General features: G+C 42.1%; 48 protein-coding genes, 2 tRNA genes, 3 rRNA genes and 1 pseudogene (1 of these 54 cut by a window edge). 29 read left to right on the top strand and 25 right to left on the bottom strand.

Annotated elements, in window-relative coordinates:
- Nucleotides 1-1665, top strand: partial view of a threonine--tRNA ligase gene (gene thrS, locus B1201_RS05480; protein WP_078189589.1) — the 3' portion only. 258 nt of this gene lie to the left of the window's left edge; only the last 1665 of its 1923 coding nucleotides appear in the window; its start codon lies beyond the left edge, outside the window; the stop codon is at nucleotides 1663-1665.
- A gap of 5 nt (nucleotides 1666-1670) precedes the next feature.
- Complete coding sequence (gene infC, locus B1201_RS05475) at nucleotides 1671-2219, top strand: translation initiation factor IF-3 (protein ID WP_078192643.1); 549 nt, start codon at nucleotides 1671-1673, stop codon at nucleotides 2217-2219.
- 710 nt (nucleotides 2220-2929) lie between these two features.
- Here the strand turns inward: infC and B1201_RS05470 are convergent.
- Nucleotides 2930-3391 carry an Hsp20 family protein gene (locus tag B1201_RS05470; RefSeq protein ID WP_078192642.1) on the bottom strand — a complete coding sequence of 154 codons (462 nt, stop codon included), beginning with the start codon at nucleotides 3389-3391 and terminating at the stop codon, nucleotides 2930-2932.
- Nucleotides 3392-3706: 315 nt separating this feature from the next.
- Here B1201_RS05470 and B1201_RS05465 point away from each other — a divergent pair, with 315 nt between their 5' ends.
- Nucleotides 3707-4324 carry a glutathione S-transferase N-terminal domain-containing protein gene (locus B1201_RS05465; RefSeq protein ID WP_078192641.1) on the top strand — a complete coding sequence of 206 codons (618 nt, stop codon included), beginning with the start codon at nucleotides 3707-3709 and terminating at the stop codon, nucleotides 4322-4324.
- Nucleotides 4325-4353: 29 nt separating this feature from the next.
- Here the strand turns inward: B1201_RS05465 and B1201_RS05460 are convergent, their stop codons facing one another.
- A complete protein-coding gene (locus B1201_RS05460; protein ID WP_078192640.1) occupies nucleotides 4354-4767 on the bottom strand; it encodes an energy transducer TonB in 414 nt (137 codons plus the stop codon).
- 181 nt (nucleotides 4768-4948) lie between these two features.
- On the opposite strand from B1201_RS05460, the gene B1201_RS05455 reads away from it, so the two are divergent.
- Both B1201_RS05455 and B1201_RS05450 read left to right on the top strand, forming a co-directional pair.
- A complete protein-coding gene (locus tag B1201_RS05455) occupies nucleotides 4949-5233 on the top strand; it encodes a hypothetical protein (protein WP_078192639.1) in 285 nt (94 codons plus the stop codon).
- A gap of 12 nt (nucleotides 5234-5245) precedes the next feature.
- Nucleotides 5246-5674 carry a YqaA family protein gene (locus B1201_RS05450; protein WP_078192638.1) on the top strand — a complete coding sequence of 143 codons (429 nt, stop codon included), beginning with the start codon at nucleotides 5246-5248 and terminating at the stop codon, nucleotides 5672-5674.
- 58 nt (nucleotides 5675-5732) lie between these two features.
- Here the strand turns inward: B1201_RS05450 and B1201_RS05445 are convergent, their stop codons facing one another.
- Nucleotides 5733-6467, bottom strand: coding sequence for an energy transducer TonB (locus B1201_RS05445; RefSeq protein ID WP_078192637.1), 735 nt, complete (start codon nucleotides 6465-6467; stop codon nucleotides 5733-5735).
- Nucleotides 6468-6571: 104 nt separating this feature from the next.
- Nucleotides 6572-7825 (bottom strand): MFS transporter, encoded by a 1254-nt coding sequence (locus B1201_RS05440; protein WP_078192864.1) that lies wholly within the window; start codon nucleotides 7823-7825, stop codon nucleotides 6572-6574.
- A 223-nt stretch (nucleotides 7826-8048) separates the two neighbouring features.
- Between B1201_RS05440 and rpmI the strand changes: the two genes are divergently transcribed.
- A complete protein-coding gene (gene rpmI, locus B1201_RS05435) occupies nucleotides 8049-8243 on the top strand; it encodes a 50S ribosomal protein L35 (RefSeq protein ID WP_065994397.1) in 195 nt (64 codons plus the stop codon).
- 11 nt (nucleotides 8244-8254) lie between these two features.
- Nucleotides 8255-8614 carry a 50S ribosomal protein L20 gene (rplT, locus tag B1201_RS05430; RefSeq protein ID WP_004647525.1) on the top strand — a complete coding sequence of 120 codons (360 nt, stop codon included), beginning with the start codon at nucleotides 8255-8257 and terminating at the stop codon, nucleotides 8612-8614.
- 67 nt (nucleotides 8615-8681) lie between these two features.
- On the opposite strand, the gene B1201_RS05425 is transcribed toward rplT, so the two are convergent.
- Nucleotides 8682-9647: a hypothetical protein gene (locus B1201_RS05425; protein WP_143221662.1), complete on the bottom strand. Its 966-nt coding sequence runs from the start codon at nucleotides 9645-9647 to the stop codon at nucleotides 8682-8684.
- Between the two features lie 257 nt (nucleotides 9648-9904).
- Here B1201_RS05425 and B1201_RS05420 point away from each other — a divergent pair.
- From B1201_RS05420 to B1201_RS05410, 3 genes and pseudogenes are all read left to right on the top strand, one after another.
- Nucleotides 9905-10285: pseudogene (locus B1201_RS05420) on the top strand (hypothetical protein).
- 70 nt (nucleotides 10286-10355) lie between these two features.
- A complete protein-coding gene (locus B1201_RS05415) occupies nucleotides 10356-10907 on the top strand; it encodes an AAA family ATPase (RefSeq protein WP_078192863.1) in 552 nt (183 codons plus the stop codon).
- A gap of 109 nt (nucleotides 10908-11016) precedes the next feature.
- Nucleotides 11017-11229: a hypothetical protein gene (locus B1201_RS05410; protein ID WP_078192635.1), complete on the top strand. Its 213-nt coding sequence runs from the start codon at nucleotides 11017-11019 to the stop codon at nucleotides 11227-11229.
- Between the two features lie 84 nt (nucleotides 11230-11313).
- Here the strand turns inward: B1201_RS05410 and B1201_RS05405 are convergent, their stop codons facing one another.
- Complete coding sequence (locus B1201_RS05405; protein WP_078192634.1) at nucleotides 11314-12342, bottom strand: hypothetical protein; 1029 nt, start codon at nucleotides 12340-12342, stop codon at nucleotides 11314-11316.
- A gap of 159 nt (nucleotides 12343-12501) precedes the next feature.
- Between B1201_RS05405 and pheS the strand changes: the two genes are divergently transcribed.
- The 3 genes from pheS to B1201_RS05390 all read left to right on the top strand — a co-directional run bounded on the left by pheS (nucleotide 12502) and on the right by B1201_RS05390 (nucleotide 16287).
- Nucleotides 12502-13482 carry a phenylalanine--tRNA ligase subunit alpha gene (pheS, locus tag B1201_RS05400; RefSeq protein ID WP_078192633.1) on the top strand — a complete coding sequence of 327 codons (981 nt, stop codon included), beginning with the start codon at nucleotides 12502-12504 and terminating at the stop codon, nucleotides 13480-13482.
- 130 nt (nucleotides 13483-13612) lie between these two features.
- On the top strand, nucleotides 13613-15994 hold the full coding sequence (gene pheT, locus B1201_RS05395; RefSeq protein WP_078192632.1) for a phenylalanine--tRNA ligase subunit beta: 2382 nt from the start codon (nucleotides 13613-13615) through the stop codon (nucleotides 15992-15994).
- Complete coding sequence (locus B1201_RS05390) at nucleotides 15991-16287, top strand: integration host factor subunit alpha (protein WP_004783565.1); 297 nt, start codon at nucleotides 15991-15993, stop codon at nucleotides 16285-16287. Before pheT ends, B1201_RS05390 begins: the two co-directional genes overlap by 4 nt.
- A gap of 281 nt (nucleotides 16288-16568) precedes the next feature.
- Here the strand turns inward: B1201_RS05390 and B1201_RS05385 are convergent, their stop codons facing one another.
- The 3 genes from B1201_RS05385 to trxA all read right to left on the bottom strand — a co-directional run bounded on the left by B1201_RS05385 (nucleotide 16569) and on the right by trxA (nucleotide 19145).
- Nucleotides 16569-16814: a hypothetical protein gene (locus B1201_RS05385; RefSeq protein ID WP_078192631.1), complete on the bottom strand. Its 246-nt coding sequence runs from the start codon at nucleotides 16812-16814 to the stop codon at nucleotides 16569-16571.
- 412 nt (nucleotides 16815-17226) lie between these two features.
- Nucleotides 17227-18495, bottom strand: a complete 1269-nt coding sequence (rho, locus tag B1201_RS05380) for a transcription termination factor Rho (RefSeq protein WP_067731074.1) — start codon at nucleotides 18493-18495, stop codon at nucleotides 17227-17229.
- A 323-nt stretch (nucleotides 18496-18818) separates the two neighbouring features.
- Nucleotides 18819-19145 carry a thioredoxin gene (gene trxA, locus B1201_RS05370; RefSeq protein WP_078192629.1) on the bottom strand — a complete coding sequence of 109 codons (327 nt, stop codon included), beginning with the start codon at nucleotides 19143-19145 and terminating at the stop codon, nucleotides 18819-18821.
- 266 nt (nucleotides 19146-19411) lie between these two features.
- Here trxA and ppx point away from each other — a divergent pair, with 266 nt between their 5' ends.
- Genes ppx through B1201_RS05345 form a run of 5 tightly spaced genes read left to right on the top strand, consistent with a single transcriptional unit; the run spans nucleotide 19412 to nucleotide 24521 of the window.
- The gene (gene ppx / locus B1201_RS05365; RefSeq protein WP_078192628.1) at nucleotides 19412-20932 is read left to right on the top strand and encodes an exopolyphosphatase; all 1521 of its coding nucleotides are present in this window, start codon (nucleotides 19412-19414) and stop codon (nucleotides 20930-20932) included.
- A 33-nt stretch (nucleotides 20933-20965) separates the two neighbouring features.
- Nucleotides 20966-21790 carry an acetyl-CoA carboxylase carboxyltransferase subunit alpha gene (locus B1201_RS05360; protein WP_078189570.1) on the top strand — a complete coding sequence of 275 codons (825 nt, stop codon included), beginning with the start codon at nucleotides 20966-20968 and terminating at the stop codon, nucleotides 21788-21790.
- Nucleotides 21727-23103, top strand: coding sequence for a tRNA lysidine(34) synthetase TilS (tilS, locus tag B1201_RS05355; protein ID WP_078192627.1), 1377 nt, complete (start codon nucleotides 21727-21729; stop codon nucleotides 23101-23103). Before B1201_RS05360 ends, tilS begins: the two co-directional genes overlap by 64 nt.
- Nucleotides 23100-23930 (top strand): pyrroline-5-carboxylate reductase, encoded by an 831-nt coding sequence (proC, locus tag B1201_RS05350; protein ID WP_078192626.1) that lies wholly within the window; start codon nucleotides 23100-23102, stop codon nucleotides 23928-23930. Before tilS ends, proC begins: the two co-directional genes overlap by 4 nt.
- A 27-nt stretch (nucleotides 23931-23957) precedes the next feature.
- The gene (locus B1201_RS05345) at nucleotides 23958-24521 is read left to right on the top strand and encodes a YggT family protein (protein ID WP_078192625.1); all 564 of its coding nucleotides are present in this window, start codon (nucleotides 23958-23960) and stop codon (nucleotides 24519-24521) included.
- A gap of 161 nt (nucleotides 24522-24682) precedes the next feature.
- Here B1201_RS05345 and polA read toward each other — a convergent pair whose 3' ends face one another.
- Nucleotides 24683-27448 carry a DNA polymerase I gene (gene polA / locus B1201_RS05340; protein ID WP_078192624.1) on the bottom strand — a complete coding sequence of 922 codons (2766 nt, stop codon included), beginning with the start codon at nucleotides 27446-27448 and terminating at the stop codon, nucleotides 24683-24685.
- A 163-nt stretch (nucleotides 27449-27611) separates the two neighbouring features.
- On the opposite strand from polA, the gene B1201_RS05335 reads away from it, so the two are divergent.
- Nucleotides 27612-30398 (top strand): DUF2339 domain-containing protein, encoded by a 2787-nt coding sequence (locus tag B1201_RS05335; RefSeq protein ID WP_078192862.1) that lies wholly within the window; start codon nucleotides 27612-27614, stop codon nucleotides 30396-30398.
- 121 nt (nucleotides 30399-30519) lie between these two features.
- Here the strand turns inward: B1201_RS05335 and B1201_RS05330 are convergent, their stop codons facing one another.
- On the bottom strand, nucleotides 30520-31443 hold the full coding sequence (locus tag B1201_RS05330) for a mechanosensitive ion channel family protein (protein ID WP_078192623.1): 924 nt from the start codon (nucleotides 31441-31443) through the stop codon (nucleotides 30520-30522).
- A 9-nt stretch (nucleotides 31444-31452) separates the two neighbouring features.
- Nucleotides 31453-32274: a hypothetical protein gene (locus tag B1201_RS05325; protein WP_078192622.1), complete on the bottom strand. Its 822-nt coding sequence runs from the start codon at nucleotides 32272-32274 to the stop codon at nucleotides 31453-31455.
- 100 nt (nucleotides 32275-32374) lie between these two features.
- Here B1201_RS05325 and gspE point away from each other — a divergent pair, with 100 nt between their 5' ends.
- Nucleotides 32375-33862: a type II secretion system ATPase GspE gene (gspE, locus tag B1201_RS05320; RefSeq protein ID WP_078192621.1), complete on the top strand. Its 1488-nt coding sequence runs from the start codon at nucleotides 32375-32377 to the stop codon at nucleotides 33860-33862.
- A gap of 56 nt (nucleotides 33863-33918) precedes the next feature.
- Here gspE and B1201_RS05315 read toward each other — a convergent pair whose 3' ends face one another.
- From B1201_RS05315 to B1201_RS05285, 7 genes are all read right to left on the bottom strand, one after another.
- On the bottom strand, nucleotides 33919-34269 hold the full coding sequence (locus tag B1201_RS05315; protein WP_078192620.1) for a hypothetical protein: 351 nt from the start codon (nucleotides 34267-34269) through the stop codon (nucleotides 33919-33921).
- Between the two features lie 173 nt (nucleotides 34270-34442).
- A complete protein-coding gene (locus B1201_RS05310) occupies nucleotides 34443-34838 on the bottom strand; it encodes a DUF4951 domain-containing protein (RefSeq protein ID WP_078192619.1) in 396 nt (131 codons plus the stop codon).
- 198 nt (nucleotides 34839-35036) lie between these two features.
- Nucleotides 35037-35462: an organic hydroperoxide resistance protein gene (locus tag B1201_RS05305; protein ID WP_078192618.1), complete on the bottom strand. Its 426-nt coding sequence runs from the start codon at nucleotides 35460-35462 to the stop codon at nucleotides 35037-35039.
- 95 nt (nucleotides 35463-35557) lie between these two features.
- Nucleotides 35558-36382 carry a carbon-nitrogen hydrolase family protein gene (locus B1201_RS05300; protein WP_078192617.1) on the bottom strand — a complete coding sequence of 275 codons (825 nt, stop codon included), beginning with the start codon at nucleotides 36380-36382 and terminating at the stop codon, nucleotides 35558-35560.
- Between the two features lie 32 nt (nucleotides 36383-36414).
- Complete coding sequence (gigB, locus tag B1201_RS05295) at nucleotides 36415-36933, bottom strand: anti-anti-sigma factor GigB (protein WP_078189558.1); 519 nt, start codon at nucleotides 36931-36933, stop codon at nucleotides 36415-36417.
- A gap of 112 nt (nucleotides 36934-37045) precedes the next feature.
- Nucleotides 37046-38014: an RsbU family protein phosphatase GigA gene (gene gigA, locus B1201_RS05290; RefSeq protein ID WP_078192616.1), complete on the bottom strand. Its 969-nt coding sequence runs from the start codon at nucleotides 38012-38014 to the stop codon at nucleotides 37046-37048.
- A 98-nt stretch (nucleotides 38015-38112) separates the two neighbouring features.
- A complete protein-coding gene (locus B1201_RS05285) occupies nucleotides 38113-39069 on the bottom strand; it encodes a VacJ family lipoprotein (protein WP_078192615.1) in 957 nt (318 codons plus the stop codon).
- Nucleotides 39070-39605: 536 nt separating this feature from the next.
- On the opposite strand from B1201_RS05285, the gene B1201_RS05280 reads away from it, so the two are divergent.
- The 9 genes from B1201_RS05280 to B1201_RS05240 all read left to right on the top strand — a co-directional run bounded on the left by B1201_RS05280 (nucleotide 39606) and on the right by B1201_RS05240 (nucleotide 51165).
- Nucleotides 39606-41144, top strand: a 16S ribosomal RNA gene (locus B1201_RS05280).
- A 61-nt stretch (nucleotides 41145-41205) separates the two neighbouring features.
- A tRNA-Ile gene (locus B1201_RS05275) sits at nucleotides 41206-41282 on the top strand.
- Nucleotides 41283-41356: 74 nt separating this feature from the next.
- Nucleotides 41357-41432 (top strand) — tRNA-Ala (locus B1201_RS05270).
- Nucleotides 41433-41845: 413 nt separating this feature from the next.
- Nucleotides 41846-44739 (top strand): 23S ribosomal RNA (locus B1201_RS05265).
- Between the two features lie 189 nt (nucleotides 44740-44928).
- Nucleotides 44929-45043: ribosomal RNA gene (gene rrf / locus B1201_RS05260) — 5S ribosomal RNA — on the top strand.
- Together the 16S, 23S and 5S rRNA genes with 2 tRNA genes alongside form the textbook arrangement of a ribosomal RNA operon.
- 160 nt (nucleotides 45044-45203) lie before the next feature.
- A complete protein-coding gene (locus tag B1201_RS05255) occupies nucleotides 45204-46403 on the top strand; it encodes an MFS transporter (RefSeq protein ID WP_078192614.1) in 1200 nt (399 codons plus the stop codon).
- Between the two features lie 314 nt (nucleotides 46404-46717).
- Entirely contained in the window at nucleotides 46718-47527 is an 810-nt protein-coding gene (locus tag B1201_RS05250) for a M48 family metallopeptidase (RefSeq protein WP_078192613.1), read from the top strand.
- A 249-nt stretch (nucleotides 47528-47776) separates the two neighbouring features.
- Nucleotides 47777-50188, top strand: a complete 2412-nt coding sequence (locus B1201_RS05245; RefSeq protein ID WP_078192861.1) for a YgiQ family radical SAM protein — start codon at nucleotides 47777-47779, stop codon at nucleotides 50186-50188.
- A gap of 434 nt (nucleotides 50189-50622) precedes the next feature.
- Complete coding sequence (locus B1201_RS05240; protein ID WP_078189487.1) at nucleotides 50623-51165, top strand: DUF2726 domain-containing protein; 543 nt, start codon at nucleotides 50623-50625, stop codon at nucleotides 51163-51165.
- Between the two features lie 62 nt (nucleotides 51166-51227).
- Here B1201_RS05240 and B1201_RS05235 read toward each other — a convergent pair whose 3' ends face one another.
- The 6 genes from B1201_RS05235 to mdtD form a co-directional block, all read right to left on the bottom strand.
- Nucleotides 51228-51584, bottom strand: a complete 357-nt coding sequence (locus B1201_RS05235) for a RidA family protein (protein WP_078192612.1) — start codon at nucleotides 51582-51584, stop codon at nucleotides 51228-51230.
- 29 nt (nucleotides 51585-51613) lie between these two features.
- A complete protein-coding gene (shiA, locus tag B1201_RS05230) occupies nucleotides 51614-52930 on the bottom strand; it encodes a shikimate transporter (protein WP_078192611.1) in 1317 nt (438 codons plus the stop codon).
- A 235-nt stretch (nucleotides 52931-53165) separates the two neighbouring features.
- Nucleotides 53166-54221: a DNA polymerase IV gene (gene dinB / locus B1201_RS05225; RefSeq protein ID WP_078192610.1), complete on the bottom strand. Its 1056-nt coding sequence runs from the start codon at nucleotides 54219-54221 to the stop codon at nucleotides 53166-53168.
- Between the two features lie 63 nt (nucleotides 54222-54284).
- On the bottom strand, nucleotides 54285-55298 hold the full coding sequence (locus B1201_RS05220) for an MBL fold metallo-hydrolase (RefSeq protein ID WP_078192609.1): 1014 nt from the start codon (nucleotides 55296-55298) through the stop codon (nucleotides 54285-54287).
- A 59-nt stretch (nucleotides 55299-55357) separates the two neighbouring features.
- The gene (locus B1201_RS05215; RefSeq protein ID WP_143221661.1) at nucleotides 55358-56143 is read right to left on the bottom strand and encodes a GH25 family lysozyme; all 786 of its coding nucleotides are present in this window, start codon (nucleotides 56141-56143) and stop codon (nucleotides 55358-55360) included.
- Between the two features lie 77 nt (nucleotides 56144-56220).
- Complete coding sequence (mdtD, locus tag B1201_RS05210) at nucleotides 56221-57612, bottom strand: multidrug transporter subunit MdtD (RefSeq protein WP_078192608.1); 1392 nt, start codon at nucleotides 57610-57612, stop codon at nucleotides 56221-56223.
- Between the last annotated feature and the right edge of the window lie 59 nt (nucleotides 57613-57671).

Below are 57671 nucleotides of genomic sequence, written 5' to 3'. Positions count from 1 at the left end.
TTCCCAGAAGCAAAGATGGTCATTGGTCCTGTCATTGAAGAAGGTTTCTACTATGACATCTGGATGCCACGTCCGTTTACTTTAGATGACATGGCAGCAATCGAAGAGCGCATGAAAAAGCTCATCGACCAAGACTATGATGTCATCAAAAAAATGACTCCACGTGATGAAGTGATCAAAGAGTTCACTGCACGTGGCGAAGAATACAAACTGCGTCTGATTGAAGACATGCCTGAAGAAACTGAAATGGGCTTGTACTACCATCAAGACTACTTGGATATGTGCCGTGGTCCGCACGTTCCAAATACTAAATTCTTAAAATCGTTCAAGTTGACTAAAATCTCTGGTGCTTACTGGCGCGGTGATGCGAAAAACGAACAGTTACAACGTATTTACGGTACAGCTTGGGCGGACAAAAAGCAGCTAGCTGCCTACATCAAACGTATTGAAGAAGCTGAAAAACGCGATCACCGTAAAATTGGTAAAGCGTTAGACTTGTTCCATATGCAAGAAGAAGCGCCGGGTATGGTGTTCTGGCATCCAAACGGCTGGACGATTTACCAAGTGCTTGAACAATACATGCGTAAAGTTCAACAAGCTAATGGTTACCAAGAAATTCGTACACCGCAAGTGGTTGATTTCACGCTTTGGGAAAAATCAGGGCACGCAGCTAACTATGCTGAAAACATGTTTACGACTCACTCAGAGAACCGTAACTATGCAGTAAAACCAATGAACTGCCCATGTCACGTGCAAGTCTTCAACCAAGGTTTGAAATCTTACCGTGATCTTCCAATTCGTTTGGCTGAGTTTGGTTCATGTCACCGTAACGAACCATCGGGTTCATTACACGGCATTATGCGTGTACGTGGCTTTACACAAGATGATGCGCATATCTTCTGTACCAAAGAACAAATCGGTACTGAAGTTGCAGACTTTATTAAACTGACATTAGATGTTTATAAAGACTTTGGTTTTGAAGAAGTTCAAATGAAATTGTCGACACGTCCAGAAAAACGTGTGGGTGATGACAAACTTTGGGACATGGCAGAAAAATCTTTAGCAGATGCTTTAGATGCTGCAGGCCTAGAGTGGGAACTTCAACCGGGTGAAGGTGCATTCTACGGTCCGAAAATTGAATTCTCATTGAAAGACTGCTTAGGTCGTGTATGGCAGTGCGGTACAATTCAATGTGACTTTAACTTACCAGAACGTTTAGATGCGTCTTATGTGACTGAAGATAACGACCGTGATCAGCCTGTAATGTTGCACCGTGCAATTCTTGGCAGTTTCGAGCGTTTTATTGGTATACTTATTGAACACTATGCTGGTTTCATGCCACCTTGGTTGTCTCCAATTCAAGCATGTGTGATGAACATTACCGATTCACAAGCTGAAGCATGTGAGTCAGTCGTCGCTAAACTTAAAGAAAGCGGTATCCGCGCGATTTCAGACTTGAGAAATGAGAAAATCGGCTTTAAGATTCGTGAACGTACTTTAGAGCGTATTCCTTACTTATTGGTTCTTGGGGACCGTGAAGTTGAGGAAGGTACTGTAAACGTCCGTACTCGCTCTGGAAAAAATTTGGGTACTATGTCAATTGATGCATTCGTTGACCTAGTAAAAGCAGCCGTAGCCGAACGCGGCCGGTACATTGTGGAGTAAAAGCGATTAAACAGCCTGACCGTAATCAACAGGGCGGAAAATCAAACCGTCCTGCCTTGAATGATGAAATTCGTGCAAAAGAAGTCCGTCTAGTAGACGAAAATGGCGAGCAAAAAGGGATTGTATCTCTTGCTGACGCTTTGCGTGCTGCAGAAGCAGTAGATCTTGACCTTGTTGAGATTGTTGCTAATGCTGAGCCACCAGTCTGCAAAATCATGGATTTTAACAAGCATTTGTTTGATCTAAAACAAAAGCAAAAAGAAGCGAAGAAAAAACAACATCAAGTACAGGTGAAAGAAATCAAGCTACGCCCTGGTACTGATGTTGGTGACTACAACGTTAAACTACGTGCCATTATCAAGTTCCTTGAAGAAGGCAATAAGGTAAAAATCACGCTTCGTTTCCGTGGTCGTGAAATGGCACACCAACAGTTAGGTTTGGCTCAATTGCAAAAAATTGAAGCTGACGTGGTTGACTATGGTGTTGTTGAACAAACACCAAAAATGGAAGGCCGTCAAATGGGTATGCTGCTTGGTCCTAAAAAGAAAAAGTAAGTATCCATTAAAAAAGCACTGCATTTGCAGTGCTTTTTTTTGCCTATATTTTGGTTTTTTAATCTCAATGATGTTCAAGGGCACCAATAATTTTTGCTGCGTATTGATTGGAAAATAGAGCAAAATTCATGAATGCGAACTTATGTCTGAGGGTATTAAGTAAGTTTCTTTAAGAAAGACAAATTTGATTATATTTTAATTGATATTCAATCGTTGTTTCGATTCAGACGTTTTGAAATGCTTTAATTTAGTTTTAATGTAGGTATAAAGTGAGCAAAGCTTTTTATTGAGCTAACTATGTGAGATCTATTTACATAACACCGGCCGTGAGATGGGGATTTTCAGTACCCTCCAATAGATTTTCATCTTGGTAATATTAGGTCGTATATTCCATGTCATAAAAGCAATCAGAACAAAGTACATTTCATAGAAATAGATAGTAATACAAAGTAGGATTATTTTTTGCAAGATACGCCAAAATTTAAAAAGAGTAGATGAACAGCTTGTAAGCCAGACCCACCAAGGATTCATTAAAAACACCTATGGGTAAGATTAAGTTGAGAATAGATAAAAAACGAAACATAAAATTTGCAATCTAGACACTATATTCTTGAGATGGCATGATTTTTTATTCTTGTTTGTCATGTTTTGAATCTAACTAATTTTCTTAATATAAAAAAGACCCCGAAGGGTCTTTTTTTTATGAGGGTTTACTCAGCGATATTTTCTTGGACAGGACTTTCTATCAATGCCTTTTTGCCAATTGGAATTTGGCGTGGTAGTTTTTCTTCAGGAATAATACGCTGTAAGTCCACTGTCAATAAACCATTTTCATATAGGGCTTGTTGCACTTCTATATGTTCATCTAAGCGTAAAGACAGTTTAAATGTACGACGAGCAATGCCTTTATGCAGGAATTCCACAGTTGTATCTTGCGCTTCAGTTGGTTTACCTGAAATGCTTAGCACTTGATTTTCTAAGTTTAGCGAAAGTTCATCTTCTGTAAAACCTGCGGTTGCCACCACAATGCGATAGCTATTTTCAGCCGTTTTTTCAATATTGTATGGCGGGTAATTTGGTGTGTCGCTTTGCATGGCATAATCAAATAAATCGTTGAAACGATCAAAACCAATGCTACGACGGAAAAGTGGGTTAAGATTTAAACTACTCATAATTAGAACTCTCTTTAATAAGCAAAGTTGTAACAATAAGAAATGTTCAGTGATGCTTGGCATCCACTGTTCACTAACAAGATCGTTTGATCCTTGTACATGTATCAATATCGGTCTGTGCTGATTTTTTTCAAGGGATTTTTATAAAAAAATTATATTTTTTGAATTTTTGTACCTTAAGTGATTTTAAAAGCAAAGTGATAATTCACATTTTAACGTTACTTTTCAGAAAAACTGACAAGCTTTCACTGGATTAAACATGTTATACATAAAGCAAAATGAGATTGCCTTACTGAAAATTAAAAAGGAATATAGATGATTGATCTCTACTATTGGGGTACACCCAATGGACATAAAATTACCATCGCTTTAGAAGAAATGGGTTTGGAATACCAAATTTTTCCGATTAATATCTTGGAAAATGATCAATTTCAGCCAGACTTTTTGAGAATTTCTCCGAATAATAAAATCCCTGCAATCGTGGATCAGAATGGCCCACGAGGAGAGTCAATTTCAGTTTTTGAGTCTGGTGCGATCCTGCAATATCTTGGACGTAAAACAGGTTTGTTTTATCCAGAAGATGAGTTTGAGCGCGTTGAAGTTGAACAATGGTTGATGTGGCAAATGGGTGGTTTTGGGCCCATGTTAGGACAAAATCATCATTTTAGTCGTTTTGCACCTGAACGTATTCCGTATGCAACTGAACGTTATGTAAATGAATCTAAACGCTTATATAAAGTTTTGAACCATCAGTTGATTGGTCAAAAATTTGTGGCTGGAGAGTATTCGATTGCAGATATGGCTATTCTGCCTTGGGCACTGCGTCATGAATGGCAGCAAATTCAGTTGGAAGATTATCCATACGTGAAAGACTATATTGATCGACTGACGGCCCGTCCAGCGGTACAAAAAGCCTTAGCGATACAGGTTTAAAAAAAAGAGCATGGAAACATGCTCTTTTTTTATGGAATGAATAGAAGCTTTTTCCACCAAGGTCTTTGGTTTTCTTTCAGTGTCTTGAGTGAAAAGGGCTGTACGGCAACAAAGGGGTAAGCGACACCATTTTTGATATAAGGTTTGAACTTGGCACGTAAAAGTGACTGCTCAACCCGCTTATCAATGTGCGTGAGTCCAGAGCTTTTGATTAATTCAGCTTTTTGAACTTCGCCAGTGGCTAAAACATACAATTTAAAACTAAGGTCACGATTTTGATTGCCAAGATCGTCATTGTTGAAGTTAAAAATAGGTCGCTTTTTCCAAATCATTTGATCTTGTGTAATCACGTGTTGTTTGGCAACTTCAGAAGGACTTTGTGCATATAAAGCGGTCAAAATTTGTAATAACACGATAAAACTTAAGCAAAGAATTTTTTTCATAAAGTGAGTTAAAATTATTCAATATTTGCGTGGCAGATTAGAAGTCTCATGTATAAAAGTAAAGTGCGGAAAGACTCACCTTAAGATTTTAGATAGGACGGAAGAAAATTCTAACGCTGTGTTAGAATGCGGCGCTGCCGAAAAGAACGCGTTGTTGACGGCTTAGTTGGACGATTTTGCGATGAAAGACTTTTTCTTAAATTTTACCCGTATTGTTGAAAATAACCCAAGAATCTATTGGAGTATTATTTTTGGTATTGCAGGCTGCTTAGTGCTATTTGTCGCTGAAATTGTGCATGTTCAAAATATTCTTGCAGATTTACATACCAAAGATCAAAACTTGATGCGAGCTGCGATTGAACCGATTTCTTCACAATATAAATGGTCGAGAATCGTTGTAATTGTTGCAGCAGTGCTTTGGTCAAATTTTGAATATTTGAAGTCGAAGAAAAAATTAGGTCTCTAAGCATTCGTTTCGATGTGGTCGTTTTTAGTTTTATTCTTCGCGGCATTTGGGGCTGCGACCTTACTTCCTTTACAGTCCGAAGCCGTATTGCTCGGCTTGTTGAGCTATGGTCAACATAATCCATGGCTGCTGATTGTGGTGGCCAGTATTGGTAATATTCTCGGTTCTTGTGTGAATTGGTGGCTCGGTTTAAAAGTAGAACATTATAAAAATAAAACATGGTTTCCCGTGTCAGAGCTGAAAATGCAGCAGGCACAGGGCATTTATCACAAATATGGCTATTGGTCTTTGCTACTGAGTTGGCTGCCGATGATTGGAGACCCAATTACTTTAATAGCGGGTTTAATGAAAGAAAACTTCTGGCGCTTTGTTTTCATGGTGACCGTAGCGAAAACCGGGCGTTATCTCTGTATTTATCTTATATTTTTAGGTTTTTTCTGAGATAACAAAACAGGGCATTGAAAGATTCAATCCCTGTTTGAAATGTTGCATCTATTATTTATTTACAGCCATTCACTTTAAATTGAATTTCATCTTTAAAGTTCGACTTTTTGTAGATCCAAAGGGTGCTCGCAGTACGTTTAACCGAGATCTGACTATTTCTTAGTGCTTCAACGACTTTCTGATCGAGTACATAAATGCCAGAGCCTTGCTTGATCTTGACCTTTTTTACTTGTCCGTGTTTATCCACTTTAAAGTTAAATTTGACTTTACGATCGTGCTGTTTCAACTCATGACTAGTGAGATCTAATTTTGGTTGAGATACATATTGGAATGGCGTTTTCTTATCTGCACTCTGTGCATTCCAAACTTTTGAATCAAAGTTGAAATCACATTCAGGCGTATTGCCTTTAACTCTCAAATTAAACGCTTGATAGCCAATAATGGCTTTGGATTCACCATTTTCTAAATGTGGTTTGACTTTAGCTTTTTTGACAGCAGCAATTAAGATTCGGTCGAGTTGATCGACCCCTGTACTTTCTTCAACACTTGCATCGGTAATGGTGCCTTTTGCATTTGCTGTAACACGAATAATGGCCGCGCGGTCACGTTGCTTAAGGTCTTCATTGGCATATACCGGTTTTGGAAAAACCGACCAGTTTAAACGCGTGGTTAAATGCGCAGGAGCAACTTCAATATTCTGTGCCGGAAGTTGATGGGTTTTGGTTGAAGCACTAAACGCTGTAGAAAATGGAGCGCAGGCCAAAAGGGTTAAGCACAGATATTGTTTCATAAGTCTATTCTAAGATCACAATGTGAGTGATGAATGCGTCGATATTGCTGCGCAGTATTTCCTGTATTGGAAATACTGGCAAGGTTTAAATGGAAAATATGCCATTATTTTTTTGACTGATGGGTAATGTCGATCCCAAACAAATCACGAGTTTTTGCCCAACTGATCGCAACTACAGCCATGGTCATACAGCCACCAAAAAGTGTCGCCATAATCGTGCCCATGTATTTTGCTGCAAGTCCCGATTCAAAAGCTCCAAGTTCATTACTGCTAGAAACAAACATGCCATTCACCGCAGCAACACGACCCCGCATATTTTCAGGTGGATAAAGTTGCAAAATGGTCTGACGAACCACCACAGACACGCTGTCACATGCCCCAGTCATTGCCAGTGCAAAGAGTGATAACCAAAGATTGCTTGAAAATGCGAATAAAATGGTAAATACACCAAAACCCGCTACAGCCAATAACATATTACGCCATGCATGATGAGTTGGAGGGAATTTGGTCAATGCAATCATAGTGATCAGGGCGCCAATAGACGGTGCTGCCCGTAAGTAGCCTAAACCTTCAGGCCCCACTTTTAAAATATCTTCGGCAAAAATCGGTAAGAGGGCAATCACGCCACCAAAAAGCACAGAAACTAAATCGAGTGAAATCGCCCAAAGGACAATTTTGGTTTTCCAGATAAATCGAAAACCTTCACTTAAACTATCTTTTAAATTGTCAGATTCAATTTTAGGAAAACTGCGTTTATTGAGTAGGTTAATGAGAACGAAGCAGACCGTTAGTAGCGCCGCAACACTGAGTAAGCTGGTTTCACGGCCTAAAAATGCCAACATAAAACCGCCAAGCATTGGCCCAATAATCACCCCACTTTGCCAACCAATCGTTGTCCATGTTGCACCATTGGCATAGAGCTCCCGCGGGATTAAAAAAGGTTTAAGCGACGTTGCCGAGGGATTATAGAAACCACGGATCGTTCCAAGCCCAAAAATGACCGCATAAATACCCCAAGACAGTTGGGTGACATCAATTTGGCCGAGACCATATTGGTGAAATAACCCCCAAAGAATCAGTGGCATCGGTACAGAAAAAAACAGACAAATTTTCATAATGGTCTGTTTATTGAAACGATCTGCAAAGTATCCTCCCCACAAAGAGAGAGCAATAAAAGGAATTGCTTCGGCTAAACCAATTAAGCCCAGTGTTAGCGGGTCTTTAGTGATTTGATACAGTGAGTAAGCAACAATAATTTCTTGAATCAAAATGGCTAAGGTCAGACAAAATTGATTAAGCGTAACAATCGAGAAATCCCGATAACGTAGGGCTGCAAAAGCATCCTGTGCAGGTTTCATAATGGACAGTAATAGTTGGCGTGCCGACATTATATAAGCCTTATTGGGCATCGCTTATAAAATCATCGGAAAATCTATATCAGAAAATTAATTAAGATCGATATTCGGTAGAAAGATTCGCTTTTGTTTTGAGCAGAGATGCTTTAGAATACTCGCTCCCTTACCTGCAGGGCGTCTTTGCAATGGTGCAGACGTGCCGAACAGGTGTTCAAAAGAGGTTCTTATGCCTAAGATGAAAACTCGCCGTGGTGCAGCTAAACGCTTCAAGCCAACTGCAAACGGTTTTAAACGTCACCAAGCGTTCAAACGACACATTTTGACCAAAAAATCTGCTAAGCGTATCCGTCAATTACGCGGCTGTGTAATGGTTCACGTAAGTGACGTTGCTTCAGTTCGCCGTATGTGCCCATACATCTAAGGAGATTATAAATGGCTCGTGTTAAACGTGGTGTACAGGCTCATCGCCGTCATAAAAAAATTCTTGCTCGTGCTAAAGGTTACTACGGCGCTCGTTCACGCGTATATCGCGTAGCGTTCCAAGCAGTAATCAAAGCAGGTCAATATGCTTACCGTGACCGTCGTCAAAAGAAACGTCAATTCCGTGCTCTATGGATTGCGCGTATCAATGCAGGTGCTCGTCAAAATGGTTTGTCGTACAGCCGTATGATCGCTGGCTTGAAAAAAGCTCAAGTGATTATCGACCGTCGCGTACTTGCTGACATCGCTATGCATGACGCAGTTGCGTTTGCTGCTTTAGCTTCTAAAGCTAAAGATGCATTAGCTGCATAAGTCTTTATGACTTAAAAAGGGGCCGCTTTTAGCGGTCTTTTTTTATGGACGAATTTGATTAGACATCTTATTTTTTCGACCATATGGCTAAAAACACAATGATGCCAATTGTGATTGCGGCAAATTTTATAAACTCAAATTGTTTAAAAAGTAAATAAAAGCCATAAAGTAAAGCGAATAGCATGGCAAAAATTAAAACTAAAGAAAAAAATACAACCCATGGTTTTTCAGGCTCTTTATCTGTTGAAGTGTTGGTGGCGGAAAGAGCTTGATCAGATGTTGACTTGAAATAATTAACTTTGGGGTATTTTTTCTGTAGTTGTTTGAGTAAAGCTTTCTCTTCATCATTGACTAAATTTTCGCGGTTGAAATGATTGGCTGTATAGCACGTGACATCTACATGGTGTTCTGACAGTTTGTACTCATAATCCAATAGTTGTGCATATTCTTCGGTTGTAAATAAATGGATCGGTGAGCTTTCGTTTTTTACATGTTTTAAATTTTGGATAGCAGCTTCGATTGAATTGAGCATTTCAAGCAGACTTAATCCAACTTGAGGTGAAGCTTGAGGATTCTCCAAAAGAGGGAGTGAGTCATCCAGAAGGCCATAATAATACAAATTATGGATTAGTTTAAATTGAGGCTGAATGTGGGTAGAAAACGGATGTTCAAATAAATCCAGTTGAATGCTATTTACTAAACTGCTCCAACTCGATTTTTTATCAAAGCAAAAGCATTCATTGCGCTGTTGTTGATTGAGCTCAATTAATGTAAACAGCCCGAATGCGTCATGAAATTGTGTGGAACTTGCACCCCAAAACTCCCGAGGATCACCAATAGGGCTGATATCTAAAATTTTCGTTTCAGATTGGATTTGAACCAGTGCAAAGGCTTGATTTAAATTGTTGTGGAAAACAGCAAGAGGGTAGTTGGTTTTTACAAAGTCAAAATGAGGATGTTGATTAAGTTTTGCATGCTCAAAAAGAAGATCAAATGGATAAAGTGAGCATTTTCTAATCCGCTTTTCAGCCATATACATGATCAAATGATCAACTGAGTCATGTAGTAATGCATTGGTTTTAAAATCGCGAATCAAGAAAATGTCGCAAGCTTGGCCGCACCATGGGTGCAAAATCTCGTCATAGTAAATTTTCTGGTTAAAAAAGCGTTGAGCATTATATTGCAAACCAAGAATAAATTGCTCGTAATGATCTATCATAATGAAGCATTTTTTTATTTTTCAATTGTAAGCTATCTTAGCTTTAATTTGACTTAAAAGGTAACTGCTTGATGCGCAAACAGTATCACTTCCGCCAAGTAGGCGACGATACGTATATTTGGGATGTGCATCACTTAGTAAAACTCAGTCAAAATTTTAAGATTCAGCAAATCCCTGTAAATGACATTTAGGAGTTAAATGAAGCATATTAATTTCCAAAATCTGCACCGACCACACAGCAAATTATTGAACATCTGGAATTGGTAAATGCTGCGGACTTAAGTTATCCCATTATTTTATGTGCCAGTGGTCGAGTGATGGATGGTATGCATCGAGTCGCAAAAGCATGCATTGCTAATCAGTCAGATATATTAGCCGTTCAATTTGAACAAACCCCAAAGCCTGACTTTATCAATATCGATGCAGATCTTTTGGATTATCGTGAAGAATAAAAGTTAACCTACAGATCCAATGCTGCTATCTTGAAGTAGATACACCAGACTCAAGTAGATCATCATGACAATGAAAAGAATAAACGTAGTCGGTACATCGGCCACTGGAAAATCAACCTTTTCCAGAGCTTTGGCGGAAAAATTAGGGCTGCATTATATTGAGCTAGATAACCTATTTTGGTTGGATGACTGGCAGGAGTGTCCTGATGAAATCTTTTTTGCACGTATCGGAGCTGAAATTGCTAAAGCGAAAAATGGTTATGTTATTGATGGCAATTATACTCGGGCGATTCCTGTTAAATGGTCTGAAATAGATACGGTGATATGGTTAGACCTTCCGTTTCCAGTCAATTTATACCGCTCTGTAAAGCGCGCATTTTCTCGGGCTAAGTCCAAACAAGATCTTTGGCCAGATTCAAATAATCAGGAAAGTTTGTGGCGGATGTTTGGTCGAGATTCCATTGTCTGGTGGATGATTAAGACCCATAAAACGAATCGTGAAAAATATCTACAGATGATGAATGCACCTGAATATCAACATATTCAATGGATTCGTTTAAAGTCTGCAAATGCAGTTGATGCATTTTTAGAACAATTGGACTCTTATGTTTTTGATGTTTAAGTTTTGATGTTTATCAATAAAAAGTGCAGTTAAGTTACAGAAATAATCTTTATACCGCGCTTTGCGACATGCCTAATGTATGGATAGAAAAGAACAAAAGGAAAATAAAATGTTGGCTGAAATAGTTGGTATGGGTCAAGGTAGCATTACTGTAGAGCTCGAAATGATTCCCCGCAAAGGTGAGGCAGTCAAAATCATGTATGGTGCAGACGCAGAGCTTGAGGGGGAAGTAGTCTCGGTCAGTCATTATATTAATCAACATGCCGATCGGCATCGCGTTCGATTAGAAATTCGTCCATTTAATTATTTAACGACCTCATAATTTTGAAATCTTTCATACAGAAGTATGTTTATAAAAAAGCCCTTCTATGAGAAGGGCTTTTTAGTGTTGATCACATTTATACAGTTAAAGTCCGAAGTAATAAGCCAATAAGCAAATCACTACCGTAATAATAATTAAAGTAATCACTCCACCTGCACCGGGTTTATTGGTTGGATTTGGCGTGTGTGCATGCTGAGGATTTGATTTTCTTTGCTCAGTTTTAAATCCATCCAGAGGAGAGCTTTCGACTACAGGAGTTAAACGTGCAGTTTTATAATGATTGGCGACTTTAACAATAAATTTTGCCGTTAAATCTTCAGTTTTTTGAGCAAAATGGCGCAAATTTAACTGTTCTTCAGGTGTATAGATGCTTCCATCTGCGTGATAGGGATGTTGAATTTTAGACTGAATATGGCGGTTTAATGCATCTAAGCGATGCAAGCTATCATGTGCGAAATCCGCTTGTGCATCCGTTGGCAAGAGTGCAAGTTTTGCGGATTCATTCGATTCGCTGCTTAGATCAAGCTGCGTACCATAATAAGGTGTGCCTAACACCTCCGGCTCAATAAAACCTTCCGCAGGTTTTTGTAAAAATAATTCTGCTTCAGTGAAGTTATGAATATCATCCCATTTTGGTAACTGCATATCTGCTTCGATGCGTTTAATGAGTTTATGGTTCAGCTCATAGCGCCAAAAGGTTTCTCGACGAATTTGCGGTTGTTGGGATGCCGGTGCTTCATAGTCATTTTCTGCGTTATACCACTCGGCAAGTTCTTTACCAAAAATCCATGCCTGCTTTTTATTTTTTTCGTGGCTTACAATAAAATGGGCAAAGGGAAGAAGTTCAACGTTAGCATTCGGATTTTGTTCATCATTTAGCAAGCTAGAGCTATGTAAACTTAAGCGTTGTACCCCTTGTTTTTTTAAGCCTTCTAGCCAAATTTGGAAATGTTGAGCCAATAAATGCTGTGATAGCAAATCACGAAAATGGAAACTGTGCTGATCAAAAATGTGGTGATTCAACCAACGTTGAAAACTCAAACCTTGGTTGAGAAATTCATTGCCATAAGTGACGAGTGTGAGCTGTTGTTTCCAGATTGGATCGAGTGCCATAAAGATTGGATCCCATTGATATTGTGTTTATCTTATACTTTTTTTAAAACTTGATGCTAATGCAATTTTAACTTGTGAATGCGCTTCATCATAACGGCTAAAAACTGTTAGAATAAGGGGTTTATATTATTTTTTTAAATTGTTGCTTTGAGAGTTACTATGTCACTGGAAGCCCTGACCACTGAAGCGCTCGCTGCGATTGCAGCAGCAGAGGACCTTGCTACACTCGACCAAGTGCGAGTGCAATTTACAGGGAAGAAAAGCCAGCTCGCGGAACAATCGAAGTCGCTCGGTAAAATGGACCCAGAAGAACGTAAAGTTTTTGGTGCTCAAATTCATGCCGTTCGTGAATCGATTACTGGCGCACTGACTGCTCGTCAAGCTGAATTACAAAAAGCTGCATTAGAACAAAAGCTTGCTAGCGAAACGATTGATATTACTTTACCCGGCCGTGGTCAAACGGTCGGTAGTATTCACCCTGTGACTCAAGTTCAAGAACGTATTTGCCAATTCTTTACCAAAGCTGGTTTTACCGTTGCAACTGGTCCTGAAGTTGAAGATGATTATCACAACTTTGAAGCATTGAACATTCCGGGTCATCACCCTGCACGTGCGATGCACGACACTTTCTATTTTGATGCGAATCATTTACTTCGTACTCATACCTCAGGCGTGCAAATTCGTACGATGGAAAATCAGCAGCCTCCAATCCGTATTGTGTGTCCTGGTCGTGTTTATCGCTGTGACTCGGACCAAACGCATTCGCCAATGTTCCATCAAATCGAAGGTTTGTATGTGGCTGAAAACACCAGCTTTGCAGAACTTAAAGGTTTGTTGGTGAACTTGTTAAATGAATTCTTTGAAAAAGATTTGAAAGTACGTTTCCGTCCATCTTATTTCCCATTTACAGAGCCAAGTGCGGAAGTGGATATCATGGATGAACGTGGTAAATGGTTGGAAGTTTTGGGCTGCGGTATGGTGCATCCAAACGTTTTACAAGCCGCTGGCATTGACCCAGAAAAATACAAAGGCTTCGCCTTCGGTTTAGGTGTAGAGCGTTTTGCCATGTTGCGTTATGGCATTAATGACCTGCGTATGTTCTACCAAAATGATGTGCGTTTCTTACGCCAATTTGCTTAAACAGTTTTATACCTCTCCCTAACCTCTCCTAAAAGGAGAGGGGGTGTCCATCATGACTTAGGGTTCGTCCTCTTTCTTTAAAGGGGCGCTAGAGGGGATTAGAAATTTAGAATTAATAGGTTTTTATACAATGAAAATTAGCGAAAATTGGTTGCGTACATGGGTTAACCCAGCCATTGATAGCGATACACTTTCTGACCAACTGACCATGTTAGGTTTAGAAGTTGATGATTTATCTCCTGCTGCAAAACCATTTACTGGTGTAGTAGTCGGTGAAGTTTTAACAGTGGTTCAACATCCCGATGCTGACCGTTTACGTGTCACTACTGTAAACATTGGTTCAGGCGAGCCGTTACAAATCGTTTGTGGTGCTCCAAACGTACGTGTAGGCATGAAAGCTCCCGTAGCAACCATTGGTGCAGTACTTCCGGGCGATTTCAAAATTAAAAAAGGCAAGCTTCGTGGTGTTGAATCACAAGGCATGCTGTGCGGTGCGTCTGAAATTGATCTTGAAGATAAAATCGACGGTCTATTAGAGCTTCCTGCCGATGCACCTGTTGGTGTAAATGTGCGTGAATATTTAGATCTTGATGACAATGTGATTGATATCAGCATCACGCCAAACCGTGGTGACTGCTTCAGTATTCGTGGTATTGCACGTGAAATTGGTGTGATTAACCAACTCCCTGTGACTGCACCATTGATTACAGAAGTTACTGCAACAATTACTGATGAGAAGAAAGTTGTTGTTGAAACTGATGGTTGCCCACGCTATTTAGGTCGAGTGATCAAAAACGTTAATACCAAAGCACCAACTCCTGAGTGGATGGAGCGTGCATTAGCTCGTGCAGGCATTCGTCAGCACAGTATTTTGGTCGATATTACCAACTACGTTTTAATGGAATTGGGTCAACCTTTACATGCATTCGATGGCGGTAAAGTTGAAGGTTCTGTTCGTGTACGCCAAGCAACAGCAGCAGAAAAATTAACGTTGTTGAATGAACAAGAAGTTGAATTATCTGAAAACGTGATGGTGATTGCGGATGATCAAAAAGCTTTGGCGATTGCAGGAATCATGGGTGGCCTAAGTTCAGCGGTTTCTGATGATACCACTGAAATTTTCCTTGAGTCGGCGTTCTTTGATCAACTCTATATCGCAGGTCGTGCACGTAGTTTTGGTTTGCATACTGATGCATCTCAGCGTTATGAACGCGGTGTAGACTTTGAATTGCCGATGACGGCAATGCACCGTGCTTCTCAACTTATCGCTGATTTAGCTGGTGGTGAGTTTGGTCCAATTACTGTTGCTGAAAAAGTAGAGCTATTACCAAAACGTGAAGCCATTGAACTAAATCAAGCACAAGTTGATCAACTACTCGGTTATAAAGTTGAATCTGCATTTATTACGGATGCCTTAACGCGTTTAGGTTGCAATGTCACTGTGAAAGCAGAAGGTGAGTGGACAGTTGTACCGCCATCACACCGTTTTGACATGGCGATTTATCAAGACCTCATCGAAGAAGTGGCACGTATTCACGGTTACGACAATATTCAAATTAGCTTGCCGGTGATTGATGTCAAACTGGCGAAATACCAAGACCAATTTGAATTGGTTCAGTTACGTCAAACTGCAGTGGCTTTGGGTTATCAAGAAGCAATTAGCTTTAGCTTTGCAGATGCGAAACTAGAGAAACAATTGAATCCACAGGTTCAACCACTAGCGCTTGCAAACCCGATTTCAAGCGATCTTGCAGTGATGCGTTCAACCTTATTATCAAGTTTGATCCCATGTGTGCAATACAACGTGAACCGTCAGCAAAACCGTGTGCGTTTCTATGAGCTTGGTCTACGTTTTGATTATCAAGGTGCGAACAGCATTCATGATCTCAAACAGATACCAACCTTTGCACTGGTTGCAACAGGTTCACGTACGACTGAATCTTGGCATAGTAAAGCACAGCCTATGGATTTCTTTGACTTTAAAGGCGATGTAGAGGAGATTTTAAATTCTGCACGTTTAAATGTTGAATATGTACGTTCAGAGCGTACGTGGTTACATCCAGGTCAATCTGCTGAAATCTTAGTCAATGGTCAATCAATTGGTTACTTTGGTCGTTTACACCCATCTTTAGAAGATGAGTTGGATTTGGCGACTACTTGGGTCGCTGAATTAGATCAATCGGCTGTTTTGCAAACTTATGTATCTAATTTTACAGAATTATCACGTTTTCCGTCGGTTCGACGTGATATTGCGCTTTTAATTAGTGATAAGATTAATGTTAGTGAAATTCAGCAACTTATCGAAAAAACCGGCGGTGAGCTTTTAGACGCAGTTTGGTTATTCGATGTGTACACTGGTCAAGGTGTCGAAGAAGGCAAGCGCTCATTGGCATTTGCAATTCAATGGCAACATCCAACACGTACATTAGAAGATGCTGAAATCAAAACCGGTATGGATAACATACTTCAGGTGTTGGAAAACACTTACCAGGCGACATTGAGGGCTTCATGACAGCATTAACAAAAGCAGAAATGGCTGATCATTTAAGTGAGCTCACGAGTTTAAACCGTCGTGAAGCAAAACAAATGGTCGAGTTATTCTTCGATGAGATTAGCCAAGCGCTAATCTCTGGGGAACAAGTTAAACTCTCAGGTTTCGGTAACTTCGAGTTGCGTGATAAACGTCAACGCCCAGGCCGTAACCCGAAAACGGGTGAAGAAATTCCGATTTCTGCCCGTCGTGTAGTGACCTTCCGTGCGGGACAAAAATTCCGTCAACGTGTTGGAAATGAGCAGATCAATTGATCTGCTTTTTTTTCCTTTGATTTAGGAGGCGCAGTGCTCATCATCTATCGCACAATTCATGTTGAAGAATATTCGTTTTAAAGTGAGACGATATATTTGAGTTGAGTTGTCGTAAAGATTGATTGTGGCTTTCTTTGAGCTAAATCTTCAGTTTTTATTTTTCAATAAGCATGGGTTTAGTATTTTGAATTTTAGCTATTTTTATTAACAAAGGTTTAAAGTTTGAGGCAATAAAAAAGAGAGCCAAAGGGCTCTCTTTTTGTGCTGAATAATCGGTTAGATTATTGAGCTTCAGAAGCAGCAGCAGTAGCTTCAGAAGCAGCAGCAGTAGCTTCAGAAGCAGCAGCAGTAGCTTCAGATGCAGCAGCAGAAGCTTCAACAGCAGCAGCGTCAGACGCAGCAACTACTTCAGAAGCAGCAGCTTCAGATGCAGCAGCAGGAGCAGCTTCTTCAGTTTTTTTAGCACAACCAACGAAAGCTAAAGTAGTAGCAACTGCAGCAGCAATAGCGATTTTTTTGAATAACATGGCATCACTCTCTAAAATATGAGATTAAAAAATAACCTGCGTTAGTCTGTTGTGTGCTTTTATTATGCCTAATTTGAATAGGTATTAAAAATGCATAGAGCAGTCTAACTGGTCTGCGTGTATGCTATCACTGAGTATTTTGAAATGCTACTAGTGACTTTGAAAAAACCGTTAAAAATAGGTGAAAAACGGCCATTTTTTAACAGAAAATAACAATTAAGAGAAAGTTTTATATTGGCGAAATAGCAAATAAACTACTAAAAAGAATAGGGTTTTTTAAAATATATTTTTTATAATCAGAAGCTTGAAAATAAGTTTACATGGAAATCCATCAAATGTTTCTTTGTGTAACCAAAGTCAACCAAATAAAAAGGCCATCGTTATAGATGGCCTTTTCAGTCAAACATTCAACTTAGTTGGATGCTTTACGTTTCATTTGATCGAAGAAATCATCATTGGTTTTGGTTTCTTTCATACGATCAAGCAAGAATTCCATCGCTGCAAGTTCGTCTTGTGTATGAAGCAATTTACGTAAAATCCAAACTTTACGTAGGTTATCTTCAGACATCAAACGCTCTTCACGACGTGTACCTGATTTTTTGATGTTCATCGCAGGGAACACGCGTTTTTCAGCAATACGACGGTCTAGGGTAATTTCTTGGTTACCTGTACCTTTGAATTCTTCGTAGATCACTTCATCCATCTTACTGCCAGTTTCAATCAACGCAGTTGAGATAATTGTCAGTGAACCACCTTCTTCGATATTACGTGCTGCACCGAAGAAACGTTTTGGACGTTCTAAAGCATGGGCATCCACACCACCAGTAAGAACTTTACCAGATGACGGAATCACGGTGTTGTAAGCACGGGCTAAACGAGTAATTGAGTCAAGCAAAATCACTACATCTTTTTTGTGTTCTACAAGACGTTTCGCTTTTTCAATCACCATCTCTGCAACTTGTACGTGACGAGCTGGTGATTCATCGAATGTTGAAGCAACCACTTCACCACGAACAGTACGTTCCATTTCTGTTACTTCTTCAGGACGTTCGTCAATCAGAAGGACAATCAAGAAACATTCAGGATTGTTACGAACAATCGACTGAGCGATGTTTTGTAACAACATGGTTTTACCCGCTTTTGGCGGTGCAACGATAATTGAACGTTGACCTTTACCAATCGGAGCAACCAAGTCAACCACACGCGCAGTTAAGTCTTCTGTTGTACCATTACCTAATTCCATTACCAATTGTTCGGTTGGAAATAAAGGTGTTAAGTTTTCGAAAAGAATCTTATTACGTGAGTTTTCGGGTGTGTCGTAGTTAATTTGATTAACTTTTAATAATGCAAAGTAACGTTCGCCTTCTTTAGGTGGACGAATCGTACCTGTAATAGTGTCACCAGTACGAAGGTTGAAGCGACGGATTTGTGATGGGCTCACATAGATATCGTCAGGGCCGGCTAGGTAAGAACCCGCTGCAGAGCGTAAGAAACCAAAGCCGTCCGACAGAATTTCTAGAACGCCATCACCAAAAATCTCTTCGCCGTTCATTGCGTGGCGCTTTAAGATGGCAAAAATAATATCTTGCTTACGGTTACGAGCCATTCCTTCGAGGCCCATAAACTCGGCAATCTTGATGAGTTCGCCAATCGGTTTTTTCTTGAGTTCGGTTAAGTTCATAGGTGGTCAGATAGAATCTAAAATTCTGAGGTACAGGTTGGAAAAGGGAGCAACAAATGTGCCGCGATCATGCAAGAAACGATAGCAATTGGTTTGCACAAAACAATTCAGAGATCTGATTCGTTATATGAAGAGAGATGTGAAAAACAATTCTGTTGCCGAGCGGCATTTTATGTGTTGTGTTGTAAGAAAATGACAGGATTTGAGATCCTTAATTTCTTGAGTAAACAATATAAGAGAGAACACAGCATTTGTCAATTTATCAACCAAAAAAATACGCTGTGTAAAACAGCGTATTTTCGAGTGTTTTTATCGAAAAAATATTAGATGTTTTCTTCGATGAAAGCTGTCAATTTAGATTTTGGTGCTGCACCGACTTGGGTTGCTACAACTTCGCCGTTTTTAAACATTAATAATGCAGGAATGTTACGGATGTTGTAGTTTACAGCTGTTTGTTCGCAAGAAGTTACGTCTACTTTAACGATTTTAACTTTGCCTTCAAACTCAGTTGAAAGTACTTCAAGTACAGGTGCAATGGCTTTACAAGGAGCACACCAACCTGCCCAGAAATCTACAAGTACAGGAGTATCAGACTCTAGTACATCGGCTTGGAAGTTTTCATCAGTTGTATTTACGATATTGCCAGACATGGATTTTGCTCCGGAATTAATTTTTAAGTTGACTCTATGTTTATAAGTATTACATAGCCAACTATAACAATGTAGGGGGTTATGTAAATTTTCGACCTGAATGGTGAGTTTGTCTAATGGATGATCACGATGCCGATGATCGTGTATGACTATCATTGCTTCAGATAAAAAATCGATAAGTTCCGCCCGAACTACTCATAAATGGCTTTTAAATTACATGTATGTGAATTAATCTAAGCACAATTCTGAACAGGTTTTTTTGAATAATGTCTGATTTTTTGATTGATGAAGAATTACTTGCTGCTATCGATATGGGATCGAACAGCTTCCACTTGGCTATCGCACGCGTAGACCATGGTGAAGTGAAAAAAGTTGCATCAATGTCAGAAAAAGTACAGCTTGCCGCAGGTCTAGACGAAAATAAAAATTTGACTGAAGCCGCACAGCAACGAGGATTAGCCTGCCTAGCACGTTTTGTGGGGCGTTTAAATCCTGTACAAGCCAACCGTTTACGTATTGTGGCGACTAATGCCTTGCGTCAAGCAAAAAATGGTCATGAATTTATTCAAAAAGCCGCTGAAATTTTACCAAAACCAATTGAAATCATTGCTGGTCGTGAAGAAGCCCGTCTCATTTATTTAGGGGTTTCACATACTATGGCAAATAGTGGTCGCCGCCTTGTGATTGATATCGGTGGGGGGTCAACAGAGTTGATTATTGGTGAAGAGTTTGAACCGATTCATACAGAATCTGTGCAAATGGGCTGTGTCGCTTTTACCAAAGCGTTTTTTGCTGATGGTGAAATTAACCTGAAAAGTTTTGATAAAGCGGTAAATGCTGCTCGCAAGGAAATCGCAGGCATTGCCAACACTTATAAAGCTGCGGGCTGGGATACTGTTGTCGGTTCAAGTGGCACGATCAAAGCATGTCGTCAGATTTGTGTCAATATGGGCTGGAGCAACGATCAGGAAGAACTGACACGTGACGGTTTATTTAAACTCAAAGATAAATTGCTTAAATATAAGCATGTCAATGAAATGGAATTTGATGGTCTAAAAGAAGACCGTCGAGCAGTTTTGCCAGCCGGCATTGCCATTTTGTATGCCGTCTTTGATGTGTTGAATATCGATAAATTGGTTTATTCTGATGGCGCGTTACGTGAAGGCGTGATGTACGACCTATTGGGACGTTTCCAACATGAAGATGTTCGTGACCGTTCTGTACATGCGTTGATGGGTCGCTACAACGCAGATATGAAACAAGCTGAACGTGTGGTAAATACCGCTCAACAACTGTTTAATGGTGTGGCGACCGCACTGAATTTGACCAGTGATGACAGTGATTTACTGCGTCGTGCAGCGTATTTGCATGAAATTGGCTTAGCGATCAGTCATAGTGGTTACCATCGTCATGGTGCTTATTTACTGCAACATTCGGATATTCCGGGTTTCTCACAAATTGATCAAAACCATTTGTCGCATTTAGTGGCGCATCATCGTCGTAAGTTACGTAGTGACGCGCGCATTGATGTGATGAAAGTCGGTGGTAACAAACTTGTTTACTTATGTCTATTGCTTCGTTTAGCAGTTTTATTAAATCATAGTCGCAGCGATGAGATGCTTCCTGCCATTGAATTAAGCGTGGACAATGCGCAACAATGGCAACTTAGTGTTTCTGGTGATGCCAAACAGTGGCCTTTGTTGGTTGCAGACTTGCATGATGAGCAGGTGCAATTTAAGCATTGGGATATTGAACTGAATATCCAGTCGGAACAATTTATCAATTAACAGACCAGTTAAGTTAGGGATAATGATCGACCTATGAAAAATAAAGCAGCTCAATCTAAAGCCTGGACTACGGTTCAGATCGCACGTCATCCTGAACGTCCGCAGTTTTTGGATTATGTTGGCGAAATTTTTACAGAGTTCGATGCTTTGCACGGTGACCGCCTATTTGGTGATGACGGTGCGATGATTGGTGGTTTGGCTCGTTTAGATGGTCAGCCTGTGATGATCGTAGGTCAGCACCGTGGTCGTAGTACACGTGAAAAATTACAGCATAATTTTGGTATGAGTAACCCAGAAGGTTATCGTAAAGCGCAGCGTTTATTGGATATGGCGGAGCGTTTTAATCTGCCCGTCTTTACCTTTATTGATACCATGGGTGCGTACCCAGGTGTGGGTGCAGAAGAACGTGGTCAGGCTGAAGCGATTGCAACCAGCTTAGCTCAGCTTTCTTCACTCAAAGTGCCTGTAGTGGCAACGGTATTGGGTGAAGGTGGTTCGGGTGGTGCGCTCGGTATTGGCGTAGCTGACCGTGTGATTATGCTATCTCACAGTATTTATTCAGTAATTTCACCTGAAGGCTGTGCATCTATTTTGTGGAAAACTGCAGAAAAAGCAGAACAAGCAAGTGAAGCATTGGCATTGACGGCAGATAAATTGCAGAAGATGGGCATTGTAGAATACGTGGTGGACGAAGCGGAAGGCGCACATTTAAACCCTGAAAAAGTCATGCAGGATTTGAAAGTGGTCTTGAAGCAAGCTCTAGAAGAACTGCAACCAATGGATGCAAACGAACGATGCGAAGCGCGTTATCAGCGTTTAATGAAGTTTGGCAGCGACAATTTAGGGCTGACTGCTTAAGTCAAATTCAGGCGCTGCCTGAACAAAGCCGATTTTTAATAGGATGTAGTGGTGGCATGGATTCCATGTTGCTGCTGCATCTTATGTCGTTTTTGTGCCCTGAAAAAATACGGGTGATTTATATTGATCACCAACTACAAGCGTGTAGTCACGCTTGGGGTGAGTTTGTACGTGCTCAGTGTGCAGCGCTAAATCTTCCATTCATTATACAAAAAGTTCAGGTTGCGCAAGGTAATCTTGAAAATCAAGCACGCTCGGCCCGCTATCAAGCCTTTGCCCAACATTTACAAGCAGATGAAATATTGGTACTCGCACATCATCAGCAAGATCAGGCGGAGACATTGATGTTGCGGCTACTTTCAGGTGCTGGTGTCCATGGCCTTGCTGCGATGAAAAAATTCGATGTACGTGAAGATTTTACATTATGGCGTCCGCTATTGGATCTTTCACGTGAGCAAATTTGCCAATGGGCAGCACAGCTACATGTGCAAAATATTCAAGATCTCACCAATTTTGATACTGACTATGACCGCGCGTGGAGTCGTGAAATTTTGTGGCCACTACTCAGTGAGCGATTTCCTAAAATGCAGCAAGCTCTGAGCCGAACCAGTTACTTGATGCAAGATGCTGATGAAATTTTATATGAGGTGTTGCAGCAAGATTTAGCGGCCTGTGGTTCATCGCAAATGTTATCTTTGGCTGCTTTACAACAGCTCAGTCAGGCACGTCAGCGTCAGTTGTTATCGCACTGGATGAAAGGTGAGGGGCAATATCGTCCAAGTTTTGAAATGGTACAGCGTTTATTTTCAGAAGTGATTGGCTCACGCGAAGACTCGCAAGCGGCATTACACTGGAATGGATTTTATTATCTGCGCTTTCAACAGCAACTTCATCGGATTGCCAAAGCGGAATATCTGCCAACTGAACCCATTCAAGAGGTTGAGGTTGTAACTTGTGTTGCAGGTCAGTGCCTCAAGTTGCCTGCAGGACATTTCGTGATTCAACCCTCAGAGGTTGGCTTATCACCTGAATTATTGGGGCAGCAACTGCAGATACGCCCACGCCTTGGCGGCGAAAAAGTTCATTTATATGGTCGTGTCGGAAGTTGGCCTTTGAAAAAAGCCATTCAGCAGGCGCAAATTTTTCCATGGCAGCGTCATACTATTCAAATATTAAGCCGAGATAATGTTATGCTAGGCGTCTTTACGCCTCAGGGCTTTTGGTTGGCGCAGTCTGAATTTTGTACTCAAGCTGGCTGGCAACCAACATTATCTCTTAACGCTAAATCTGCAATATCGGATCTTCAATCATGAGCGCAATTCTAAATTGTAATATCAGTTTCATTGGTGGCGGCAACATGGCACAGGCTTTAATTGGTGGCCTAATTGCACGTGGTGTCCCGACTACACGTATTACAGTTTCAGATCCCGTAGAAAAAGTACGTGAGCTTTTGGCTGAAAAAGATTTGCATGTGACCGATGATAATGTTGCAGCAATTCGAGAAGCTGACATTGTTCTTTTTGCCGTTAAACCTCAGGTGTTAGCAAAAGTTTTGGCACCATTACAAGGGTTGCTAGAAGGGAAGTTAGTGATTTCAATTGTTGCAGGTGCAGAAATTGCAACGATTTCAAAATTATTAGGCACAGAGCGTATTGTTCGTGTCATGCCAAATACACCGGCTTTAGTTCAAACCGGTGCGCATGGCTTATATGCAGGTGAAGCGGTTTCAGCTGAAGATCGTGATCTTGCAAGTCAAGTTTTGGCTTCAACGGGTTTAACACTTTGGGTAAACTCAGAAGCGCAAATTGATGCGGTAACAGCAGTTTCTGGCTCAGGTCCTGCATACTTTTTCTATATGATGGAAAGTATGATCCGTGCAGGTAAAAACATGGGCTTGGATGAAAAGGTAGCTACAGCGCTAACCTTGCAAACTGCATTGGGCGCTGCACAAATGGCGATTACCAGTGCCAACAGTCCTGCGGAGTTGCGTAAAAATGTAACCTCTCCAAACGGTACAACACAAGCTGCGATTGAAGTATTTGATCATGCTCAAATTTCACAAAATATTCAGGCCGCTTTAGCCGCAGCGCAAAAGCGTAGCCAAGAGTTGGCACAAGAGTTAAGCGAAAGCACCAAATAATTCGATTTGATTTAGGAAAGTTCAAGTATGGGCTCTGCTCAAATTTTTGGAATCATTATTAACGTTGCAATTTTGCTCGTATTTTTCCGTTTTTTAATGCAGCTTGCTGCCGTGAGTCCATATAACCCTGTGGTTTTGGCAACAGCAAAAGCAACAAAAATTGTCGATATCTTTAGCCGAATTTTCCCTACTTTGGCCAAAGGTCGAGTGAATACCGCAGCATTGGTGTTGGTGGTGATTCTGTATTTGTTAAAAATGTTTGGTTTGATGTATTTGTCTGGCGTGGCGGTGAATAGTCCATTCCATCTGATTATTATGACCTTTGTGACCATGATTCAGGATTTAATCCGTTTCTGTCGTTACTTAATTTTTGCATCGATTATTTTGAGTTGGGTCGTGATGTTTAGTCAGTCACGTTCGCCTTATATTGAAGTGGTTCAAGAATTGGCAGAACCGCTACTTGCGCCATTCCGCCGTATTCTTCCAAATATGGGGATGATTGACTTGTCACCAATTTTTGCGATTTTGGCATTGTGGGTTGCGGAAACCATTATGAAGCAAGTCGCAATTGCATTATTGACTGGTCTTTAATCTGAGCTAAGATGAGTTAAATTAAAAAGGACGCCGAGGCGTCCTTTTTTGTGGATTTAATATGAGGTGTAAAACAAGATATTTTTACTAACTAAGAAACATCTCACCTCTATCCCAACCTTCCTCCTAGAAGGAGAAAGGTGTGAATGAACGTGAATGAATTAGTGTGCTTCGTCCCAGTTATTACCTTGACCGACTTCCACAATCAGTGGAACGGAAATTTTCAACACAGATTGCATCACTTCAGTCAGTTGGGCAGAGAGTTCATCGGCAATTGCAGCATCAACTTCAAATACCAATTCATCGTGTACTTGCAGTAACATTTTGGCTTGATCTTTTGGTAAGATTTTATCGACTGCAATCATAGCCAATTTAATAATATCTGCCGCAGAACCTTGTAGTGGTGCATTGATCGCTGCACGTTCAGCGCCTTGTTTCACCATTTTGTTGCTCGCCATAATGTCTGGTGTATACAGACGACGACCTAAAATGGTTTCCACAAAACCTTGTTCACGTGCAACTTGGCGAGTACGTTCCATATATTCCAAAACACCAGGGTAGCGTTGGAAGTATTTACCAATATAGTTACGCGACTCTTCACGAGTGAAACCCAACTGACGAGTCAAACCGAATTCTGACATGCCATAGAGCAGACCGAAGTTCACCGCTTTGGCTTGACGACGTTGGTTGCTAGTCACTTCGTCGAGTGGAATACCCAAAACTTCTGCCGCAGTCCGTTTATGTACGTCTTGTCCATGATTGAAGGCATCGACCAATGCATGATCTTGCGAGAAATGCGCCATTAAACGTAATTCGATTTGCGAGTAATCGGCTGCCAGTAAAATGCGACCTTCAGGTGCAATAAAGGCTTTACGGATTTGACGTCCAATATCTTCACGGACAGGAATGTTTTGTAAGTTTGGATCGGTAGATGATAAACGACCTGTAGCTGTTAACGCTTGGTGATAACTGGTATGCACACGATGTGTGTCATTATTCACTTGCTTTAACAGACCATCGGTATAGGTGCTTTTCAGTTTAGAGAGACCACGATATTCCAAAATTAAGTCGGTAATCGGGTGGTCGATTTTTTCTAAGACACTTTCACTGGTACTGTACTGACCTGTAGAGGTCTTCTTACCGCCTTTTAAACCTAATTTATCAAACAGAATCTCACCCACTTGTTTTGGTGAGCTGACATTGAAGCTTTGACCCGCAAGATCGGTAATTTCTGTTTCTAAATTTTGAATGGTATTGGCAAATTCCACACCGAGTTGGTCGAGGAATTCCATATCTAGCTCAATGCCGTTTTCTTCCATAGAGGTCAGAACACGGGCAACTGGCATTTCAATATTGTGCAAAATATTGATCAGTTCCGGATGGGCTTGTAACTTCTTATCGAGTACTTCATACAGACGATAGGTCACATGGGCATCTTCTGCGGCATAATGGGCTGCCGTTTCAAGCTCAATTTGGTTAAAGGTCTTTTGTTTTGCACCTTTGCCCGCCACTTGTTCGAACGTCGTTGTGAGATGACTTAAATACAAACGCGCGACGTCATCCATCCCATGACGTGTAGCCACAGAGTTAAGGACATAAGAAGCCAACATGGTGTCGAAATACCAACCTGCCAAATGAATGCCATGATTTTCTAAGACATGTGCATCATACTTGAGATGATGACCAATTTTTTGTACGTCATTATTTTCAAGTAAAGCTTTGATTTGATTCAGAATTGTGTCGCGATCAAGTTGTTGCGGCGCACCTTCATAATCATGCGCAAGCGGCACGTAATAGGCATCATGTGCATCTAAAGCCACCGAGAAACCCACAATCTGTGCCACGCGGTAGTCGAGGCTAGTGGTTTCGGTATCAAAGGCAAAACGCTTTTCAGTGCTTAGACGTTTAAATAACACATCCCAATCTTCTTGAGTCAATACCGTGTGATAACGTGCTTCACCAAGTAAGTCATCAACACTGGTTTTGTCCGCTTGATCTTCCACTTCAGGTGCATTGGCTACAGTCGCCGTGGTGTTAATGGCTTTGGCTGCTTGTTTGTAGGTTGCGCCATTGGGGTTGTTCGGATGATCTAAAGACTGCAGTTGGTTACGGAATTCTAGTTCCGTATATAAATCATGCAGTGCTGGAATATTTGGATCGGCAAGTTTCAAATCTTCGTATTTAAGACCCATGTCGAGGTCACAAACAATACTCGCCAGTTGGTGATCAAGAGCAATCCCTTCGACATTGTCCTTAATGTTTTGACCGACTTTACCTTTAATACTGTCGACATTTTCTAAAATGCCGCCAATCGAGCCGTACTCGGTTAAAAGTTTCGCTGCCGTTTTTGCGCCAACACCGGGTACACCACGGATACCATCAGAGGCATCGCCCATCAGCGTGAGGTAGTCAATGATTTGATTCGGCCACACCCCAAATTTTTCAAAAACACCTTGAACGTCCATAGGTTTGTCTTTGAAGCTGTCTTCTAAAGTGACACGCTCAGTAACGAGCTGCGCCATGTCCTTGTCACCAGTGGAGATCAAAACTTGATGACCGGCTGCTTCAGCGCGTTTGGCTAAAGTTCCGATAATGTCATCGGCTTCAGCACCCGGCAACATATGCAGCGGAATCCCTAGAGCACGAATTAATGCATGAAGATATGGAATTTGTTGTGATAATTCTTCTGGCATCGCAGGACGGTCACCTTTATAGATCGGGGACAATTCATGACGGAAGGTTGGTTCAGGTGTATCGAAAATAACGGCCATGTGCGTCGGTTGGATACGACGCATTAATTTTTGGATGGCAGAAATGGCACCTCGGATTGCATTGGTATGCAAACCGGTTGAAGTGGTTAATGGTGGCAGTGCATGGTAAGCACGAAATAAAAAGTATGAGCCATCGACCAAGACAAATGGTGGCATTGATAATTTCCTAATCCTAAAAACGGTTTTATTGTACGTGATTTTTTGCCCGCACGCAGAGTCTAGATTGTATATGTAACTTACCGAATCACTGATGAATAGTTTTAATCCATCCGTCAGGCTCATGTATCATCAAAACATTCAGGAAAATGACGAAGCAGGTATGCTGAAACAGAATAATGAAATCAAGATGATTTGGTTGATGTCGCTGATCTTGGTAGGGATCGGGGCATGGTACTTAGACATCCGTATCCTGAGTTATATCAGCGGCATTGGTTTTATGCTCAGTGTGATGAATTATGTCGATGATTTACAGCACGGCGCTGATGCACTGAGTTCATCAAAACAACCATTTCAAGTGACATCAAAGGTTCCGTTATATATTGCATCGTTATTAACGGTCGTTGGACTGTTAACAGAATTGGGATACTTGGTTGCGATCGGGATTGGCCTGTGGGTCTATTTTTTTCTGCGTTGGCTGAAACGATTAGAACGTCAGCTGCATCTATTGCAAGGACGTGCGCTTCAGTCGCAATCGATACATGCAGCTACTTCAATATCAGCGTCGACAATAGACCGTCCTGCAAATTTTGATTCTAACGATACACCATCTGTACATCCCGCGACGGCAGTTGGTACAGCTAGACATCAGGCATCATTCAATTCAACGCCTTCTAATACACCATCCAAGTCTGCGCCAAATCTATCTAGTCAAATTCAGCAATGGCTTTTCCAAGGTAATCCCGTGTTAAAAGTGGCGGTACTGGTCTTGGTGATTGGCGTGGTGCTATTACTCAGATTTGCCACAGAGCATTGGCAACTAAGCTTGGCCATGAAACTGCTGATCGTGAGTTTGATCAGTGCTGGTGTTGTGGGACTGGGTTTTTGGCTGCAAACCAAAAATCGCAGTTTTGCCTTGGCGCTTGAAGGTCTAGGTCTTGCAGCGCTGTTTTTGACTTTATTTTTTGCCTATTACAATGCCGTCATTCCGGGCTTTGGCATAGCTTGTCTACTATATGCTGCACTTATGGCATTGACGATTTGGCTCAGTCTGAAACAACAGTTAGTTGAACTGGCAATCATGGCAATGCTGATCGCCTATCTTGCTCCATTTACCTTGCCTGTTCGTGATGCAACTGCAACGGAATTTATTGCCTATTATCTTGTAATCAATCTGGCTGCTGCGGTCATGAGTACTTTAAGACCGTGGAAATATCTAAATCAAACTGCATTTTTGATGACGGTGATTATGGGTGGTGGATATGCTTTTTACCACGGATACACCACCGAACGTCAGATGATGAGCGTGCTGGTTTTAGCCCACGCTGCGATTTTTATTTGGCTCGGTTTTCGTTTTAGTCAGTTATTGGCAAAACAGGATCTTGCGCATTTTCAGCTTAAACCTGCCTTGGATATTGCACTGATATTTGCTTCGCCAGTGCTTGCTTATCTGGCATTGTATTTGATGTATTTTGAGGAAACCGTATGGCAGGCGGGATATAGCTTGCTATTCGCAGCGCTTTTTGCCGCACTGTATAGCATCAGTAAACGTAGTGCTGTGATCCCACTGATTGCACAAAGTTATTTGAGTTTGACCTTAATTTTCTTGGCATTGATTCCACCGATAGTATTGAAAGAGCAGTGGAGTGTGGTCGGTTGGGCAGTTGAAGGTGCGTTGATATTTATATACGCCCTATATAAGCAGTCCAATATCAGCCGTTATTTAGGCATGGCGCTCTTGGTGATGGCGGGGTGTTCAAGTCTGTACTATTTGGTTCAACTGCCACATTTCCCTGCACAGATGTATTGGGGCGTGTGTTTAAGCTATTTGGCAGCCATTATCATGACGCATGCTGTTCCTGCATTTCATAAACAGCTTTCAAGTTCGAGTATTGCCTTTCAATGTGTGCAAATGCTCTCAGCAACCACCATGTTCATCATGTTGCTCTTAGATTGGTTGCAGACTAGCCATCAATTGGCCTTGAGTCTATTGATCGTCAGTGTGGCCTATCTGGTGATGAATGAAGGCTTGTTAAAGCGAAAAGCTTCGTGGAGTTGGTCCATCATTAAGTGGACGGGTCTAGTGCCTGTTTATGTGATGGGGCTGTACCAAGTCATTTCAGTGAGTGAGAACGGTCAGTTAATTTGGCATTCAACGATGGAGCAGATTTATTTTGCATTCGCTGGGCTGAGCTTGACGCTGCTTTGGCTACGACCATTACTCGGTGTGCGTGAAGAAAAAGAATGGGTCAGTCTCGGAATTTTGAGTAGCTTGGCGTGGACTAGTCTGACGCTGATACCCAGTATGCCGTATATCAGTGTGGTAATTTTGCCGCTGATATTTTGTGCATGGTGTTATTGGCAAGCGCAGCAACCGGTCTGGAAAATGTTTTGGCAAGCGCGTAGCAGTTTGTTTTTGGCTTTAAGTTGGATCATCAGTTCGCAATTATTTAGTCAGCAAGCCTTTGTGGGATATATCTTGCCGATACTGAATCCTTTTGATGCAGTGAGTTTGCTGTTGTTAGCGGCTTTTTTATGGATGTTGAATCAACAGTTAAAAGCTGGTTTAGATCGTAGCTTGGCTGCCGTGTTGAGTGTCCTTGGGCTACTTTGGTTAAGTAGCTATGTCGTGCTTCGTGCCTTACATAGGTATCTGGATACGCCTTATAACAGTTTAGACATTTGGAGCGATGCGACCGTTCAACTGAGTTTTACTGTGCTGTGGGTGTTATTGGCTTTGGTGAGTATGCGCTTTGCCACTCAGCGCCAATTACGTTCAGTTTGGCTGCTCGGCGGCAGTATTTTGGTCTTGGTCACTTTGAAATTGGTTTTGCTGGATTTATCTCATGTCGGCACACTCATGCGAGTGATTTCATTTATGGCGGCAGGTTTTGCCATGCTTTTGATTGCCTATATTGCACCCATGCCGAATGACAAGGTTGAACCATGATGAAATTCTTAAAGGTACGAGATCACTAAGCTATACAGGTCGATGGCTATAAAAGTACATGATAAAAAAACCCTGCACATTTGAAGATATGCAGGGCCTTTCATATCAAGTCGATAGACCATTATTTGAGTTGAGGTTCTCGTTGGATCTCTTGCGCATTGGCATATTGATCGACGTTAGCATCGCTTGCTTGTGTAGAAAGTGGGTGGTCAACAAAACCCATTTTCGGGACAGGGATTTCAATTTTATTTTCGACAAAGGCATTTCGAATCCGTTCTTGCATCTCATCGCGGACTTTCAGGAAATTCTCTCTTTGACACCAAATAGCAAAAAGCAATTCAATGGATGACTCTCGAAAGGCAGTGACGGTCACGGCAGGTTTAGGATCGGCCAAGACCAATGGATATTTACTGACGGCATCTAATAGAACTTCGCGAACTTTGATGATGTCTTCATGAAAGTTAATCGCAAGGGTAATTGGAATGCGCCGTATTGGAAACTTAGACAAGTTATGCACAGGTGCCCGAATCAGTTGTTCATTCGGCAAACGGACATAGACATTGTCCTGCGTGAGTAATTTGACCGACAGTAAATCAATCGAGATTACTTCACCTTCAATGGTATGCCCACGAATCAGTGTCAATTGAATGGTATCACCCACCTCAAAAGATCCTTCACCGATCAAGAACATCCCGCTGATCAGGTTGGATGCGGACGTTTGAGAGGCAAAACCCAATGCGACCGTTAAAATACCCGCTGCACCCAAGAAGACGCTGAGTTTAAAGCCGGCTTCTTTTAAACTGGCCATCACAAAGATTATAAAGATGAAATAGAAAATCCCGCGACGCCAAACCAACTGCTGATGGGCATTGAAACGCATACCCACAGTACGAATAAAGGTATTCGAGATAAAACGTGCAATCAGAAAGCCGATGACTGCCAGTAAAACAGCCACCAATAATTCCGTCAGCCGATCGGTATTGAGATTGGCGACCATTCCTTTTAGGCTGCTGGTAATTTCTGTCGAAATATTTAAATCTGCCATGGCTCGCCCTTAGAAAAATGAATCAAACATATTAAACAGCACATTGGCTGACTCGCGTGGCGGATGCAGATAAATCACGTCACCGGCTTGTGGCGGTGTACGGTTTTCAATTTTGACCCGCGGCGGTTTGTCATGACCTTCATGCACGACTCGAATTTGTGAAGTCCATAAACGTCCTGTACTTTCACTATAAAATAATGGCAAAGCCGGTACAGGGACATTCATACGGTCAAAACGAATCTGTTGATTACTCACGTTATGAAACTCAATAGGGGTTACTGCACGAAAAGCACGAGGTTTGAGTTGTTTAAGTTCTGTACGACCATCGACTGCCGTGGCATAGCAAATTTCACCCATTCGATGATTCGGACCAAACCAGGTATCTTTTGGTAGAATAACAGGTATATCAAACAAGGGTTCTCTAAGACCTTCGACAAAACCAGCAATCCAAAGCGGTGTGCTGATATATAACGTTCCGCGCTGTCCGGCTGGAATATAAATCGGATCGACCGGTTTAATCACCACAGACCGATCTGCCAAACGTGGCATGATTTGAATTTTGTCATGTGTCTGGCGGAACATATAACGTTCCATTTTAATGGGTTGTGGGAAACCAAATTCAGGGTCTTGTATCGGATGCCATTGTTGCTCATAGTCAAACTGAAAGGTTGGGCGATGGTATTCCATACGCCACTCTTGCATGCCGCGCGTCACCCGGAACAATAAAGACCCAAACTGCCAACTGCGCGGGTGATTCAGTTCAAATTGATATTCCCCCCACCATTTACGTTTTGGGGATTCCTTTTCAGTCAAATCATTTTCTAATGGCAATGCGTATATCCCTTGTCCTGATAAATCCTAAAAACAGACTTCACGCTGTCAGATGCTTAGAGTACACTCAAAACAACTTTTTTCATCATTATAATGCGTGATGCAAGTACTTAAACAATTACAAATACCATATAGTTTTGCCAAACGTCATGGCGTATTGCTTCGATATGAGGGTGATCAAGCTTTTATTGTGCGTCGTGAAAGCACGCCACTGTTGGCTTTACAAGAAGCACGTCGCTTTTTAGGGCATCCTGCACAATATCAATTATGTAGTGAGCAAGAGTTTAATCAATTACTCAGTGCAAGCTTTGCCGGAGACACCGGTGAGTCTCAACAAGTGGCAGCGGGTCTGGAAGATCATCCTGATTTACTCAGCCTTGCAGACTCTGTACCAGAAGCTGAAGATCTGATGGATCAGGAAGATGATGCACCGATTGTACGCTTAATCAATGCCTTATTGTCTGAAGCGATCCGTGTCGGTGCTTCGGATATTCATATTGAATCCTTTGAAAAAAAGCTGTCTGTCCGCTTACGTGTCGATGGTCAGTTACGTGAAATTGTGCAGCCACGTCGTGAACTTGCGCCACTGTTGGTGTCACGTATCAAAGTCATGGCCAAACTCGATATTGCAGAAAAGCGAATTCCACAAGATGGTCGTATTTCACTACGTTTGGCGGGCCGTGAAGTTGATGTTCGTGTATCGACCTTACCATCTTCGTATGGTGAACGTGTAGTGATGCGTTTACTCGATAAACAAGCTGGGCGTTTAAACATGACCCATTTGGGCTTGATGCAGCATGACTATGATCGATTGAAACAACTGGTACATCGTCCGCATGGTATTATTTTGGTTACGGGACCAACGGGTTCGGGTAAAACCACAACCTTATATGCGGCATTGTCTGATCTAAATGATGGTTCAAAAAATATTTTGACCGCTGAAGATCCAATTGAGTATCAACTTGAAGGGATCGGGCAGACGCAGGTCAATACCAAAGTGGATATGACCTTTGCTCGTGCATTAAAAGCCATGCTTCGCCAAGATCCAGATGTGGTGATGGTCGGGGAGATTCGTGATTTAGAAACTGCTGAAATTGCAGTACAAGCGTCATTAACAGGCCACTTGGTACTTTCAACGCTGCATACCAATACGGCAATTGGTGCTGTGACCCGTCTTAAAGACATGGGGATTGAACCCTTTCTACTGTCAAGCTCATTGATAGGTGTGGTGGCGCAGCGTTTGGTTCGAACCTTGTGCCGTCACTGTGCGACTTGGCATGATGCCGATGATTTTGAAAAAGACTTATTTAAGCATCTCGATGCATCGGCCGAATTAAAATTGCCACAACCTAAAGGCTGCGAACAATGCTCGCATACTGGATTTACAGGGCGTACCGCAATTTATGAAATCGTCCCGATTGATGAGCAAACACGTCGTTTGATTCATGGTAATGCTGCTGAGTTTGAGTTGGAAAATCATGTACGTGCAAATGCGGGTTCAATACGTGATGATGGATTGCGTAAAGTTTTGGCAGGTAAAACCACCATTGAAGAAGTGCTCAGAGTGACGAATGAAGCGGCTGAATAGTAAGTGTGAAATATAAATAAAGCCCCGAAGCCTGTGTAAGGATTCGGGGCTTTGCTTTAGTTAATCTTTTCAAAATGAATAACAGCATCATATGCTTTGTCTGTCAGAGTGAGGTGAGTTGCATCACTGAGTTTCATTTCAATGCTATTACTCTCTTTATATTTCAGCACATCATGATTCACTTCGGCCATACCGGATGAAGCACTAGAAATGCGCTCAGTATTATTTTTATCGAGCCAAAATTCGTCTTTAATTTGATAGTCATCGCCTTGTTTGCTGATTGAAAGTTTGCGAAGGCTCTCCGTGTCAGGTGTTTGTTTCCATTCCCCTGAAAAATCAGGCGCAGGTGTTTGGCTACATGCGGCTAAGGCCAAGCTTAGAAAAAGCATCGAAAAGTATGTTTTCATTGTAAAGTCCTGAAAATGATTTTAATTTTTTATGGATGTATAGTTAATTATAGTTTGAATATTAAACATTTTTTAAATTTTATTCATTATTCTTTCTATCGAATGTCTCATAATTTTTTTATTTTAATTTGAACAAAAACAGCCCAAAAAATATGGGCTGTACGGTCTTTCACTTACCACAAACTGACAACTTTCTTCATCAATTCAGCACGAATGGGCGCGGTTGGGTTACCTGGATTGCGCTGCGTTTCATTTTCATAAAACTTTTGCCAAGTTTGAAGCATCTCTAAAGTGACATCTTGAGTTTTAAGCTTTTCAACGTCGGCTTTACTGATATTGGCTAAGCGCGCTGCTGCACCTTCGGGGCCTGTACCCCAACCAATGATGCCTTGACCATAGGCAGGTAAAGACATGTTGTTCGGTGTTGGTGGTAGCGCAAGACGTTGAATATCTGGATTGACCAAAGATTTAATTTGAGGACGGACTTTTTCAGACAGGGTTAATTCGGCAAAACTCAGTGTGGATGCGCTGATTAGCAATGTACTGATAAGGAAAGGTTTAAGCTTCATAGATCAACAAATGAATGTAAATAAGAATCGTTATATATTTTAGCAAGGTTTTGGCAACAGAATATGAATATTTAAATGTATTGGAAATGGATAAGATTTTATTTTGAGTTCAGCTGTAGATATGTAGAAGTAAAAAAGCTCAAAGCACTATTTTATAAGAATTAAAACAGTGCTTTGTATAGATAGGTACAAATGGATTTAAGTCAAAACATTTAAAGTAACATTAATATTGTTTCGGGTCGCATTTGAATAGGGGCACACAATATGTGCAGCATCGACCAATTTCTGTGCCTCGCTTGCATCCATACCCTCAAGATGAATATTAAGCGTCACTTCGATACCAAATCCTGTTGGAATAGGGCCGATACCAACATCACCCTCGACGTAGGCAGTAGGGGTAATCGAAATTTTATCTCGGTTAGACACAAATTTCATTGCACCTAAAAAACAGGCTGAATAACCAGCGGCGAAGAGTTGTTCAGGATTCGTACCATTACCTGTACCCCCCATAATTTTCGGCACAGCCAATTGAACATCTAAATGACCATCGGATGTCGTTGCACGACCATCACGACCACCAGTGGCTTTTGCATGGGCTGTATAAACTGCTTTTTCTAAAGTCATTTTTCTAATCCCTCAGATAATGGTTCAAAATCATATCGTGGGGAATTTTGTTTAAAAAATATTCAGTTTTTTTGTAATTTTATACAGAGTGAAAATCAATATTGAACCAAAACACGGTGCTGCATCAGTGGCATCGATGCGCGAATCTGTTGCTGCTCGTCTAAGTCAAAAGGAACTGTGAGTAGTTGAGCGCCTTCTTCCGCGGTGATTGCTAAAATTTGACCACGGCTGTTGCTTGCTCCAGCATGACCCCAAGTTTGACGCTTTTCACCATGCCAGCCTTGTTGTGCGGCACCTAATACAGCACATTGACTATCCATGGCACGAGCTTGCAGTAACAACTGCCAGTGCATTTCACCCGTGGTATAAGTAAAAGCTGCAGGCGCCGTTAAAATATTTGCACCTTGGCTACGCAGTTTCAAAGCCAGTTCAGGAAAGCGCAAGTCGTAGCACACCATCAGGCCAATATTGCCAAAAGGTGTTGTTGCAACTACGGTTTCAGTACCAGGTTCAAAGAATTTTGATTCTTGATAGCCACCGACAGCGTCACCAACTTGCACATCAAATAAATGAATTTTGTCATAACGTGCTTCGGTACGTTCAGGGCTGATACACAGGCTGACAGTACGGACACGGCCATCTTGAATGATTGAACCATCTGGACGATAAGGGCATGGGAGTGTGCCCGCAACAATCCAAAGTTGATAACGATGTGCGAGTTGTTCTAGTCGCTGCTGAATACTTTCAAATTGCGCCGCGGTTTCGCGTTGTTTACCTGCGGCAAAACAGACAAAATTTTCGGGAAATACAATGAGACTCGCACCTTGAGCCTGACTTTGTTGCATCAATGACTCGATCACTTTGAAGTTATCTTCAATGTTATTTTGAGAATTCATTTGTGCAACGGAAAGTAAAGTCATGCGAAGAGGGTCTCTGCTGTGATTAACCTAAATTAGACATTTTGCTGCTTGGGTTGCTCTAGATTGTCCTGCTCTTTTTGCAGTTGTTTGACCAAAGGCTCAAACATATTTTGGTTGCTATCATTTAGTTTCATCAGCGTTTTGTGTGCATCTAAAACCGTATTCAGCATATTGCTATGGGTAATGTGTTCTTCCATAAGTGCGCGAGTGCATACACTTGGATCACCACAATAATTCAAAATAACAAACACCTGACCTAAACCCATGCTATTGGCAAGCGTTGTGATATCAGAGTTTGTAGACAACATTACCGCTTGGATATGGTGAACTTGTTTGAGCTTCAAACCCAGTTTCGCCAAAATGCCAAGGACAGTACTATCGATAAATGTCGTTTGGGTTAAATCAACGATTGCACCGACGACATTTTGTTGCTGTTCAATTTTGTTTAATAACTTGTCTAGACTAATACAAGATTGGGCACGCACTTCGCCAATAAGCTTAAAAATATGCGTTCCGTTCAAGCTTGCATATTCAACATGACCTGTTGACATATAAATGCCATTTGCAGAGAAGGATAGTAAATTATCCCATAGGGGCACAGCTTACTCAAGTAGCCGAGTATGATCAGAAAGTCTTATTCGGTTTAAGTAGTTGATTTCGTGACTAATTGATTCGACGTAAACTTAGGATGGCAATATCGTCGGCAACATGGTCTGGTGCTTGAAATGATTGATTTTGCAAGTGATAAACCAATTGACCTAGCTGTTCATTCAATCCACCATCAAAAGGTTCAAGTGCGCCATCCGAGCAAATTACAAAGCGCGAATAACGATTTAAGGTAAATTCAAACTCTTCAACTTCTAGGTCTTCAGTTAAGCCAAGTGGAAAGCTACTGGTATTTAAAATTCGTGCGGGAAGACCGGGTTCAAATAAAATGGCTGGAGGATAGTGGCCTGCGCTAGACCATTTCAAGACATGCGTATCGAGATTGAGTATCCCCGCAATCATGGTAATGTGCTTTTCAATATTTTCTTGAACCAACATGCCATTGAGCTTTTTGATGAGTTCTCTCGGGGTTTTTGAACGACCGTGGAAAGCAGCCATCCAAGAGGTCAGTAAACTACTCGTCACCCCATGACCAGATACATCTGCAAGATAAAACATAATTTCTTTATCGCTGATTTTCCAGTAATCGTACCAATCACCGGATAAATAGGCTGAAGGCTGGAAGAATGTTTCAATTTTATAGTTGTGGAGTTCAATCGGGTTGGGCAGTAAACGTTTTTGCAAATCTGCAGCAGAAGGGAGATCACGGCTGTCTTGATTGCGTTTGTATTGCGCATCAATTTTAGTGAGTGCCACTTGAAGGTTGGTTGGAATATGATCCCACACCCATCCTGCTAAAGCGCCTTGTTGCCACGCTTGAGCCAATGCAGCACCTTCATGCTCAAAAGCGAGCACAATGGTAGGAAGTGTCCATTGGTGATTTAAAAAGTCAGCAACATCAGCAATTGCAATGATCGTTGGATCATACAAGTCTAGATCTTCAATGTTAATCATTTGTACGCTAGGAAGCGCATCAAGTACCTGATCTAAATATGGAATATCACGAGTAGGTTGAATGAAATACATAAAGAATTAGATGAATCCTTCGATAGACAATAAGTGTACTATAGCAAGCTAATGATGGCTGGAGGTAAAAACCACACCAGCCAATTGAAAAATTTTATTTATTCAGTTAATACCGTGTCGGTATCATCTGAAATGCTATCATCAATGAAATCGGTAGAATCATCAGATGAAACGTCTACTGAATTATCTTCAGATTCATCAATATCGTCATCTTCTTCATCAATAAATAGGTTTTCTTCAGCGATACCTTTTTTCTCAGAAATTGAATAATTCAGGCGTTGTAAATAGATGTCGCGAATTTGAGCATATTTATCGCCTTGCAATACACCTTCAATATCCAGTAATTGAGCGCGAGTATCGATTCCACGTAAAGTTTGCTCAGACCAATACGCCACATCATGACCATCAAGCATATATTTCTGTGGACGTCCTTGACTATCTACTGCTAGACCGACGGTTTGGCGCAATGTGCTTGGACCAAGCACTGGTAGAACAATATAAGGACCAGAAGGAATACCGTAATAACCTAAAGTCGCGCCAAAGTTTTCATCTTCTGTTTCTAGACCTAGACGGCTTGCAGGGTCAGCAAAGCCTAAAGTTGTCAGTGTATTAACAGTAAAACGCCCCAGACTTTTTGCGGCACGTGTCGGTCGTCCTTGAATGAGTTGGTTAAATGCATTCCAAGGTTCGCCCAAATTTTTACGGAATAAACGATAAGATTCACGAATATCCTTAGGGGTTTTTGCTACATATTGCACAGCAGCAGGGCGGGCAATATGGACATCTAAATAATCATTAAATGCGTAAACTTTCCGGTTGATCGGTTGGAAAGGGTCTTTATCTTCTTCTGATTGTGCTGCATTTGCATTTACAGATAATTTTTTTGCAACTTCAGATGACTTGACCATCGCAGCATGCGCAAGTTGTTGCGTTTTTGATTTATTGGCAGCTTCTGAGTCTTGAGCAACAGGTGCTGAAGCCTCGTCATTTGCAAATACAGGTGTTGTTACGACAAGTGACAATAATCCTGCATATAAAAAAGAAGTTTGGCGCATATATAGTCCTGACGCTTTTAGCGCGGCAAAATGTTTGCCGTATAATAAGTAAAAACGTTCAAATAATCCTGATTTATTACTATTAAACCAAATTTGATCAAAATATGAATGAAAAAATGTAATTTGAGTGAAAAATGTGCGCTCAAAATAATTATTTAAAAAAAGGTGTTGCGTTGGATCAGAAATGCTGTAGAATGCACATCCATTGGCGGTGATGAAGATTAAAACTTCTGATAAAACAATGACTTGGTTGAATTGATTAAGTTGGGTTTTATTTGATAAGTTTAAAAATAATTTGAATTACCAGTTGACTCTTTAGAAATAAAGAGTAATATAGCCGACCTAGCTTGCTGGTGACGAACCAACAAGAAGATCATTAAGAGATTATGAAGAACAACTTGTGTGGATTTTTACTGRTTGATTGATCGAAATTATTTTCATTGATTGATGGTAGAAATTACTCGAAGTTTATTTGAGCAAATTTTTGTCAGTAATTGATGAGCCAAGATTGGTACACTATATGTACTATTGATTTTAAACTGAAGAGTTTGATCATGGCTCAGATTGAACGCTGGCGGCAGGCTTAACACATGCAAGTCGAGCGGGAATAGGTAGCTTGCTACCGATTTCTAGCGGCGGACGGGTGAGTAATGCTTAGGAATCTGCCTATTAGTGGGGGACAACATTTCGAAAGGGATGCTAATACCGCATACGTCCTACGGGAGAAAGCAGGGGATCTTCGGACCTTGCGCTAATAGATGAGCCTAAGTCGGATTAGCTAGTTGGTGGGGTAAAGGCCTACCAAGGCGACGATCTGTAGCGGGTCTGAGAGGATGATCCGCCACACTGGGACTGAGACACGGCCCAGACTCCTACGGGAGGCAGCAGTGGGGAATATTGGACAATGGGGGGAACCCTGATCCAGCCATGCCGCGTGTGTGAAGAAGGCCTTTTGGTTGTAAAGCACTTTAAGCGAGGAGGAGGCTACTTTGGTTAATACCTAAAGATAGTGGACGTTACTCGCAGAATAAGCACCGGCTAACTCTGTGCCAGCAGCCGCGGTAATACAGAGGGTGCGAGCGTTAATCGGATTTACTGGGCGTAAAGCGTGCGTAGGCGGCTTTTTAAGTCGGATGTGAAATCCCCGAGCTTAACTTGGGAATTGCATTCGATACTGGGAAGCTAGAGTATGGGAGAGGATGGTAGAATTCCAGGTGTAGCGGTGAAATGCGTAGAGATCTGGAGGAATACCGATGGCGAAGGCAGCCATCTGGCCTAATACTGACGCTGAGGCACGAAAGCATGGGGAGCAAACAGGATTAGATACCCTGGTAGTCCATGCCGTAAACGATGTCTACTAGCCGTTGGGGCCTTTGAGGCTTTAGTGGCGCAGCTAACGCGATAAGTAGACCGCCTGGGGAGTACGGTCGCAAGACTAAAACTCAAATGAATTGACGGGGGCCCGCACAAGCGGTGGAGCATGTGGTTTAATTCGATGCAACGCGAAGAACCTTACCTGGTCTTGACATAGTAAGAACTTTCCAGAGATGGATTGGTGCCTTCGGGAACTTACATACAGGTGCTGCATGGCTGTCGTCAGCTCGTGTCGTGAGATGTTGGGTTAAGTCCCGCAACGAGCGCAACCCTTTTCCTTATTTGCCATCGGGTTAAGCCGGGAACTTTAAGGATACTGCCAGTGACAAACTGGAGGAAGGCGGGGACGACGTCAAGTCATCATGGCCCTTACGACCAGGGCTACACACGTGCTACAATGGTCGGTACAAAGGGTTGCTACTCCGCGAGGAGATGCTAATCTCAAAAAGCCGATCGTAGTCCGGATTGGAGTCTGCAACTCGACTCCATGAAGTCGGAATCGCTAGTAATCGCGGATCAGAATGCCGCGGTGAATACGTTCCCGGGCCTTGTACACACCGCCCGTCACACCATGGGAGTTTGTTGCACCAGAAGTAGGTAGTCTAACCGTAAGGAGGACGCTTACCACGGTGTGGCCGATGACTGGGGTGAAGTCGTAACAAGGTAGCCGTAGGGGAACCTGCGGCTGGATCACCTCCTTAACGAAAGATTGACGATTGGTAAGAATCCACAACAAGTTGTTCTTCATGACGATGTATCTGAGGGTCTGTAGCTCAGTTGGTTAGAGCACACGCTTGATAAGCGTGGGGTCACAAGTTCAAGTCTTGTCAGACCCACCATTCTGACTAACGAAGTATTTGAATAAAATACGGAAGCAAACAGAAAAACAGAAACATTGACTTATTGATAAGCTGGGGACTTAGCTTAGTTGGTAGAGCGCCTGCTTTGCACGCAGGAGGTCAGGAGTTCGACTCTCCTAGTCTCCACCATACATTCCTTCGGAATGTATAAAGAACGAAGCTAAAATAAACAATCAAACGATTGTTAGCTTAGTCCTTAAGCGATCAAGTGTTTAGGTTATAGAGCTTAGCAACAAAGTGGCGTATGATTCGCTCCATTGTTATTAAGCTCTGTGATTTATCACAGTTTCCTGACCTGACGAAGGCTGGAAAAATCATTAACAGAATATATTTGAGTTGAAATAATTTGTTCATACTCGTTTGATTTAACCTAACAAGCAATTGTGAAAGTTGAATGAAATGAGTTACTAGCGAAATTAACTGAATCAAGCGTTTTGGTATATGAATCTAATTGAAGCTGTACAGTGATTAAATTCACGAAGCTCTAAACTGTAATGTTGGTTGATCTACTTGTAGGATCAAGCGACTGTTTGGGGTTGTATAGTCAAGTAATTAAGTGCATGTGGTGGATGCCTTGGCAGTCAGAGGCGATGAAAGACGTAATAGCCTGCGATAAGCTCCGGGGAGGCGGCAAATATCCTGTGATCCGGAGATTTCTGAATGGGGAAACCCACCCGCTATAAGGCGGGTATCATAAACTGAATACATAGGTTTATGAGGCGAACGAGGGGAAGTGAAACATCTCAGTACCCTTAGGAAAAGAAATCAATTGAGATTCCCTCAGTAGCGGCGAGCGAACGGGGAAAAGCCCATTAAGTTATCTAAGCTTTAGTGGAACGCTCTGGGAAGTGCGACCATAGTAGGTGATAGTCCTGTACACGAAAGGGCTTAGATAATGATGTCGAGTAGGGCGAGGCACGTGAAACCTTGTCTGAATATGGGGGGACCATCCTCCAAGGCTAAATACTCCTGACTGACCGATAGTGAACCAGTACCGTGAGGGAAAGGCGAAAAGAACCCCTGTGAGGGGAGTGAAATAGATCCTGAAACCGCATGCATACAAGCAGTGGGAGCCAACTTGTTTGGTGACTGCGTACCTTTTGTATAATGGGTCAGCGACTTACATTCAGTAGCAAGGTTAACCGATTAGGGGAGCCGTAGAGAAATCGAGTCTTAATAGGGCGTTTAGTTGCTGGGTGTAGACCCGAAACCGGGTGATCTATCCATGAGCAGGTTGAAGGTTGGGTAACACTAACTGGAGGACCGAACCCACTGTCGTTGAAAAGCCAGGGGATGACTTGTGGATAGGGGTGAAAGGCTAATCAAACTCGGTGATAGCTGGTTCTCCCCGAAAGCTATTTAGGTAGCGCCTCGGACGAATACCATTGGGGGTAGAGCACTGTTTCGGCTAGGGGGTCATCCCGACTTACCAAACCGATGCAAACTCCGAATACCAATGAGTACTATCCGGGAGACAGACTGCGGGTGCTAACGTCCGTAGTCAAGAGGAAAACAATCCAGACCGCCAGCTAAGGCCCCAAAATTATAGTTAAGTGGGAAACGATGTGGGAAGGCATAGACAGCTAGGAGGTTGGCTTAGAAGCAGCCACCCTTTAAAGAAAGCGTAATAGCTCACTAGTCGAGTCGGCCTGCGCGGAAGATGTAACGGGGCTAAAACTATATGCCGAAGCTGCGGATTTACACATTAGTGTAAGTGGTAGGGGAGCGTTCTGTAAGCCGATGAAGGTGGATTGAGAAGTCTGCTGGAGGTATCAGAAGTGCGAATGCTGACGTGAGTAACGACAAAACGGGTGAAAAACCCGTTCGCTGAAAGACCAAGGGTTCCAGTCCAACGTTAATCGGGGCTGGGTGAGTCGACCCCTAAGGCGAGGCCGAGAGGCGTAGTCGATGGGAAATTGGTTAATATTCCAATACTTCAGTGTAATGCGATGAGAGGACGGAGAAGGTTAAGTCAGCCTGGCGTTGGTTGTCCAGGTGAAAGGAAGTAGGCATGTATCTTAGGCAAATCCGGGGTACTCTATGCTGAGATCTGACAGCAAGCTGTACTTGTACAGTGAAGTGGCTGATACCATACTTCCAGGAAAAGTCTCTAAGCTTCAGTTACACTGGAATCGTACCCGAAACCGACACAGGTGGTCAGGTCGAGTAGACCAAAGCGCTTGAGAGAACTCTGCTGAAGGAACTAGGCAAAATGGTACCGTAACTTCGGGAGAAGGTACGCTGCTTTTGGTGATGGAACTTGCTTCCTGAGCTGAGAGCAGCCACAGAAACCAGGCCCCTGCAACTGTTTATTAAAAACATAGCACTCTGCAAACACGAAAGTGGACGTATAGGGTGTGATGCCTGCCCGGTGCTGGAAGGTTAATTGATGGGGTTAGCGTAAGCGAAGCTCTTGATCGAAGCCCCAGTAAACGGCGGCCGTAACTATAACGGTCCTAAGGTAGCGAAATTCCTTGTCGGGTAAGTTCCGACCTGCACGAATGGCATAATGATGGGGGCGCTGTCTCCAGCAGAGGCTCAGTGAAATCGAAATCGCCGTGAAGATGCGGTGTACCCGCGGCTAGACGGAAAGACCCCGTGAACCTTTACTGCAGCTTGACATTGAACTTTGATCTTACTTGTGTAGGATAGGTGGGAGGCTTTGAAACCGAGACGCTAGTTTCGGTGGAGCCAATCTTGAAATACCACCCTGGTAATATTGAGGTTCTAACTCTGCTCCATGATCTGGAGCGAGGACCATGTCTGGTGGGTAGTTTGACTGGGGCGGTCTCCTCCTAAAGAGTAACGGAGGAGTACGAAGGTGCGCTCAGCGTGGTCGGAAATCACGCGTAGAGTATAAAGGCAAAAGCGCGCTTAACTGCGAGACCCACAAGTCGAGCAGGTACGAAAGTAGGTCTTAGTGATCCGGTGGTTCTGTATGGAAGGGCCATCGCTCAACGGATAAAAGGTACTCTGGGGATAACAGGCTGATACCGCCCAAGAGTTCATATCGACGGCGGTGTTTGGCACCTCGATGTCGGCTCATCTCATCCTGGGGCTGAAGCAGGTCCCAAGGGTATGGCTGTTCGCCATTTAAAGAGGTACGCGAGCTGGGTTTAGAACGTCGTGAGACAGTTCGGTCCCTATCTACCGTGGGCGCTGGAAATTTGAGAGGATCTGCTCCTAGTACGAGAGGACCAGAGTGGACGAACCTCTGGTGTACCGGTTGTGACGCCAGTCGCATCGCCGGGTAGCTATGTTCGGAAGGGATAACCGCTGAAAGCATCTAAGCGGGAAGCCTACCTCAAGATAAGATTTCCCTTGGACTTTATGTCCACTAAAGAGCCGTTGAAGACTACGACGTTGATAGGTTGGGTGTGGAAGTGCGGTGACGCATGAAGCTGACCAATACTAATTGCTCGTGAGGCTTGACTATACAACACCCAAACGGTTGTATATATAGCATCAATTGATTCGATATTAAGCAAAATAACTTGATTTAGTTAACGCTTAAGAACAAAATACTGCAACTCAGATATGATCTGTTAATAACTCATTTGGTAGAAAACTTAGCACGAAGAGCACTGCTCTGAGATTAGACTAAGCAAGTATCCATAACAGTTGTGCTGGCGACAATAGCAAGAGTGAACCACCTGATCCCTTCCCGAACTCAGAAGTGAAACCTCTTAGCGCTGATGGTAGTGTGGGGTTACCCATGTGAGAGTAAGTCATCGCCAGCTCATTATTCGAAACACCCCCTGACTAGTCCAGGGGGTGTTTTTTTTATGCGGGAAGGAAAAGAGGGAAGAAGAAAAACAAAGAATTCTTCATTCATTTTTATGTGATTTTTAAATTAAAGGCTGAAAGGCGTATACTATCCGTGTTATTGATGAAAAGCTCATGTCTGATTTAGCTTCAAACGCTCATTATATTGAATACGGCACACGACCATTTCTTGCCATTTTATTTTCTTTATTTTTAGCAGGCTTCGCAATTTTTTCATCGTTGTATTGTGTACAACCGATGATGCCAATTTTTGCGGATTTCTTTCATGTCAGTCCGACACATAGCAGTTTCCCTTTATCTTTTTCTACTATTGCTTTAGCAATAGGACTACTTTTCACCGGTTTGATTTCAGATCGATTCGGTCGTAAGCCTGTGATGGTCATCGCTTTATTTTTGGCAGCATCACTTTCAATTATCAGTTCTATATTTCCCCTTTGGGAAATATTTTTACTGAATCGCGTGCTGATCGGATTAAGTGTTAGCGGTGTTGCTGCTGTTGCAATGACTTATATTGGAGAGGAAATTGCGCAAAAAGATATAGGCTTTGCAATGGGCCTGTATATTTCAGGGACCGCAATTGGCGGAATGGGGGGGCGTCTCATTGCTGGGGTATTGATTGATTATATTAGTTGGCAAAATGCCATGATGATTATCGGCATCATTAACCTCTGTATAGCCACAGCGTTCTTCTTATTACTTCCAGCATCTCAACATTTTCAAGCTTATCCCATTCGTTTCAACCGATTTTATGAATCTTTCGTTAAAAATTTAGCAGATCCAAAGCTGAGAATTTTATTCCTTCAAGGCTTTATCCTCATGGGATGTTTTGTCTCTATATTTAACTATATGAGCTACCACCTATTAGACGAACCTTATCAACTTTCTCAAACATGGATTGGACTAATCTCCATAGCATATTTGGCAGGAATATATAGTTCATCTCGGGCTGCAAGTTGGGGGAAACGCTTTGGCCGGGCAAAAATTTTACCTTCGATGCTGATCATGATGTTGTTGGGGCTGTTGATCATGCTCATTCCGGCATTTTGGTCAGTCATTTTGGGACTGATTGTATTCACTTTTGCTTTTTTTGCAGCGCATTCCACGGCAAGTAGTTGGGTTTCGGTTCAATCCCTGCAGTACCGTGCCGTAGGTTCATCGCTGTATTTATTTTGCTACTATTTAGGTTCTAGTATCTTGGGTAGTAGTAGTGGTTTGGTTTGGGAAATGTCTGGTTGGATGGGGTTGACGAGCTTTATTGCTGTTATTTTGATGATCGGTTTATTTTTAGCAATACAATTGAATAAATTAAAATAGAAATATGTGAATAAGCTATTATTTAATATTCGTTTTACATCTATTTTTTAATATAAATAACACTATAAAAATGGCGGAATTTACTATTTTTATGATTATAAAACTTTAGTCTAATATTTTTTTAAAAGGTGCCTCATAATAATGAAATGCATCAAAATATAATATATAAAATATTTTTGGTTATCATTCTTCAAATTTAATATATTTTTAAATAATTGATATTAATATTTTATTTGTATTTTTTTAATGTTTTTGCATTTATTTTTAGTTGGAATTATAAATAGATCATCATTAGTTTTAAACTGAAGGTGATTATGAAAAATATAACTATTTTAATGATGGCTTTGGTTTTTATCTTAATTTCAGCTTGTGCAAATACCACGAATTTAGGGACAGCAGGCGCAGAGCGAAAACAGTTTTTTATCGTTCCTCAAAAGTTATTAACTAAACAGGCGGATAGATCGTATCAACAATTTATTCATCAGGCGAAAGACAAGAAACTTTTGATCATCGATCCGAAATTGGATCAAGTTTTAAATAAACTCAAAAAAAATGCGGAGTTTTACCGCCATGGTTCGAGTCAATGGGATTGGCAAGTCAGTGGGAATCTCAATAAAGATTTAAATGCACATGGTTTTCCAAGTGGGAAAATTGTCATTAACACGGGTTTGTATTGGAGTTTAAAGCTGACTGAAGATGAATTGGCATTTGTGATGGCGCATGAAATGGCACATGCTCTGCGTGATCATCATCGTGAAAAGATTTCCCTGCTGTTTGCAAGTCAGGTGGCGATGATTTCTTCAACTGCGGGTATCGGTGCGCTTGCAACGGCTGCCAGTAGTGTGACTGGGCAAGCGGTTTTTCTGCCTAAAGTTTCAAAATTTGAACTAGAAGCTGATGTCCTTGCACTTGATCTGATGTCGAAAGCGGGCTTTGATCCAAATGCAGCATTGAGTTTTTGGCAAAAATATCAGCAGGAAACGACACGCCGTCAAATGCTTGATGTAAAACCATTGATGACTCAAGACAGTATAGATAAGCGTAAGATTTATATTGAAAAATATTTACCTGAAATGCACATTCAATTTCAACAGGCGCAGGCTTTAATGTTGAATAAAATGTGATAACTCATGGCACATTCTAGGTTGATTTAAACTAAAGCAAAGTTACAAATGATTTATTTAAATCTTGTTTTATAGTCGTGCTACAGCACTATTACATCTGATGTCTATATAAAACAATTCAATGATTCTGTAGCTATTGTATAAATTATAATCAAGCATGATGAATGGAATTCATGGTAAAATGATCGGCTTTCATCTTCTTTGATCTTTTTTCAGATCATTCCATCTGCCAGCCGAGAATTGCTAGCCATGTCTACTGCTTATACTATGCAGACTGCGCCAAAAGCGTTGTTTGATTACGACAAATATTGGGCGTCTTGTTTTGACCCTGCGCCATTTTTGCCGATGTCACGCGAAGAAATGGATCAACTCGGTTGGGACAGCTGCGACTTTATTTTGGTTTGTGGCGATGCGTATATCGATCATCCATCATTCTGTTCAGGGATCATCGGCCGTACCCTTGAAGCGCAAGGCTTCCGTGTCGGGATTATTGCTCAGCCAGACTGGACCAATGTAGAAGCCTTCCGTGTATTGGGTAAACCGAATATTGCTTGGGGCGTGACTGCCGGCAACATGGATTCGATGATCAACCGTTATACAGCTGACCGTAAAATCCGTTCGGATGATGCGTATTCTCCGGATAATCAACCGAATAAACGTCCAGACCGTGCAGCAACGGTATATTGCCAACGTGTGCGTGAAGCTTATCCAGATGTGCCTGTATTATTGGGCGGTATTGAAGCCTCGCTGCGCCGTATTGCACATTATGATTATTGGTCAGACAAAGTCCGCCGTTCAGTATTGATGGACTCGAAAGCCGATCTATTGATGTATGGTAATGGTGAACGTTCAATCACGGAAATCATGCATCGTTTGGCTCGCGGTGAAAAAATCCAAGAGATTACGGATGTCCGCGGTACTGCATTTATTGTGAATAAAAATAACCGGGCTTCAAAAGCGAAGTTTGTTGAAATCGCATCAAATGATGTCGATGCGATTGGCCGTGTCGATCCGATCATTAACCCGTACGTGATGACTGAAGACCTTGAAGGCTGTGAAATCGAGAAAGGCAAAGACAGCGTTACGCAATATCAGGGCTTCCAAAAAGAGGCGGTAGCAAATCCGATTGTTCGTGAAGGCGATAATTTAGACGCCGACACGCAAATCGTGCAGCTGCAACCTGCATCAAAAGCCATTAAGCATAAATTGCCGCCGCGTGAATTGGCGGTGATTCGTTTGCCTGCCTATGAAGATGTGGCGAATGATCCTGTGCTGTATGCACATGCCAACCGTATTTTGCATTTGGAAACCAATCCGGGCAATGCGCGCGCGATGGTGCAAAAGCATGGTGAACGTGATGTCTGGTTAAATCCACCACCGATTCCATTGACGACGGAAGAGATGGACTACGTGTTTGATTTACCCTATGCACGTCTGCCACATCCTGCGTATGGTGAAGCGCGTTTTCCTGCCTTTGACATGATTAAGTTCTCTGTGAACATTATGCGCGGCTGTTTTGGCGGCTGTACCTTCTGCTCAATTACAGAGCATGAAGGGCGTATCATCCAAAACCGTTCTGAAGAATCGATTTTGCGTGAAGTTGAAAAAATTCGTGATACAGCACCGGGCTTTACCGGGATCATTTCTGACTTAGGCGGACCAACGGCCAATATGTACCGTTTGGCATGTAAAGATCCTGAGATTGAAAAGAACTGTCGTAAGCCGTCGTGTGTATTCCCGGGTGTATGTCAAAACTTACATACCGATCATGCGCCTTTAACCCAGTTATACCGTAAAGCGCGTTCATTGCCGGGGATTAAAAAGATTCTGATCGGTTCTGGTTTACGCTATGACCTTGCAGTGTTAAACCCAGAATATGTCAAAGAATTGGTGACACATCATGTCGGCGGTTACCTGAAGATTGCGCCAGAACATACCGAAAAAGGCCCATTGTCGAAGATGATGAAGCCGGGGATCGGGACCTATGACCGTTTCAAACAAATGTTTGATCGTTTCAGTAAGGAAGCAGGGAAAGAGCAGTATCTCATTCCTTACTTTATTGCAGCGCATCCGGGTACGACGGACTATGACATGATGAACTTGGCGATTTGGCTGAAGAAGAATGGTTTCCGTGCCGATCAGGTACAAACCTTCTATCCATCACCAATGGCGACTGCAACCACCATGTATTACACCGGTAAAAACCCGCTGGCTAAAGTGGCGCGTTATACCGAAAATGTCGATATCGTGAAAGGTGAAAAACGCCGCCGTTTACATAAAGCCTTCTTGCGCTACCATGATCCAAACAACTGGCCGTTGCTACGTGAAGCGCTTAAAGAAATGGGGCGTCAGGATCTGATTGGCAACTCAAAACAGCATTTGATTCCGACGTATCAACCGGTTGGCAGTGCTGAGGGTCAATACCAATCTGCACGTAAAAAGAACTCAAGCATTGCGGGTGATTCACAAAAACGTACAGGCGAACAAGGTAATCGGACTAAGGCTGCTCAATCGCGTCCTTCAAACACCAAGAAGCGTCCTGAGCGCGGTCAAATCTTGACGCAGCATACTGGTCTGCCGCCGCGTGAAACGGGTGATGCGAAAAAACCTTTTGGCGGTCCGAAACCCAAAGGAAAATCGAAGCCTAAATCACGCGCTTAAAATGATTAAATAAAAAAAGACACTTCGGTGTCTTTTTTTATGGGTGTTATGCTCGGCAGCATCAGACAGTTTGCATTTTTATATGCTGTTACAAGCTCAATGCCATATGTGTGTCGGTTATCTCAATGAAATACGAGCAAAATTTGACAGCTTATCGGAATTGTCTGACAGTGAGAGGAAATGCACTTGCTGTCGTTTTAGCGAATGATCTAAAGTATCTGTATATAGCAATGGATGCTATTACTCTGAACGAAGTGGCATGTGATGTTTGACGCTTTAAGTTTGCAACTTTTTGTCAGTTTAAATACGTATTGTGTGAAAGTTAGAGTTATTTTTTTTAATAGGAAATTAAAAAAATAATACTGGTTGTATACTTCGTCTTCATAAGAAGTATGTCAAAAACCAAAAATATAAGAAATATAAAGGATTATGAGATGACTATATACATAGTAATAGGGAGTATTTTACTCTTCTGTGTGCTCATAATGGCTTGGAAAAGTTTAGAAGGTGATTCTAAGCAACAAGATAGCGCATTGAAACAACGTGCTATTTTCAACATTAATGAGCAATTAACCTACACGCGTTTAAAAGAAATTTTGCCTAAGCATACGATCCTTGCGCACGTGTCTTTTGATGCACTGTTGACCACGAAATACTATCGTACGCGGAATAAGTATCGAAATATGGTGGCGGACTTTGTCGTCCTAGATGAACAGCATCAGATCTTGGCGATCGTCGCTTTAGATGATCCGATGGTGCTAAAACGGATGCAGCAGTCGCAATATCAAGATGCTTTGCTCGCTTTGGCAGGCTATCGGGTCATTCGTTATGATGATGTGCCTGAGTACGTTCAATTACGCGAAGATTTCTTAAATGAGCAGCGTGTACAAGCGCCATTTGTACCGGTTAATGATCTGAAAAAATATCATTTATATTCAGATTTGGAACGTAAAAAGATCAAAATTATTGGATCTTAGGGATTCAAAGAGCAAAGTCTTTTGCAAAAAAAGCATGTCTTTAGACATGCTTTTTTTAATGATTATTCAGGCTTAACGGCTACGACGGTTAATTCTACCAGTACACGCGGGTCGTATAATTTGGCTTCAACACAAGTTCTGGGTAATGCTTCAATGTCTGACACCCACGTATCCCATACCTCATTAAATGCTGCATAATCCTGTTCAATATCTTTAAGATAAATGGTCACTGACATAATGTAGCTTTTATCTGTACCGGCATCTGCAAGAAATTGATCAATGATCTCAAATGTTTGCTGTGTTTGTCCTTTAATGTCTAAATCAAGGTCTGTTGCCAATTGACCTGCCAAATGAACCAATTGACCAGAAATAGCGATTTCGGAAAAGCGTTTTGAAACATGCAGGCGTTGGATGGTCATGCGGAATATCCTGAAAGCAAAAAGGTCACTTAATCTTGAGTTTTAGGCATTGTAGTTGCAACCAAAGCCGTCAATAAACAGCCGACAGCAAGGTAGATTGCCACATAATGCCATGAACCATCACCCCAAATCACCAAAGCTGCTGCAATCATTGGGGTAAAGCCACCACCGATAATACTGGCCACTTGATAGCCGACACCTGCGCCACTGTAGCGATAGGCGGTACCAAACAAGGAGGTAAAAATCGGTTGGTGTACACTCACCACCATATCATGGGCAATATTGGCAAGGAAAATTGCACCGACAATAATCAGCCAAGTATTTTGTGCATCAAGGGCCATGAAGAAGGGAAAAGCTGAAAGCGCACCAATTAAGCCACCCAGCACGCACATTTTACGATGATCAAATCGATCTGCTAGCCACGCAAAGAGCGGAATGCTGAAGCAGCTAATGGCACCAACCATTAAGGTGATATTCAGGAAGAACTGTTTGTCCATGCCCAATTGAGCGGTGGAATAATTCAGTGCAAAGTTCGTCACCAAATACATGGTGAGTAACTCGGTCAGGCGCAGCGCAATAATGTAGAAAAAGGCTTTTGGGTGTTGGCTAATCGCTTGCAGAATCGGTAATTTTTGCGGCGTTTGTCGAGCTTTGACCACATGGTCGACGAATTCTTGAGATTCGTCTTGATCACGTCGAATCCACATCGCGATAGCCAGCAACACAATACTGGCAATAAAGGGAATTCGCCATGCCCAATCAGCAAAAGCATCTTCACCCAAAGTGGCAATAATCAACGACACAGCGCCTGTTGCAAGAACAAGTCCGACGCCATAGCCAATTTGTACACCACTGCTGTAAAAGGCTTTTTTGCCTTTCGGGGCATTTTCTACAGCCATCAGGGCAGCGCCGCCCCATTCTCCACCGACCGCAAAACCTTGTATTGCCCGAAGTGTCACGAGCAGGATCGGGGCCCACCAACCGATGGCCGCAAAATTGGGTAATAAACCAATGCCGACCGTCGAAATGCCCATCAGGATGACGGTGAGCACCAACATTTTCTTACGACCCAGCTTGTCACCAAAATGTCCAAACACAATGCCGCCTAATGGACGGAACAGGAAGCCAACGCCAAAGGTCGCTAAAGCAGCAAGCGTGCCCATATTGTTGCCAATACTGGGGAAAAACTGATCTTTGAAAATGAGTGCGGCAACAATGCCATAAAGTAAAAAATCGTACCAATCGACTACGGCACCAATGAAGCTACTTAATGCGGCTTTACGCGCACGTTGTTCTTGATTTTGTGAAATATTTTGAAGATTTGGAGCAGTTTTTGCAGAAGGCATACAGCGGGGTATTCCATGATTGACAACAGAGTTGCCCTGTAATATTCGGATTTGATCGTCACGCCAATCACAGGACAGCATGCTGAAAGTAAAGGTGATTTTCAGCATCTCAGCGCATACACGGATAATGTAGTGCGCTGATAGAGTACTCTAATTTTAGGCTTTGTGAATAGCAAATTGCTTTAATTTTGTTCTTCTGCCTAAATCTTAAGCAAATACGATCTTCTTGATGTTTTTAGAGCAGCGAAAGTTGTGCTTCTTGGTTTTGCGCACTTAATTGATAGACCCCTACGCCAATCAGACGAAATCGATCGTCCTCAGAAATATGCATTTCATGCAGTAATTGCTGCAATACCTGCGCAAGGTCTTCACGATGATTCAGTGACGTTTTAAAACTTTTACTGTGCTGTAGCACTTGGAAATTCTTCAGTTTTAATTTGGCCGATACACCGCGCGCGCTTAACTGCTTTTTTTCTAAACTAGACCAAACTTGGTCAATCAGTTTGGGCCAATAGGGCTGACATTGGTTCAGGGTGAGATCATCATCAAAAGTGGTTTCTTTGGAAATCTGCTGACGCTCGCGGCTAGATTGGACCGGTCGTTCATCAATCCCTTGTGCATACAGATAGAGTTGTCGGCCATATTTACCGAAATGATGAATCAGAACGGCTTCTTCAATTTGTTGTAAATCACCCAATGTATTGAGTTGCATGGCTTTTAATTTTTCTTGAGTCACTTTTCCCACACCGGGTATTTTTTTCAGTGCCAAGTCATGGATGAAATGCAAAACTTGAGACGGTTTGATAATACAAATGCCATTGGGTTTGTTCCAATCAGAAGCAACTTTAGCCAAAAATTTATTGGGCGCGACACCTGCGGAGGCAGTTAAACCAGTGCTTTGTAAAATCTCTGCCTGAATTCGCATAGCGACTTCGGTAGCGCTCGGAATGTGTTGTAAATTTTCTGTGACGTCCAAATAAGCTTCGTCTAAAGATAGTGGCTCAATCAGCGACGTATAGCGTTGAAAAATGGCATGAATTTGCGCCGAAACAGCACGATATTTTTCAAAATTAGGTTCGATCACCACGACCTGTGGGCAGAGTTTACGGGCCTGTGCCATCGACATTGCAGAACGTAAACCAAATTCACGTGCAGGATAGGATGCGGCACAGATGACTGCACGAGGGTGATGTGAAGACACAACAACAGGAAGCTGCTTGAGTTCTGGACGTTCCCGCAGCTCTACTGATGCAAAGAATGCATCCATGTCGATATGTATGATTTTCCTCATGCCTAGTTAGATCAGTGCCTAAAAATTGAATGTCAGTATCGCACAGTCAATCCAACGCTTTCCTCAATTTTTTAACTCGAACGACACAGGTTGACTGAGTAAAACCACCTTGGTGTTTTGAGCTGCTGCCGACTGTATCAATAGATTTAGACTTTGAGGGATGTCATCGGCAAAGCGGGGTAAAAATTCGAGCTCTGGATTCAGTGGTTTGAAAAAATTATCCCAATGAATTGGAATCACGGTGCTGGGTTGAAGAGTCGCTAAGGTTTCTTTGAAATATTGCTGTTGAAACACTGTCGTTTGCTTGGAAAGCTGAGCGATGCCTAAAAATAAGGTATCGACTTTTAGTTTTTGCAACTGTTTGGGCACAGCACCTGTACTGGCTTTGACTAAACTGTAATGTGGCCCATGTTGGATGAGATAGTCATATGATCCACCTTCTTTAAACTGACTAAAATGTGCAGGGAGTTGCAGTGGCTGCGAAATTTCTTCCCCCAAATCATCATTAACGGCCGTTGGCGGAGTATGTTGCGAGGGGATGGCAGTAATGGTGAATTTACCGATTTGCATCGGTTGCCAAGCTTGAACTTCGTGTAGTTGTGATTCATTGATTGGCGTTGCCCGTGCGATATTTAAGGTGCTTTTAGAGCCGACAATCATGGCCTTGGGGAGCTGGTGGGCCAACATTGGAATATCGAGCGTATGATCATAATGTGAATGAGTCACGAAAATAGCACGTGTGAGTTTTAAGTCGTATTGGTCGATATAGCTTTTTAATAAAGGCTGATCACTTTGAATCTGAGTGAATATGGTCTGACTAAGCGATGGACGAGTAAAGAAGCCATCGATGAGGATTTGCTCTTGGCCATCGTCAAACAGTAAGGTCGAAACGCCAAAGAATTTGACGTGATAGGGTGTCGCTGAGTGAGTATCTGTAGTGCTTTGTGTGGGATGTTGATAATGCCACGTTTTAAACGCTGCCAAGGTCCCCGAAGGTTGGACCATATAAGCCAACATCCCGATGGCGAGGACTATAAAGACTGAAAATATAATAAGAAAAATTTTTAAAATACGCATCCTGCGACTCAGTTTTCATGGATTATTTGCTTCGATGTTGTCCTGAGTCGGTGAATAAATCAACGGGGTTTGATCGGCGAAACGCCATTTTTGTCTAAAAACTCAGTCCATGCCTTGGCATCACCTGAAAATACATTTAAATCGACAGTGGTCGAGATGCCTTGAATTTGTCCTTGATTGGTATGTTGCCAAATCAGCCATTTCGGATTGTTTTTTAGATCGGGTGGGCCTTTATATTCACGGACCCACAGCGGTGTGTGTTTAAACTCGCCAGCTAAGACAATATTATAAAAAGACTTCGAGGTATAAAAAATCGGTTGTTTGCCATAATGGCGGTGCAAGCGATCATGCATATAAGTGATTTCTTTGAGTAACTGCTCTTTGCTGTAGGTGTTAATGCAGTTGGTGTCATATTCCAAATCAATCACGGGAGGAAGGGCATCTGCTTTTTTCGGCACGGAAGCAATAAAATTTTCCGCCTGAATCTTGCCATCACGGCACAGACGGTAAAAATGATAGGCCCCAACTAAAAAGCCGTTTTCCCGTGCTTGCAGCCAGTTATCTTGAAATTTTCGATCTTTAAAATCACCACCTTCTGTGGCTTTGAGATAAACGAATTGGTATTTTTTAGGTGAAATTTTTGACCATTGAATATCTTTTTGATGATGAGAAACATCAAAACCTTTGACGGGATATTCTTCTGCAGATGCAGGGCGATGCGGCATCACGGCTAAATAACCTAATCCAGCCACCACCATGACGCCGCTGATAGCGCTGAGTGCAATAATCGGGCTGTATTTTTTGAGTGAACTTTTAGAGGTACGTGATTTGGCTTTTTTAGGCATGAAAATGTATCCAAGTGTCCTTTTTATCATAACCCTTTAAGGGCTGATCTGTCATAGATTTGCCCGATGAGACAGGTTTAGACATCCACATGTTTAGGAATCTGCCAAAAAATCGCTGCGGTAATCAGGTTAATGCAGCCGAGTAAAATCAAGGTGCTATGGAATGCCGTTTCGATTTGTGCAGCACCATAATAGGCCGTAAACACGTTGACTAAAGTCCCTGCCAAAGCTACACCGATACTCATCGACACCATCATAATCATCGACAAGAAACTGTTGCCACTGCTGGCATCTTGTTGGGGTAAATCTTTGAGGGTTAAGGTATTCATCGAAACGAATTGCAGCGAGTTTAAAATACCAAAAATAAAAAAGTGTAAGGCACGTAACCAAGTGGGGGTTTCAGCCGTAGAGAGTGCAAAACTGCAAATACAGGCGCCGACCAAGAAGGTATTTACCAATAACACTTTACGATAGCCAAAGCGTTGAATAATTTGACGAATAATCGGTTTTGATGCCAATGAGCCGAGTACCGTCGGTATCATCAATAACCCTGTGATAAAGGGCTCAAAGCCAAAAGCCACTTGTAGCATTAAGGGAATCAAAAATGGCATGGCATTGCCGCCAAGGCGGGCAAAGAAGTTGCCGATAATGCCGATAGCATAGATCCGATTTTGAAATAATTGACTGCGAAACAGCGCATTGGCGTGGGTATGTGCATGAAAGGCATAGATCAAACTAGCGATGATCCCCGCAGCGACCAAAAGCAGGCTCCACCATAGCGGCAGATGCGGGCTGGCAAAGTTTTCAATGCCTAATGATAAACCCACCATGGCGACGACCAATAAGAAAAAACCCATAAAGTCGAATCGTTTTACGCTCGGTTCGGTCACATTGGGCATGGCTTTAAAGGTAATAAGTACCCCTAGCAGTCCCATTGGAATGTTTATTAAAAATATCCAATGCCATGTTGCGACTTCCACCATCCAACCGCCAAGGGTAGGACCAATTAAGGGCCCCATTAAACCAGCAAGGCTCATTAGACTCATGGCCGATAAAAACTGTGTCCGAGGAATCACTTTAAGCATCGCCAAACGCCCAACAGGTAGCAGTAATGCGCCACCTATGCCCTGAATTACCCGATAAACCAGCAGCTCATTCAGGCTATTGGCCATACCGCAGCCTAGCGATGCTAACGTAAAAATAATGATGGCTGTGAAATAAGTATTTCGTACGCCAAAACGATCGGCCAACCAACCACTTAAGGGAATACACGCCGCAACGGACAAGACATAGGCCACGACCACACTATGCATTTGTAGAGGGTCTTCGCCCAAACTTCTTGCCATCGCTGGGATTGCGGTATTGACGATGGTCGTATCCAGGCCTTGCATAAAAAAGCCAATAGAGACCAATAGCACTAGAAGTCTAAATTCGGGTTGTAAAGCCTGATGCGTTGGCGTGCTATTCATAAGTCAATAAAGCTGAGATTTTTAAACAGTTTAAATGAATATTGCCATTTGGATGTAGT

The sequence above is a fragment of the Acinetobacter sp. ANC 5600 genome (assembly GCF_002018395.1).
Taxonomy (GTDB): domain Bacteria; phylum Pseudomonadota; class Gammaproteobacteria; order Pseudomonadales; family Moraxellaceae; genus Acinetobacter; species Acinetobacter amyesii.
This window is presented reverse-complemented; position numbering and strand designations above follow the sequence as displayed.

Bases quoted from the DNA above. Each gene is read 5' to 3' on its own strand.
- polA (WP_078192624.1), bottom strand. From the start codon at position 27,448: ATGCCACCATTTGTCTTGGTCGATGGCTCATACTTTTTATTTCGTGCT.
- B1201_RS05215 (WP_143221661.1), bottom strand. From the start codon at position 56,143: ATGCCTAAAAAAGCCAAATCACGTACCTCTAAAAGTTCACTCAAAAAA.
- tilS (WP_078192627.1), top strand. From the start codon at position 21,727: ATGCGAAGCGCGTTATCAGCGTTTAATGAAGTTTGGCAGCGACAATTT.
- B1201_RS05345 (WP_078192625.1), top strand. From the start codon at position 23,958: ATGGGCTCTGCTCAAATTTTTGGAATCATTATTAACGTTGCAATTTTG.
- pheS (WP_078192633.1), top strand. From the start codon at position 12,502: ATGTCACTGGAAGCCCTGACCACTGAAGCGCTCGCTGCGATTGCAGCA.
- B1201_RS05410 (WP_078192635.1), top strand. From the start codon at position 11,017: ATGTTGGCTGAAATAGTTGGTATGGGTCAAGGTAGCATTACTGTAGAG.
- gigA (WP_078192616.1), bottom strand. From the start codon at position 38,014: ATGTATTTCATTCAACCTACTCGTGATATTCCATATTTAGATCAGGTA.
- shiA (WP_078192611.1), bottom strand. From the start codon at position 52,930: ATGCCTTCTGCAAAAACTGCTCCAAATCTTCAAAATATTTCACAAAAT.
- B1201_RS05305 (WP_078192618.1), bottom strand. From the start codon at position 35,462: ATGACTTTAGAAAAAGCAGTTTATACAGCCCATGCAAAAGCCACTGGT.
- proC (WP_078192626.1), top strand. From the start codon at position 23,100: ATGAGCGCAATTCTAAATTGTAATATCAGTTTCATTGGTGGCGGCAAC.
- rho (WP_067731074.1), bottom strand. From the start codon at position 18,495: ATGAACTTAACCGAACTCAAGAAAAAACCGATTGGCGAACTCATCAAG.
- trxA (WP_078192629.1), bottom strand. From the start codon at position 19,145: ATGTCTGGCAATATCGTAAATACAACTGATGAAAACTTCCAAGCCGAT.
- B1201_RS05440 (WP_078192864.1), bottom strand. From the start codon at position 7,825: ATGAAACCTGCACAGGATGCTTTTGCAGCCCTACGTTATCGGGATTTC.
- dinB (WP_078192610.1), bottom strand. From the start codon at position 54,221: ATGAGGAAAATCATACATATCGACATGGATGCATTCTTTGCATCAGTA.
- B1201_RS05255 (WP_078192614.1), top strand. From the start codon at position 45,204: ATGTCTGATTTAGCTTCAAACGCTCATTATATTGAATACGGCACACGA.
- B1201_RS05335 (WP_078192862.1), top strand. From the start codon at position 27,612: ATGCTGAAACAGAATAATGAAATCAAGATGATTTGGTTGATGTCGCTG.
- rpmI (WP_065994397.1), top strand. From the start codon at position 8,049: ATGCCTAAGATGAAAACTCGCCGTGGTGCAGCTAAACGCTTCAAGCCA.
- B1201_RS05315 (WP_078192620.1), bottom strand. From the start codon at position 34,269: ATGAAAACATACTTTTCGATGCTTTTTCTAAGCTTGGCCTTAGCCGCA.
- B1201_RS05385 (WP_078192631.1), bottom strand. From the start codon at position 16,814: ATGTTATTCAAAAAAATCGCTATTGCTGCTGCAGTTGCTACTACTTTA.
- B1201_RS05240 (WP_078189487.1), top strand. From the start codon at position 50,623: ATGACTATATACATAGTAATAGGGAGTATTTTACTCTTCTGTGTGCTC.
- ppx (WP_078192628.1), top strand. From the start codon at position 19,412: ATGTCTGATTTTTTGATTGATGAAGAATTACTTGCTGCTATCGATATG.
- B1201_RS05300 (WP_078192617.1), bottom strand. From the start codon at position 36,382: ATGACTTTACTTTCCGTTGCACAAATGAATTCTCAAAATAACATTGAA.
- B1201_RS05460 (WP_078192640.1), bottom strand. From the start codon at position 4,767: ATGAAAAAAATTCTTTGCTTAAGTTTTATCGTGTTATTACAAATTTTG.
- B1201_RS05405 (WP_078192634.1), bottom strand. From the start codon at position 12,342: ATGGCACTCGATCCAATCTGGAAACAACAGCTCACACTCGTCACTTAT.
- B1201_RS05415 (WP_078192863.1), top strand. From the start codon at position 10,356: ATGAAAAGAATAAACGTAGTCGGTACATCGGCCACTGGAAAATCAACC.
- gspE (WP_078192621.1), top strand. From the start codon at position 32,375: ATGCAAGTACTTAAACAATTACAAATACCATATAGTTTTGCCAAACGT.
- rplT (WP_004647525.1), top strand. From the start codon at position 8,255: ATGGCTCGTGTTAAACGTGGTGTACAGGCTCATCGCCGTCATAAAAAA.
- B1201_RS05445 (WP_078192637.1), bottom strand. From the start codon at position 6,467: ATGAAACAATATCTGTGCTTAACCCTTTTGGCCTGCGCTCCATTTTCT.
- mdtD (WP_078192608.1), bottom strand. From the start codon at position 57,612: ATGAATAGCACGCCAACGCATCAGGCTTTACAACCCGAATTTAGACTT.
- B1201_RS05235 (WP_078192612.1), bottom strand. From the start codon at position 51,584: ATGACCATCCAACGCCTGCATGTTTCAAAACGCTTTTCCGAAATCGCT.
- B1201_RS05220 (WP_078192609.1), bottom strand. From the start codon at position 55,298: ATGCGTATTTTAAAAATTTTTCTTATTATATTTTCAGTCTTTATAGTC.
- B1201_RS05360 (WP_078189570.1), top strand. From the start codon at position 20,966: ATGAAAAATAAAGCAGCTCAATCTAAAGCCTGGACTACGGTTCAGATC.
- pheT (WP_078192632.1), top strand. From the start codon at position 13,613: ATGAAAATTAGCGAAAATTGGTTGCGTACATGGGTTAACCCAGCCATT.
- B1201_RS05245 (WP_078192861.1), top strand. From the start codon at position 47,777: ATGTCTACTGCTTATACTATGCAGACTGCGCCAAAAGCGTTGTTTGAT.
- gigB (WP_078189558.1), bottom strand. From the start codon at position 36,933: ATGTCAACAGGTCATGTTGAATATGCAAGCTTGAACGGAACGCATATT.
- B1201_RS05250 (WP_078192613.1), top strand. From the start codon at position 46,718: ATGAAAAATATAACTATTTTAATGATGGCTTTGGTTTTTATCTTAATT.
- B1201_RS05425 (WP_143221662.1), bottom strand. From the start codon at position 9,647: ATGGCTGAAAAGCGGATTAGAAAATGCTCACTTTATCCATTTGATCTT.
- B1201_RS05310 (WP_078192619.1), bottom strand. From the start codon at position 34,838: ATGAAGCTTAAACCTTTCCTTATCAGTACATTGCTAATCAGCGCATCC.
- B1201_RS05285 (WP_078192615.1), bottom strand. From the start codon at position 39,069: ATGCGCCAAACTTCTTTTTTATATGCAGGATTATTGTCACTTGTCGTA.
- B1201_RS05470 (WP_078192642.1), bottom strand. From the start codon at position 3,391: ATGAGTAGTTTAAATCTTAACCCACTTTTCCGTCGTAGCATTGGTTTT.
- B1201_RS05390 (WP_004783565.1), top strand. From the start codon at position 15,991: ATGACAGCATTAACAAAAGCAGAAATGGCTGATCATTTAAGTGAGCTC.
- B1201_RS05330 (WP_078192623.1), bottom strand. From the start codon at position 31,443: ATGGCAGATTTAAATATTTCGACAGAAATTACCAGCAGCCTAAAAGGA.
- B1201_RS05455 (WP_078192639.1), top strand. From the start codon at position 4,949: ATGAAAGACTTTTTCTTAAATTTTACCCGTATTGTTGAAAATAACCCA.
- B1201_RS05450 (WP_078192638.1), top strand. From the start codon at position 5,246: ATGTGGTCGTTTTTAGTTTTATTCTTCGCGGCATTTGGGGCTGCGACC.
- B1201_RS05465 (WP_078192641.1), top strand. From the start codon at position 3,707: ATGATTGATCTCTACTATTGGGGTACACCCAATGGACATAAAATTACC.